Source organism: Pigmentiphaga sp. MLSB6-MA01 (assembly GCF_058793475.1).
This window is the reverse complement of the sequence record NZ_JBXAFV010000005.1, coordinates 167,246-222,757: the sequence shown is the minus strand read 5'-3', so window position 1 is coordinate 222,757 and position 55,512 is coordinate 167,246. Positions and strand designations below refer to the sequence as shown.

Sequence of the window (55,512 nt, the reverse complement as noted above, 5' to 3'; positions counted from 1 at the left end):
ATCAGCGTCTGGTTCGTCTGCCCGGTCTGCTCCAGGACCTCCAGCACGCGGCCCAGGTGGTCGTCGATCTGCCGGATCAGGCCCATGTAGGCCGGGCGCACGTGGCGCACCACGTCTTCCTGGTCGAAGCTGCGGCATTCGTCGTGCGAGCGGTAGGCGGCCAGCACCGGATGCTCGTTGGCCTCGGAGGCGCGGTTGCGCCGGATGGGCGCCTGCTCGGCGCGGCGGTACATGTCGTGGTAGGGCGCCGGCGCGATGTAGGGCCAGTGGGGCTTGATGTAGGACAGGTGCAGCGACCAGGGCTCGTCGCGATGCCGGCGGATGAAGTCGATGGCGGCGTTCGAGACGTAGGCGGTTTCCGAATGCGGCTCGGCCACGTGGGCGGCCAGGTGCGCGTGGCGCATCTGCCAGCCGCTGGCGAGGGAGCCGTCCGGATGGCGGCCGGAGTTGGCGTGTTGCAGCCAGGGGTCGTCGCCCGCGTAGCCGGCCGACTCCAGGTAGCGCCGGTAGTCCTCCTTGCCGGTGGGCAGGTCGCCCTCGTGCCGGCAGACCACCTCGAAGCCGCCTTGCAGCAGGCTGGCGGCGGAACGGCCGGCGGCGCCGCCGCGCCAGGCCGCCGTCGCCTCGGCCGAGGGCTCGAAATGGGTCTTGCCCGCCAGGTGGAGCGCGCGGCCGGCCTGCGACAGGTAGTCGCCCACCGTCAGCTCGCTCATGGGCATGGGGATGAAGTTCCAGGTCGCGCCGTGGGAGGACGGATAGCGCCCGGTGTAGAACGACATGCGCGACGGTCCGCAGACGCCCGACTGCACGTAGGCTTGGGTGAAGGCCACGCCGCGCGCGGCCAGGGCGTCCATGTTGGGCGTATGCAGCCAGGGACTGCCGTAGCAGGACAGGTAGTCCGCCCGCAGCTGGTCGCACATGATGAAGAGGACGTTGCGCATCCTGGTATCCGGAAAAAATCAGTCGATCTTGATGGAGGTCTGGCGCACCAGGTCCGTCAACCGGGCCTGTTCGCTGGCGATCAGCGCGCCGAACTGCTCCGCCGTGGTGTTCGAGACCGGATCGGCGCCCGCATCGGCCAGCGCCTTGCGCGTTTCGGGATCGGCCAGGATCTGGTTCAGGGCCTGCGTGAACCCGGCCACCGCGGCCTTGGGTGTTTCCTTGCGCATGACGAAGCCGTCCCAGTTGCGCACGTCGAAACCCTTGAAGCCCTGTTCTTCCATGGTCGGCACGTCGGGCAGGCCGGGCAGCCGGCTGTCGCGCGAGGCGATGGCCAGCGCCTTGACCTTGCCGCCCTGGACCTGCGCCGCCGCCACCGTGCTGGTCAGGAACATGAAGTTCACCCGGCCTGCCACCAGATCGGCCAGCCCGGCCGTGAACTGGTTGTAGGGCACGTGGGTGGCCGTGACGCCGTAGCGCTGCTTGAACAGTTCGCCCGCCAGGTGCGCCGGCGTGCCGTAGCCGCCCGAGGGGAAGCTGTAGGTATCGGGCTTGGCGCGCAGCAGCTCGATCAATCCTTTCACGTCGTGGACGGGCAGGGACGGGGTGACGACCAGCACGCTGTAGGTCCAGTCGTACTGGCCGACGGGCGCGTAGTCGCGGGCGAAGTCCTTCTTGAACGAGGACAGCAGCGCCGGTCCGACCACCACGGGGGTCAGCAGCGTCATCGCGGTATAGCCGTCGGCCGGATAGCGGTCGAGATCGCCCGCGGCCAGGCTGCCCGAGGCGCCGGGCTTGTTGTCGACGTAGAAGGTCTGGCCCAGCTTGAGGGTCAGCTTCTGCGCGATGATGCGGCTGCTGATGTCGGGCGGCGTGCCGGCGTTGTACGGCACGATGATGCGTACCGGGCGTGCCGGCCAGGTTTCCGCCTGCGCGCCGATGGCGGCCAGGCCGAGCGTGGCGGCCAGCGCCAGTTTCCCGAAGGTGAAGGTCATGGATGTCTCCTTTGCTTGAACCGTGGTCGTCTTGGGTTGGCCCGGCAAGTCGTTGGCGGGACTTTCGCAGCCCGCCGCGGGTCCGGCAAGTCGTTGCGCGCATGGGGCATAACCGGATGACATGGTTGACAAGTTCCCGCCTTCTCTGGAGAATTTGATAATGATTTTCATTATCAATTGATCGGCGGCGCATCGCCCGCCTCTTGTTTCCCTTTTCCCGTGTCGTCAGAAGTCATTTCCCCGCTCACCGTGGACCTGCTCTATCGCGAGCACCACGGGTGGCTGCAGCGTTGGCTGGCTCGCCGGCTCGGCAATCTGGCGCAGGCCGATGACCTGGCCCAGGACACCTTCATCCGGGTGCTGGGCCATGAACACGACCTGGCGCAGTTGCGCGAGCCGCGTGCCTATCTGGCGACCATCGCGCGCCGGCTGGTGATCAACCTGCGCGAACGGCAGACGCTGGAACAGGCGTATCTGGAGGCCCTGGCCAACATGGGCGAGGCGCTGGCGCTGTCGCCGGAAGAGCGCTGCCTGTTGCTCGAAACCCTGTGCCAGATCGATGCCATGCTGAGCGAGCTGCCCGACGCGGTGCGCCGGGCCTTCCTGCTGTCGCAGGTCGAGGGCCTGGAGTACGCCGCGATCGGCGGCATGCTGGGCGTGTCGGTCAGGACCGTGCAGCGTTACGTGTTGCGCGGCCTGGAGCAATGCATTCTTGCCGCGCCATGAGGCGCCCGGACGAAGCATCGTGAGCGTTGGCGCGCGTCCCGCGTCCGGCCAGCCCATCGATCGCCGTGCCGTCCGCGAGGCGGCGCGCTGGCTGCTGCGCCTGCGCGGCGCGGGCGCCGGGGAGCGCGACCAGGCCGCCTGCCTGGCCTGGCGGTCGGAACGGCCCGAGAACGAGGCAGCCTGGCAGAAGGCCCAGCGCCTGGGCCAGCAACTCGACGCGCTGCCGCCCGGCCTGGCCATGCCTGTCCTGGACCGGGCCGGCCGCCAGCGGCGTGCCGCGCTCAAGACGCTTGCCCTGCTCCTGGCCGGCGTGCCGGCGGGGTGGCTGGCGTATCGCGAAACGCCCTGGCGCGCCTGGGTCGCCGACTATCGCACGGCGGTGGGCGAACGGCGGCGGGTGGTGCTGGCGGACGGCAGCGTGCTGGACCTGAACACCGCGACGGCGGTGGACGCGGTGTTCGGCGTCGAGCGCCGGCTGCGGCTGCGCGGCGGCGAGATCATGATCGTGACCGCGCGGGATCCGCGGACACCGCCCAGGCCCTTCGTGGTCGATACCGATGCCGGGCGGGTACGCGCCATCGGCACGCGCTTCATCGTCAGGCAGGGGCCGCGCGATACGTTCGTGGCCGTGCTCGATGGCGCGGTGATCATCCAGCCCGCCGCGGCGGATGCGCCCGCGCTGAGGCTGGACGCGGGGCAGGAGACTTCGTTCGGCGCGCATGGCGCCCGGCCGCCCGCGCCGCTGGATCCGCGCCGGGGCGACTGGTCGCGAGGCGTCCTGCGCGCCAGCGACATGCGGCTGGCCGATTTCTGCGAAGAGCTGGGCCGGCACATGCACGGCGTGCTGCGATGCGAACCGGCGGTCGCCGATCTGCGCATTTCCGGCGTGTTCCAACTGGCCGACCGCGAGGCCGCGCTTGCCGCCGTGCCCACCATCCTGCCGGTCCGCATCCGGCGCCTGACCCGGTATTGGGTGTCCATCGGGCCCCGCGATTGATTTTTCCTGGTGCTGTCCGGTTTCCGTTTTTGGCTGGTCCTACAGACAAGAGATGAGCATTTTGCTCACGATCCGCCAGAAAGGACCCAGATGGCCGTTCGCCGCCCCGCCGCCCCCGTACCCCTGATGCCGGCCGTCAATCGCCATCCGCATCCGGTCCGCCTCGTGCCCGCCTTGCTGGCGGCCGTCATGGCATGGTCGGGCCTGTCGGCCGGGCCGGCCCGGGCGCAGTCCGTGGCGGCCTCGGGCATGCCCGTCGCGGCGGCCGCGCCGCGCGACTACCGTGTGCCCGCAGGCGCGCTGGACGCGGCGCTGGCGCAGTTCGCCGAGGCCGCCGGCGTCACGTTGCTGTTCGAGCAGGCCAGCGTCGCCAGCCTGAGATCGGCCGGACTGAACGGACGCTACACGGTCCAGCAGGCCATCGAACTGCTGTTGCAGGGGACCGGGCTGGAAGCCGTCGGGCGCGGCACCGGCGTCTACGCGCTGAGGCCCGTGCCAGGCGCGCTGTTGCTGGCATTGCCGACGATCGAGGTGATCGGCCAGGCCGAGAACGATCCCAAGGACGAGGTCTACCGGACCGCGGGATCGCGCAACGTGCTGACGCGCGACGACATCGAGCGATTCCGGGGCACCTCGGTGGGCGACATCTTCCAGGGCATGCCCGGCGTGCTGGTGGGCGAGAACCGCAACAGCGGCGGGCTGGACGTCAACATCCGCGGCATGCAGGGGCAGGGCCGGGTGCCGGTGCTGGTGGACGGCACGCGCCAGGAAACCACGGTGTATCGCGGCTACGCGGGTGTGGCCTCGCGCAGCTACATCGACCCGGACCTGATCGGCGGCCTGTCCGTCGAGAAGGGGCCGACCATGAACGCCCAGGGAACGGGTGCCACCGGCGGACTGGTCATCATGCGCACGATCGACGCCGAGGACATCGTGCGCGAGGGCAAGGATTTCGGCATCCGGCTGCGCGGCACGGCGATCGGCAACAACAGCGGCTCGGTGCCCGGGCCGGGCACCCCGGCGGGCTACAACACCGGGTCGGCGTCGGGCCAGACCAGCGGGGTGTTCCGCACGGACTGCGTCATCGCCAGCCTGTGCGAGGGCCCGTTCGACCTCGCCAACGCCGATGGCCCCAAGGAGAGCATGAACCGTTCGTCCATGCTCAAGCCGCGCAGTTGGGCCGGCAGCCTGGCGCTGGCCAAGCGCTTCGAGATGGTGGACGTGGTCGCCGCCTATGCGCGGCGCCAGCAGGGCAATTACTACGCCGGCACCAAGGGGCCGGTGCCCCACCTGGATCTGTCCGATCGGCTGAACCGGGGGTTCTACACCGAGGTGCGTCCCAGGCTGGAGGGCGCCACGCGCTTTCGCGCGGGAGAGCAGGTGGTCAACACCAACTTCGAGAGCGAATCCTACCTGCTCAAGAGCCGCTTCTATCTGCCCGGCGACCACGAAACGGAACTGAGCTTCATGCGCTACGACAGTACCTACGGCGAGATGATGCCATCGCAGCTGCTGTGGCTGGGACAGGTCCGGCAGACCGAAGGCAGCCACGTCGACGCCAGGACCTACGCCATCCGGCATCGCTGGAACCCCGAGGGCAATCCGCTGTACGACGTCAAGGTCAATCTCTGGCACACCGACACCAAGAGCCTGAACCGGAACTACTCGGACGAGGGCCTGAACCTGGGCTTCGGCTCGGGCTCGGAAAAGTACCGGCGCTGGGGCCTGGACCTGAGCAACGCCATGCGGTTCGATCGCCTGGGCGGCATCCGCCTGGAGTACGGGCTGTCGCTGCAGCGCGAGACCGTGAACGGCACGGCGCAAGGGAACGAGCTGGTCGGCAGCGGCGGCCGCTCCGGCAATCGGCGCGAGGTGAGCGCCTTCGGCAACATGCAATGGCGCGTGCTGCCCACCGTCACGCTGGACGCGGGCCTGCGCTATACGCGTTTCCGGTCGGCCGACGACAAGCCGCGCGTCGTCGATGCCGAGAGTGCCTACTGCGTCAACCCCGGCGCGGGCGGGTATTGCGATCCCATCATGATGACGAGCAAGCAGAGCGGCGCCGCGCCCCAATTGAGCCTGCTATGGGAACCGCGCCCGGGCCTGCAGTTCTATGCGCGCCATGCCGAGGCGCTGCGCATGCCCAGCCTGTTCGAGACCACGTCGGGTTTCTCGGTGTCGCCGTCGCAGGACATCCATCTGAAACCCGAGCATGCCACCAGCCGGGAAATCGGCGTCAACCTGCTCAAGGACGGACTTTGGCGGCCCAGCGACAAGTTCCGCCTGAAGGCCGCCTACTTCCGCAACCATACCAATGACTACCTGACGCGCACTTTTCCCAACACCTGGGAGGAGGGCTCGGGCAAGCAGTTCTTCAGCCTGCGCAACATCGAGAGCGTGAGCTTCCATGGCTTCGAGCTGTCGGGCTCGTATGACGCCGGCACCTTCTTCATCAGCGGCGGCGCCACCAGGTACACCTTCATCGAAACCTGCCATTTCGGCAGCTACCGCCGCTACACCTGCACCGACTACGGCATCGCCAACAGCTACGTCAACAACATGATCCCGCCGAACTGGCATGCGTCCGCCACTGCCGGCGTGCGCCTGCTGGATCGTCGGCTGACCATGGGCCTGCGCGGCACGTTCATGGGCAAGCGCAACCAGGTGCCGGCGTTCAACGACGACACCCAGCAGGGCCTGAACGCCGTCGTGCCCTGGCACGGCTACCAGATCTGGGACCTGTTCGCGAGCTATCGCATCAACGACCGGGTCAGCGTCGACTTCAACATCGACAACCTGACCGACCGCTATTACCTCGACGCGCTCAGCCTCGGGCTGGTGCCGGCGCCGGGCCGCACCGCGCGGCTCAGCGTCACCATGCAGTTCTGATTTCACGCTGTTCCTTCGAAAAGGAAAACCTTGTCATGATTCTTTTCCGCAATCTTTTGCTGGGCGTCGGCGCATCGCTGCTGATGGCCTCATGCGGGGGTGGTGGCGGCGGCGACGATGGCGGCACTTCGACGCCGGCCGACCGGCCCGCCGCCGTGGCCCGGGCCGATGCCCAAACCGTGCCCGCCGGCCAGCCGGTCATGCTGGACGGGTCGGCCAGCTCGACGCCCAATGGCGGCACCCTGGCCTATCTGTGGAGCATCGACCAGCGGCCGGACGGCAGCACCGCCACGCTGTCCGACGAGCGGGTCGCGCAGCCCGTCTTCGCGCCGGACCGGGCCGGTGCCTACCGGATCAGCCTGGTCGTCGACGATGGCAAGGCGCGCAGCGCGCCGGCGCTGCTCGACCTGCGGGCCACCAGCGTCGATCCGGTCGCGGTGGTGACACCCCAGGTCAGCCAGTTGCTGGCGTCCACCGTGCAGCTCGATGGCTCGGCCAGCCTGCCTCCCGAGGGCGGCAGCGCCGCCGGGATCGCCTATGCGTGGACCCTGGCCGAGAAACCCGAGGGCAGCCAGGCGGCGCTGGACGATCCCCGGATCGCGCAGCCGCGTTTCGTCGCCGACAAGGTGGGCGCCTATCGCGCGGTGCTGACCGTGTCGTACGGCAGCCGCGTCAGCGCACCGGCCGCGGTGACGATCACCATAGGCGTGGCCAACTCCCGGCCGGTACCGAATGCCGGCAGCGACATCGCCGGCGCCGTGCGCGGGACGCGCATCGTCCTGGACGGCAGCGCGAGCACCGATGCCGATGGCGACCCCCTGCAATACCGCTGGCGCTTCGCGTCCAGGCCCTATGGTTCGCAGGCCGTGATCGACGCCGCCGCCAGCGCCCGGGCCTCGTTCGTGCCCGACTTCGCCGGCACCTACCGGATCAACCTGAGCCTGTTCGACGGCCAGTCGACCAGCCTGACGCCGGCCACCATCACGGTGCAGGTCGTACCGCCGGCGGGCGCGCCGAACACCAAGCCGATCGCGGTCATCACGGCACCGTTCGGCAAGACCTTCGAGGCCGAGCGAGGGACCTCCATCAGCCTGACCGGCGCCTATTCGATCGATGCCGAAGATGGCATGATCGCCTCCGCCGCGCGCGAGTGGACGCTGCTGTCGGCGCCCGAGGGCTTCGACCGCGCCGCCAACTGGAAAGGCACTTCCTTCATCGGCACGCACTACGGCAATTACCTGGTGCAACTGCGCGTACAGGATTCCCACGGCGCCTGGAGCGATGCCGTCACCCAGGCCTATACCGTCGTCAACGGCGCCAACCGTCCGCCGCGCGCCATCGCCAAGGTGGCAGGCGCGGGCAATTCGGTGGGCGTGGGCGGCACCGTCACGCTGACCGGCGAAGACAGCATCGACCCGGACGGCAACCGCCTGACCTACAAGTGGACCCTGCTCGATCGCCCCGACGGCAGCTCGGCGACGTTGAGCAATGCCAACGCGGTCAATGCCAGCTTCGTGGCCGACAAGGCCGGCCCCTACCTGTTCAGCCTGCTGGTGACCGACGAACACGGTTTCCCCAGCTCGGACGGCATCTCGGTCAATCCGGTCGAGTTGACCGTGGTGGCCCGCACGCGGAACCAGCCCCCGATCGCGCGCCTGGTCGCCAAAGAATTCCTGGGCAACGCCAACAGCGCGATCCTGGCGACGGCGAACTACAGCGCGGAGCAGCCCATGGTGCTGGGCGAGTTCATGGCGGCCAACTCGTGGGGCGCCGGCGAGTTCATGCAATGGAATTCGTTCCTGCTCGAGCCCAACGGCTATGACCCGGACGGCGACGCCATCACTTACCTGTGGACGCTGCCGCAGTCGCCCGCCGAGGCGCGCTTCGCGATGCCGCTGGCCAGCCACTTCTGCGCCGCCAATGCCGGCAACTATCCCGGCGCCTCGGTGATCGGCTTCCAGGACTGGATGAACGCGGGGCTGGCGTTGCGGCAATGGTCATGCAACCGCCTGGGACTGGCGCCGATGACGGCCGGCAAGTACCAGGTGCAATTGGCCCTCAGCGACGGCATCGACATCGCCGGACCGTACACCCTGGACCTGTACGCCGTCGACCGCGCGAATTACCCCAGCCTGCTGTTGGAGGACCTGCGCACGCACCACCAGTGGTCCAACGGCGACCAGATGCTGATCAACAGGCAGGACGCGGACGCCAAGGCTTTCCAGCGGTTCTTCCCGTTCGACGGCTTCGGTCCCACCCTGCCGGGCACGCTGGGGCTGGACAGCTTCCGCGGCGACCTGGTGGTCAAGACCTTCCGCCTGACGGCCTATGGCGGCGACTACACCATCGCCGACCTGCGGGCGGTCGACGCCGGCGGCACCGAGACGCCGAAGTTCGTGGGCCTGGCCAACAACCAGGTCATCCGCCGTGGCGAAAGCGTGGAGTTCCAGCTGGTGTGGCCCATCACGGCGACGCCGCCCGGAACCGGCGGGGTGGTCGCCGGCCGCGACGGCATGACGTGGTCCTTCCGCGTGGCCGGGAAGGACGGGTGGACGTTCAGCTACAACCCGACGAACAACTACAACAACAATTATTGAGGGGGGGCCGGCCCAGATCGTGGCGAGCTTCGGATATCCGTGGCCTGAAGCGGCGAGACCGGCCCGGGGGCCGCTGCCTATAGTTCGGCATCGGCATCGAGCGAGGCGGCCCCATGAAGCACCAGACCACCCTTCCCATGACCCGCCCGGACGGGTCGGCAACGTCGGCGTACTGCGCGATGCCGGCCTCCGGCCATGGCCCCGGGCTGGTGCTGTGCCATGAGATCTTCGGCGTCAACGAGACGATGCGCACGCTGGCCGAGCGCTATGCTGAAGAGGGATACGTGGTGCTGGTGCCGGACCTGTTCTCGCAGATCCGGCCGGGAGTCGACCTGGGCTACGGCGAGGAAGACCACGCGCAGGCCTTCGCGCTGCTGGAACGATTCGACATCGACGCCGGCCTGGCCGACGTCGCGCTGGCCGCGCGGACGCTGCGGGAGTCGCCGGCCACGACGGGACAGGTGGGCGCCGTGGGCTATTGCCTGGGCGGCCGGCTGGCTTATCTGGCCGCCGCCGGGGCGCTGGTCGATTGTGCCGCGGGTTTCTACGGCGTCGGCATCGAGGACCACCTGGACCAGCCGCCGCGCAGGCCGCTCATGCTGCATTTCGGCGATGCCGACCGCTACTGTCCGCCCGAGACCGTGTCCCGGATCGCCGCGCACCTGGCCGGATCGCCGGATGCCAGGGTGCACCGCTATCCGGACGCCGACCACGCCTTCGCCCGAGAGGGCAGCCCGCTCTATCGCAAGCCCGCCGCCCTGGTCAGCTACGAACGCACGATCGCCTTCCTGCACGAGTACATCGGGCCCCGCCATGACCTGTCGGCGCTGTGGGACCGCCATACCGAACTGGAATTCGAGGTGCGCGACGCCGCCGAGACCATGCGCACCATGGTGGCCGAGCCCTATGTCAACCATATCCCCACCCTGACCGGGGGCGTGGGCGCCCGGCAGCTCCACCGCTTCTACAAGCACCACTTCATCCCGTCCACGCCCAAGGACACGCGGCTCATTCCCATTTCGCGCACCGTGGGCGCGACCCAGATCGTGGACGAGCAGTTGTTCTGCTTCACCCACGACGAGGAGATCGAATGGATGTTGCCCGGGATCGCGCCCACCGGCCGCTACGTGGAGATCCCGCTGGTCGCGGTCGTCAAGTTCCGCGGCGACAAGCTCTGCCACGAGCATATCTACTGGGACCAGGCGTCGGTGCTGGTGCAGATCGGCGTGCTGGATCCCGCGGGCCTGCCGGTGGCGGGCCGGGAAACGGCGGCCAAGCTGCTGGATGAAAGCCTGCCGTCGAACGTCTTGATGCGGTCCTGGGCGAAAAGCGAAGGGAAGGACTGACAGGAATCCCTGCGTAAGGAGGTTGAGTTGTATACGAACGAGCAACTGGCGGACATGGTCAAGCCGGACAAGGTGCACCGCGCGGTCTATGTGGACCCCGGCATATTCGACCTGGAGATGGAGCGCATCTACGGCCGCCTGTGGGTCTACGTCGGGCACGAAAGCCAGATTCCGCAAACCGGCGACTATCTGACGAGCCGCATCGGCCGGCAGGACGTCATCCTGGTCCGCGCGGCGGACGGCAAGCCCCACGTGCTGTACAACCGCTGTCCGCACAAGGGGGCGCAGATCGTGCCGCCGGGCGGCGGGCACGTGGACCGGCATTTCCGCTGTCCCTACCACGCCTGGACGTTCCGGCTCCACGGCCCGATGCTGTCGGCGCCGTTGCGGGCCGGCTACGAAGGCACGGCATTCGATCCGGCCGACGAGGCGTTCTGGCTGCGGCGGGTCGCCCGCGTGGCCAGCTACCGGGGCTTCGTCTTCGCCAGCCTGTCCGCCGGCGGCGACGATCTGGTGGATTTCCTGGGCGGGGCGAAGGCGGCGATCGACAACCTGTGCGACCGATCTCCCGTGGGCGAGGTGGAGGTGGCCGGCGGGGTGTTCCGCGTCTGGCAGAACTCCAACTGGAAGATCTTCTACGAGAACCTGCACGACACCATGCATGCCGCGGTCACGCACGAGTCGTCCGTCGTCGCGGCCAGGGACGAGTACGAGGCCTCGATGGCCGGCCAGGACATGCCGTTCGTGCTGCACATCATGGCGGGCAATGGCGAGCCCTACCAGTTCTGGGAGAAGCTGGCGGTACACGCCTTCGACCATGGGCACGGCTACATGGAGGGGATCTTCGACCCCGGCGGCACGGACCGGGATCCGACCAGCCGCGCCCATCATGAAAGCCTGGCCGCCGCGGTGGGCGAGGCGCGGGCCCGGGAAATACTGGGCATGAACCTGCACAACACCATCATCTACGGCAGCGGGTCGCCCCATACGGTGTTCCAGCAGTTCCGCGTCATCCGGCCCGTCGCGGTCGATCGCACCATGGTCGAGATCGTCACCTTCCGGCTCAAGGGGGCGCCCGAGGCGGTGTTCGAACGCGCCGTGACCTACGCCAATACCATCAATTCCCCGTCATCCAACGTGATGCCCGATGACGTGGAGCTGTACACCCGGGTGCAGAAAGGCAACCGGCTCGACGGCGGGGACTGGGTCAGCATGCATCGCTACTGTGGCACCGACCGGGACATCCCGGGCGGGAAAGTCGCCGTCAACGGCACGAGCGAGCTGCCCATACGCAATCAGTTCGTGGCCTGGAAGGCCTTGATGACCGAGGGTGGGGCAGGATGCGGGGGGACGGCATGAACGGGATCGGAGCGGCGCAGGTGGACGAGGCGATCCGGCTGAAGCACAGGGTCGAGCAGTTCCTGTTCCTGGAGGCGCGGCTGCTCGACGCCAATGCCTGGGAGGAATGGCTGCGGCTGTTCACCCCCGCGGGCATGTACTGGGTCCCGCGCATGCGGGGCCAGCTGGACGCCAGGACCCAGGTTTCCCTGTTCCACGAGGACGCGTTGCTGCGCAGCGTGCGCGCCCGCCGGCTGGCCAACCACCGGAACTGGTCGCAGCAGCCGCCGACGCATGCGACGAGGACGATAGGCAACGTATCGGTGACCGACCCGGGCCCCGGGACGATCGTGGTCCGTTCGTCGTTCCAGATGCTCGAATGGCGAGCCGACAACCCGCGCGCGTTCGGCGGCAGCTATACGCATACGCTGCGCGAGGATCCCGCCGCGGCCGGGTCGTTCCGGATCGAGATGAAGCGGGTGGACCTGGTCAACTGCGACGCGATCCACGAGAACCTCCAGGTGTTCCTCTGATGCCGCTCGACTTCTCGCGCCCCGCCGTCCTGGCGCTGCACTACCAGAACGAAGTCCTGCATCCGGACGGCAAGTTCGCCTTCGGCGTGGCCGGGGACGGCGCCGCGCAGCCGGCCGTGGTGCGCGGCGCGCGCGGCCTGCTGGATCTGGGGCGCCGGCGGCGATGGCCGCTGGTGCACGTGCGCATCGCCTATCGGCCGGACTTCTCCGACGTGACGCAGAACTGCGCCATCTTCAGGACGGTGGTGGCGCAGGCGGTCATGGCCGACGGGAGCTGGGGGGCGGAATTCCTGGAGGAACTCGCTCCGCTGCCGGGCGAGGCGGTGGTGACGCACAACCGCGTCAATGCGTTCTTCCGCTCCGGCCTGGAGACCATGCTCGACGCGATGCGGCCATCGCTGCTGCTCGTGGGCGGGGTGGCCACCAACTCGGTGGTGGAACACACCGTCCGCCACGCGACCGACCTGGGCTGGCATTCGGCCGTGGTCGAGGACGCCTGCGGCGCGGCCAGTCCGGCGGTGCACGCGGCCGCCCTGCACAACCTGCGGCTGCTGGCCGAGGTCTGCCGGCTCGACGAGATTCGACGATTGGCCGACGGATGGAAGAGGGAGGCGCGATGAACGATCTGCAAGGGAAGGTCGCCCTGGTGACGGGCGGCGCCAAGAGCCTGGGTGCCGGTATCGCCGAGGCGTTCGTCCGCGCCGGCGCGTCGGTGGTCGTGGCCGACATCGACGCGGGCGCTGGCCAGGCGCTGGCCGCCCGGCTGCGCACGCGGGCGGAGCCCGGCCAGGCGGCCGTGTTCGTGCGCACCAACCTGGCCGAGGATGCCGATCAGGCTGGACTGGTGGATTTCCTGGGCCGCGAGTTCGGCCGTCTCGACTGCCTGGTCAACAACGCCTGCATCTACGACGATGCGGGACTGGCCTCGACCCGGGAGCAGTGGCTGCGTTCGCTGGACGTGAACGTGGTGAGCGGGGCGCTGCTGGTCGGACGCGCGGTGCCCTTGCTGCGCCAGGCCGAGCGCCCGGCGGTCGTGAGCCTGTCCAGCGTCGCGGGCAAGGTCGGCCAACTGGGCCGCCTGCTCTACCCGGCATGCAAGGCGGCCATCCTGCAGGTCACCCGCAGCCTGGCGGTGAACCTGGCGCCCGAGGGCATACGCGTGAATGCGGTGACGCCCGCCTGGACGTGGTCCGAGGCGCTGGCTTCCCAGGTGGCCGGAGACCGTGTCCTGGCCGATCGCGTGGCGTCCACGTTCCATCCGCTGGCGCGCGTGGGAAACATCGAGGACGTCGCGGGGGCCGTGCTGTTCCTGTGCTCTGGCGCGGCGGGCTTCGTCACCGGCGCCGACCTGCCCGTGGACGGCGGCTACGCGGTGCTGGGGCCCGACCAGGGGCGGTCGCCCGCCTATTGGTTCCAGGCCGCGCGCCAGCCGGAGTGACGGGCGGCCCGCTCAGGGCTGCCCGCGCACCCGCCGGCGCAAGGTCTCGTTGGGGGATTCGCCGAAGCGTTCCCGATAGGTGGCCGCGAAGCGGCCCAGGTGCGGGTAGCCCCAGCGATACGCGACTTCCGAGACGCTGTCCGCCCTGCCGCCCTTGAGTTCGTCGCGGATCCGGTTCAGGCGCATGGTGCGCAGCGCGGCCATGGGGCTGACGCCATGCTGGTCCTGGTAGGCCCGGGAAAGCGTGCGCACGCTGACCCCGGCATGGCTGGCGATGTCCTGCAGCGAGATGACCTCCTGCACGCAGGACTCCATGAATTCCTGGGCGCGCCGCACGCAGCGCGGCAATACCCGGCGGACCTCCGGGGCCGGCTGGTCGCGCAAGCCCTGGGCCTGTGTGTTCAGCAGGTGCCCGATCAATGCCTGCTGCGCGATCCTCAGCCCCATCGGGCCGCTCCGCGCGCCGTGCGCCGGCGCGAGGTGGGAACAGAAATACTCGATCAGCGTGCGCAGCCCGTGGGCGGGTGCGGCATCCAGCGGGATCTCGCGAGCGAAGTCGATCGGATCGTCCACCGGCTTGCCGGTCAGGTGTTCGTACACCTCGTACAGCAGCGCCTTGGGAATCTTGATCAGCAACTGCGTGGTGGAGGTTCCCCACTCCAGTTCCAGGGATACGTTCGAAGGCATGATCAGGGTGTCGCCCGGCCGCAGGGACCATTGCCCTTCCCGGCACCGGACGCGGACTTCGCCGCGCAGCGCGGACTGGACCAGCACGAAGTCGCGCGACGGCGCGGTCTCGACCGCCACGGCGCCGCCGTATTCCAGCAGGCACATCTGCAGGCCGGCCGTGACGGCGCCGTACAGGCGCGCGTCCAGGTGGCGGGCGCGCGGGGTCAGCCGGTGTTCGTTCAGCACGCCGGCCACGCCCGAGCGGACCTCGTCCAGGTCGGACGAGGACAGCAGGACGTGGTTCTTGAGCACGCTTTCCGAGTGGGCGAGAAAACCGCCTGCCATGTCTTGCTCCCTTGCGCCGGCAAAGCGCCGTTCATCTTCGAGGCTACTCCATCTTGATGCCGGCGTCGCGGATCAGTTTCGTGAAGCGCTCCTGTTCCCGCGCCATGGCCTGGGCGACCTGATCCGGGCTGCTGGGCGCGACGATCAACCCGCGTTCGGCGAAGCGGTCGGTCAGCGCGCGATTGCGCAGGGCCTCGGCCACCTTCTCCTGCATGCGTTCCACCATGCCCCGGGGCGTGGCGGCGTGGACGAACAGGGTGAAATGCGTGGGAATGAGAAGGTCGTCCGGCGCGCCCACTTCACGCAGGGTGGGAACGTCGGGCAACAGCGGCGATCGCTGGGCGGCCCCGATGGCCAGCGCCCGCAGCCTGCCCGAACGGATGTGTTCGAGCACGGTTTCCTGGCCGGTGATGACACAGCCGAGCTCGCCGCTCAGCAGGCCGGCCACGGCTGGCGCGATCCCCCGGTAGGGGACGTCGACCATGCTGATGCCGTAGTGGCGCTTGATCAGTTCCAGGCTGAGGTGATGCACGCTGCCGATGCCCGCCGTGCCCACCGTCAGCGCGCCGGCCTTGCCGCGGGCGAAGGCCAGCATCTCGTCCCAGGTCTTGTACGGCGCGTTCGCCCGGCAGACGAAGACCAGGTCGACGCTGGCGACGTCGGTGACGCCGACCAGGTCCTTGGGGTTGTAGGGAAGCTTGGCCAGCAGCGCGGGGTTGACCGTCAGGGTCAGGCGGTCGTAGAGCAGCAGGGCGCTGCCGTTGGGTGGCGCATTGGCCACGGCGGCGGTGCCGATCACGCCGTTGGCGCCCGGCTTGTTCTCCACGATGACGGTCGATTGCGTCGTCGCGGCCAGGCGTTCGCCCAGGCTGCGCGCGAGCACGTCGGGGCCGCTGCCGGGGGACGAGGGCACGACGATGCTGACGGGACCGGTGGGCCATCCCTGGGCGCGGCTGCCGTTCGCGGCCAGCGCGAGGGCGCCGATCGATGTCCAGAGCAGGATGCGTCCCAGCCGGGGGAAAGTGAAGGGCCAGACCATGGTGAATCTCCGTGTGAGGTTCCTACGTGGTTGTCGGGACCGTCCGCCGGTCGGGCGGGCGGTCTATGCGATGCGGGTGGGCAGGGGAGAACGGCTGGCGAGGGCCATCATCTTCTGGACGAGGGTTTCCATCAACCTCGCGCGCGTGCCGGCATGCCGCGGGTCGTGCCACAGGTTGACGCGCTCGTGCGGATCGCCCGCGAGGTCGTACAGTTCCCCCCAGTCGGCACCCAGGTAGACACTCAGCCGCCATTGGCGGGTGATCAGCGTGCGCAGCCGGACCGGCCCGTCGAAGCCGCCGAACACACGCTGTATCTCGTCCTCGATCAGGATGGCGTCGTGCCCTTGCCAGTCGGGATCGTCCAGGGCGGGCAGCAGGCTGATGCCCTGGATGTCGTGATAGGGCGCCGTGCCCGTCCGGTGCAGCAGGGTCCGCGCCAGGTCCAGCGTGCCGTGCAGGGCGGCGCTGCGCCGTCCTCCCGGAATCCGCGGGTCGGCCCAGATGAAGGGCACGCGCACCAGTCCCTGGTAGTGCAGCGGGCCCTTGAACAGCAGGCCGTGGTCGCCCATGAAGTCGCCGTGGTCGCTGGTGAAGGCCACGATGGTGTCGCGGGCCTGGCCGGTGGCTTCCAGCGTTTGCAGGATCTGGCCGATGCAGTCGTCCACCAGGGTGATCATGCCGTAGCTCAGCGCGATGGCTTCCCGCGCCTCGCGAGGCGTGACGGCCACCACGCGCGGCGTGTCCAGGTTCGCCCGGCCGCCGGCGCGTTCGTCGTGCAGCCAGCGCAGATGAGGCGGCGCGTCCGCCGCCGGCGGGGCACAGGTCGGCGGGACGGCGATGTCCCGGGGGTCGTACATGTCCCAATAGCGGCCGGGCGGCGTGAAGGGATGGTGCGGGTCCGGGAACGAGCATTTCAGGAAGAAGGGCTGGGCCGCCCCGCGCGCCGCGTGTGCTTCCAGGTAGGCGGCGCCGCGCTCGGCGATGTAGCGGCTGGGGTAGCAGGTTTCCGGCAGGCGCGTGCGCCAGGACTGGGGCGCCACGTAGCGGTCGTCGGCCCGGGCGTTCCGGCGGCCGCGCAGGCCCTCGGCCCCGGGCAGGCGTGGCGCGAGCCAGCGCTGGTAGTCGCCGAAGGCCTCGTCGCCGTGCTCCATGCAGAGTTCGACGTGATCGAAGCCGTAGTAGGGCAGCCGGATGCGGTGCGCGGGATCCCGCCAGCGGCTGGCGAGTTCCTGTTCGTAGGCCTCGCCGTCGCGGCGGTCGCCGGTGGCGTCGGGGTGGGCCTCGACCACGGCCCGGCCGTCGTGCGGCGCCCGCTGGACCAGCGGCGGGATGTCCTGCATGTTCTGCAGGTGGCTCTTGCCGATCAGCGCCGTCCGGTAGCCGCGCGCGCCCAGCATCGTGACGAAGGTCGTGTCGTCCAGGCGCAGCGGGATGCCGTTGTGCCTGACGCCGTGCAGCGACGGCATGCGGCCGGTCATCAGGGTGCTGCGGTTGGGCATGCAGATCGGCGAGGCGACGTAGAAACGGTCGAACACCGTTCCCTTCGATGCGATGGCGTCGATGTGGGGCGTCCTGACCTGCCGGTTGCCATAGCACCCGAGATGGTCGGCCCGGTGCTGGTCCGTCATGATGAGCAAGATGTTGGGCTGTCGCATGGGGGCGTTCGCGGTTTCGTCAGCGCAATGTAGAGATGCGCCATGGGGGCGGCAATCCGAATCGGGCCACGCCTGTCCGGTGCTGGACATTTTGCGGATCGGCCTGTGCCTTCCGGGTAAACGATAGGTATGGTCCGGTTGTGGCCGCGGCGGGTCGCGATCTATTATTTCGAAAAGATAAAATCTTTTATAAAAACTGGAGTCGGGCATGGCGCGACACGATGCGTATCGGGAAGAGGTGGTCGGCAGGGCCAACGTGGGAGACACCCCGGAGCTGGTGGCGTACTACGACGAGCTGGCCAGGCACGAGACCGGCGCGCTGTGGACCGTGGCCAACAAGATCGAGCCGTGGCAGCCGAAGTCGGAATCGGTGCCGGTGGTCTGGCGCTACCGCGACCTGCGCGAGCATGTGCTGCGCTCGGTGGACCTGGTCACGCCGGAGCAGGCCGGCCGCCGCGTCATCTACCTGAACAATCCCGGCCGGCGCGAGGTCGCGGCGGCCGTGGGCTGGCTGTACTCGGGGCTGCAGGTCATGCATCCGGGCGAGGTCGCCACCGCCCACTGCCACTCGTCCAGCGCGCTGCGCTTCATCATGGAAGGGCGGGGCGCCTACACCATCGTCGATGGCCACAAGATGACCCTGGGCGCGAACGACTTCGTGCTGACGCCCAACGGCACCTGGCACGAGCACGGCGTCAGCGACGACGGCACGCCCTGCATCTGGCAGGACGGACTGGATATCCCCCTGGTCAATGCGCTGGAAGCGGGCTTCTATGCCGTGCATGCCGACCTGCACCAGGCCGTGACCCATCCGGTGGATGATTCCACCGCCGCGTGGGGCGGGGTGGCGCTGCGGCCCCATGGCGAGACCTGGAGCAAGCCCTACTCGCCGCTGTTCAAGTACGAGTGGGAGCCTACCTACGAAGCCCTGCGGCGCTACGCGGCGACCACCGACGGCAGTCCGTACGATGGCGTGCTGATGAACTACACCAATCCCGCCACCGGCGGCCCGGTCATGGCGACCATGGGCGCCAGCATGCAGATGCTGCGCCCCGGCGAAAAGACCAAGGCCCACCGGCACACGGGCAGCTTTCTCTACCAGGTGGCCAAGGGCAAGGGCTATTCCATCATCAACGGCCGCCGCCACGACTGGCAGGAGCGCGACATCTTCTGCGTGCCGTCCTGGGCCTTCCACGAACATGCCAACGCGTCCGGGCGCGACGACGCCTGCCTGTTCTGCTTCAACGACCTGCCGGTCATGCATGCGCTCAAGCTCTACCGCGAAGAGGCGCTGGCGGAAAACGATGGCCACCAACCGTTGATCGGCTAGCCGTCTACACCTGATTCGATGCTTGTCATAGACCGCGGGTCCAGCCCGCGGCGGGATTCTTGTCGCCTCGCGCGACCCTATGGAGAACAGAAATGCGTCTTGTGACCTACCGCACCACCGTTGCCGAGCAAGCCCGCCTGGGGGCGGTGGTGGGCGACCGCGTGGTGGACCTGGCCCGCCTGGGGGCCGTGGCCGGCGTGCCGCTGCCCGACGACATGCTGGCCTTCATCGACCTCGGTCCGGACGCGGTGCGGTCGGCAACTGAATTGCTGAAGGCCCACGAAGGCAAGTGGCCGGTGGGCACGGCGATCCCGGCCGAGAACGCGCGCCTCCTGGCGCCCATCCCGCGCCCGCGCAAGAACATCTTCGGCATCGGCCTGAACTATGTCGAGCACGTGGAAGAATCCAGCCGCACGCTGGATACCTCGAAGGACCTGCCGACCAAGCCGGTCATTTTCTCCAAGCCGCCCACCAGCGTGGTCGGCCCCGGCGAGGCCATCGAGCACAACGCGAAGATCACCCAGCAGCTGGACTGGGAAGTGGAACTGGCGGTGATCATGGGCCGCCGCACGCACCGCGTGGCCGAGGCCGATGCGCTGGACTACGTGTTCGGCTACAGCGTGATGATCGATGTCAGCGCGCGCGACTGCCGCCGCGCCGGCCAGTGGATCTATTCCAAGGGCCAGGACACCTACGGCCCCTTCGGCCCCTGCATCGTCACCGCCGACGAGATTCCCGATCCGCACGTGCTGGACCTGTCGCTGACCGTCAACGGCGTGACCAAGCAGAGCTCCAACACCCGCCACATGCTGTTCAAGGTGCCGCACCTGATCGCCGACATCAGCGCGGCCATGACGATGGAGGCGGGCGACATCATCGCCACCGGCACGCCCGAAGGCGTGGGCGCCGGCCGCACGCCGCAGGAATGGCTGTGGCCGGGCGACGTGGTCGAGGCCCGGGTCGAGAAGATCGGCACGCTGCGCCATCCGGTGGTCGCCATCTAGGGTCCAAGCCCCCGCGTCCGCGCGGGTTCATTCCAGCTGTTGCAGTACATCCATGGGGAACAACAATGGTCAGGAACATGATCCGGGGCGGACTGTACGCGCTCCTATTCGCGGGCGCCGGCGCGGCGCAGGCCCAGGCGCCGGTCAAGATCGGCTTCATCACCACCCTGTCTACGCCCGCCGGCTACATCGGCGAGGACGAGCGCGACGGCTTCAGCCTGGCGATCAAGCAGGGCGGCGGCAAGCTGGGCGGCGTGCCGGTCGAGCTGGTGGTCGAGGACGATGCGCTCAAGCCCGCGAACGCCAAGCAGGCCGTGGACCGCATGCTGCAATCGGGCATCAAGCTGTATACCGGCGTGAACTTCTCGAACGTGCTGGCGGCGGTGGCGCCCAGCGTGCTGCGCGACGGCGCCTACTACGTGAGCCTGAACGCGGGGCCCTCGACGTTCGCTGGCGAGAAGTGCGACAAGAACTACTTCGTCGCTTCTTTCCAGAACGATGCCTACCACTCGGCCGGCGGCGCGGCCGCCAACGAGCTGGGCTACAAGCGCGTGGTGCTGCTGGCGCCGAATTACCAGGCCGGCCGCGATGCGCTGGCCGGATTCAAGCGCACGTACAAGGGCGAGGTGCTGGCCGAGATCTACACCAAGCTCGACCAATCGGACTTTTCGGTGGAAATGGCGCGCGTGCGTTCGCTGGCGCCCGATGCGATCTACCAGTTCCATCCGGGCGGCGCGGGCATCAACTTCGCCAAGCAGTATGCGAACGCGGGGTTGACCAAGACCATCCCCATGCTGATGCCGTCCTTCTCGATGGATGGGCGCATGCTGGCCGCTTCGGGCGCGTCGGCCGAGGGACTCTACACGGTCGGCATGTGGACCACCGAAATGGACAACCCGCAAAGCCGCGCCTTCGTGAAGGCCTTCACCGAGGCCTACGGCCGCACGCCTACCGACTACGGCATGCAGGCCTATGACACCGCGCTCTTGATCGCCTCGGCCCTGAAGGCCGTGAACGGCGACCTGTCCAAGGGCGATGCCTTTCGGGCGGCGCTGGCCAAGGCCGACTTCCAGACGCTGCGGGGCAAGTTCCGCTTCGACACCAACCGGCATCCCGTCCAGGACTACTACCTGATGCGGGTCGAACGCAGCGGCAACGGGTTCGCGCCCAAGATCGTGCGCAAGGTGGTCAGCGACGGGCGGGACGCCTACGTGGGCCAGTGCAAAGGCTGACATGGCGCTGCTATTCGAACAGCTGCTGAACGGCCTGCAATTCGGCGCCATGCTCTTCATGCTGGCGTCGGGCCTGACCCTGATCTTCGGCATCATGGGGGTCATCAACCTGACCCACGGGTCGTTCTACATGGTCGGCGCCTATTGCGGGGCGTTCGCGCTGGCCCACACCAACTCCTTCGCCGCCGGCGCGGTGGCCGGCCTGGCCGGCGCCGCGCTGTACGGGCTGCTGGTGGAGTTCACGGTGATCCGGCGCCTGTACAAGCGCGACCACCTGTACCAGGTGCTGGCGACCTTCGGGCTGATCCTGTTCACCAACGAGGCGGTCAGCATGATCTTCGGGCGCCAGCCGCCCATGGTCGAGATCCCGGCCTTCCTGGCCGGCACCGTGCCGCTGGCGCCGGGGTTCCAGTATCCGCTGATGCGCCTGGCCTTCATCGTGGTGGGCGCGCTGGTGGCGCTGGGGCTGTGGTTCCTGATCAACCGGACGCGCGTGGGCATGCTGGTGCGCGCCGGCGCCGACGACCGCGAGATGGTGGACGCGCTGGGCATCGACATCCAGAAGCTCTACAGCGTGGTGTTCGGCCTGGGGGCGCTGCTGTGCGGCCTGGCCGGGGTGATGGCGGCGCCGCTGCTGGCGGTGGAAATCGGCATGGGCGAGCGCGTGCTGATCACGACCTTCGTGGTCATCGTGATCGGCGGGGTCGGTTCGGTGCGCGGGGCGATGGCCGGCGCGCTGCTGGTCGGCATGGTGGACAGCCTGGGCCGCGCCTATTTCCCGCAACTGCTGGGGGCGATGCTGTCGCCCGAGGTGGCCGACATGCTGGCGGCGGGATTGGTCTCGGCCAGCGTGTACGTGCTGATGGCATTGGTGCTGATCTTCCGACCGAAGGGGTTGCTGGGATGAGCCGGACGAGTGGAATCGCGGTACCCGGGCGCGGCCCGGCGGGCCTGTTCACGCAATGGAACCGCCGCGCCGTGTTCGGCTGGGTGGGCCTGTTGCTGCTGGCCCTCGTGCCGGTGGCCTCGCACGCCACCGACACGCCCTACCTGATCAACGCGATGACGCGTTTCGTCATCTACGGGCTGGCGGCGGTCAGCCTGGACCTGGTGCTGGGCTATGGCGCGCTGATCAGCTTCGGCCACGCCATGTTCTTCGGACTGGGCGGCTACGTGGTCGCCATCGTCACTTTCCACGCGGTCGAGGCCGGGCCGCTGCTCGGCTGGGCCGGCAGCACGCAGGCGCTGGTCGTCTGGCCCCTCGCGCTGGCGTGCTGCGCGCTGCTGGGCTGGGTCGTGGGCTATCTGGCGCTGCGGACCAGCGGGGTGCAGTTCATCATGATCACGCTGGCTTTCGGCCAGATGGTGTACTTCATCCTGGTGTCGCTCCAGGTGTACGGCGGGGACGACGGCCTGATGATGTCGCGGCGCAGCCAGTTGCCGGGCATCGACCTGGCCGATCCGGTCAGCTTCTATTACCTCAGCCTGGCCGTGCTGGCGCTGTGGACCCTCTTCTGCGTGAAGCTGGTCAACTCGCGTTACGGCATGGTGCTGCAGGCGCTGCGCCAGAGCGAGCGGCGCGCGGTGAACCTGGGCGTGGCGCCCATGCCGTACCGGCTCAGCGCCTTCGTGATCTCGGCCGTGGGCACCGGCATGGCCGGCATCCTGTGGGCCAACTACGCCGAGCTGGTCACGCCCGACATGGCGGCGTGGACCAAGTCGGGCGAATTGATGGCCATCGTCATCCTGGGCGGCGTAGGCACGCTGCTGGGGCCCATCGCGGGCGCCGGCGTGTTCCTGGGACTGGAGCAGGCGCTGTCGGCCTGGACCGAGCACTGGATGTTCATCATGGGTCCGATCCTGGTGCTGGTGGTGCTGGCCGGCAAGCACGGCCTGTTCGGCCACTGGCTGGGGAAGCGCCATGCATAGCGCGGCAGCGGAAGAAGTGCTGCTGGACGTGCGCGGCCTGCGCAAGTCCTTCGGCGCGGTGGCGGCCACGCAGGACGTGGACCTGACCGTGCGCGCGGGCGAGATCCATGCGCTGATCGGTCCCAACGGCGCGGGCAAGTCCACGCTGATCACGCAGATCTGCGGCGAGATCCGGCCCGATGCCGGACAGATCCACCTTGCCGGGCGCGATGTGACGGCGATGCCGGCCTACGAGCGGGCACGGCGCGGCCTGGGGCGATCGTTCCAGATCACCCAGCTGTGCCTGGAGTACACCGCCATCGAGAACGTCATGCTGTCGCTGACCGTGGGCCCGCGCACCCTCTTCTCGATCTGGTCCGATCCCCGGCGCGACGCCAGGCTGGCCGGGCGAGCGCAATCTTGGCTGGAGCGGGTGGGGCTGGCCGACCGCGCCGGCGTGCCGGCGGCCGACATGGCCCATGGCGAGCGGCGGCAACTGGAGCTGGCGGTGGCGCTGGCGCGCGAGCCGCGCCTGCTGCTGCTGGACGAGCCCATGGCCGGCATGGGGCCGGAGGAATCGGCGCGGATGACACGGCTGCTGGCGGGGATGCGCGAACGCTATGGCATCCTGCTGGTGGAGCACGACATGGACGCGGTGTTCGCGCTGGCCGACCGCATCAGCGTGCTGGTCTACGGCAAGCTCATATTCACCGGCAGTTGCGACGAGGTGCGCCAGCATCCCGAGGTGCGCAGCGCCTATCTGGGAGACGCGGCATGCTGAGCGTGGACGGCATCCGGGCGGGATACGGATCGAGCGAAGTGCTGTTCGGCCTGTCGTTCGAGGCCGGGCAGGGCGAGGTCGTGTCGCTGATCGGCCGCAACGGCATGGGCAAGACCACCACCGTGCGCACGCTGATGGGCATGCTGCCCGCGCGCGCCGGCCGTGTCGCCATCCAGGGCCGGGACATCGCCAACCAGGCGCCGCACACGGTGGCGCGGCTGGGCGTGGGTCTCGTGCCCGAGGGACGGCGGGTGTTCGGTTCGCTCACGGTGGAAGAAAACCTGGTGGCCACGCGCCGCGCCGGCCGCGGCGCCTCGGACTGGGACCTGCCCCGCATCTACCAGCTCTTTCCCCGGCTGGGCGAACGGCGCCGCCAGTCCTCGCGCACGCTGTCGGGCGGCGAGCAGCAGATGCTGGCCATCGGCCGCGCGCTGATGACCAATCCGCTGTTGCTGGTGCTGGACGAGGCCACCGAGGGGCTGGCGCCCATCATTCGCCAGGAGATCTGGCGCTGCCTGGACGTGCTCAAGCGCGAAGGGCTGACCATCGTGGTGATAGACAAGAACCTGGCCGAGATGCGCGCGCTGGTCGACCGCCACCACATCGTCGAGAAAGGGCGGGTGGTGTGGGCGGGTACGCCGGCCGAACTGTCGGGCCAGCCGGAACTGGCCCAGCGCTATCTGGGACTCTGATCAAGGACGCGAGGAACATCATGCTGAATCTCCCCCGTTTCAAGGCCGCGGCCGTGCAGGCGGCGCCGGTTTTCCTGGACACCGAGGCCACGGTGGACAAGGTGTGCGCGCTGATCGAGGAAGCCGCCGGCAACGGCGCCTCGCTGGTGGCCTTCCCCGAGGTGTTCGTGGCCGGCTACCCGTACTGGAACTGGATCATGACGCCCATAGAGGGCAGCCCGTGGTTCGAGAAGCTGTGCCGCAGCGCCATCGAGATCCCCGGTCCCGAGATCCGGCGCATCGCCGCCGCCGCCCAGGCCTGCAAGGTGCACGTGGTGGTGGGCGTGAACGAGCGGGCCGCGCACGGCCTGGGCACGATCTACAACACGCTGGTCACCCTCGGCCCCGACGGCAGGCTGCTGGGGCGCCATCGCAAGCTGGTGCCGACCTGGGCCGAGAAGCTGACCTGGGCCAACGGCGACGGCTCGTCGCTGCGCGTGCACGACACCGCCATCGGCCGGCTGGGCGCGCTGGCCTGCGGCGAGAATACCAACACGCTGGCGCGCTTCGCGCTGCTGGCGCAGGGAGAGCTGGTGCACGTGGCCAGCTACATCTCGCTGCCGGTGGCGCCGGCCGACTACGACATGGCCGAGGCCATACGCGTGCGCGCCGCCGCCCACAGCTTCGAAGGCAAGGTCTACACGGTGGTGTCGTGCTCGACCATCTCGGAAGAGATCGTCGAGGCCATGGCGGCCTCCCATCCGCACACGCGCGAACTGCTGCGCCGCTCGAACAGCGCGTTCTCGGGCATCCTGGGGCCGGACGGCCGCGTCATCGGCGAGCCGTTGATCGACCGCGAGGGCATCGTCTACGCCGAGGTGGACCTGTCGCGCTGCATCCAGCCGCGCCAGATGCACGACATCATCGGCCACTACAACCGCTTCGACGTGTTCGACCTGCGCGTGAACCGGCGCACGCAGCAGCCCGCGCAATTCCTGGACGATCCGGACCCGCTGACGGGCGAGTCCTTCGACGCCGCGCCGTCCTCCCCGATTTCCCCCGAGGCCTGACCCCATGACCGCCACCCCGACCCGCGCCGCCGGCGCGCCCATCAAGATCGGCCAGATCGTTCCGTCGTCCAACACCACGATGGAAACGGAGATTCCCGCCATGTTCCGCGCCCGCGAGGCCGTCGCGCCCGAGCGCTTCACCTTCCATTCCAGCCGCATGCGCATGAAGAAGGTGACCAAGGAAGAGCTGGAAGCCATGGACCGCGACAGCGACCGCTGCGCGCTCGAACTGTCCGACGCACGCGTGGACGTGCTGGGCTACGCCTGCCTGGTGGCCATCATGAGCATGGGCAAGGGCTACCACCGGGTTTCCGAGGAACGCCTGACCCGTCGCACCGACGAGAACGGCGCGCCGGCGCCGGTGGTGACCAGCGCCGGCGCGCTGGTGGATGGCCTGCACGCCCTGGGCGCGAAGCGCGTATCGGTGGTCTGCCCCTACATGAAGCCGCTCACCAGGCTGGTGGTGGAATACATCGAAAGCGAGGGCATCGAGGTCAAGGACTACGTCGCGCTGGAAATCCCGGACAACCTGCAGGTGGCGGCCCAGGATCCGGCGCGCCTGGTCGATATCTACAAGCGCCTGGACCGGGGCAACATCGACGCCCTGGTGCTGTCGGCCTGCGTGCAGATGCAGTCGCTGCCCTCGATCCAGAAGGTGCAGGACGAATCGGGCATCCCCACCGTCTCCGCCGCCGTGGCCACGTCCTGGCAGATGATGCGCAAGCTGGGCCTGTCCACGAGCGTGCCGGGCTGCGGCGAATTATTATCTGGGAAGTTCTGAATCCGCCGCCCCCGCGCGGGGCGGGCCTTGCCCAGGAGAAACGAGTTGAAACCACGAGTGAAGGCGACCCGGCAGGAGTCCGGAGTGCCTTACGATGCGCCCGACGGCGAGGTCGAGGAAATCACCCTGGCCGAGCAGGTCTACCGTTCGCTGCGGCGCGATCTCATCTCGGGGAGCATCGAGCCTGGGCAGTCCTTGCGCCTGGAGTTCCTGAAGCAGCGCTACGGCATCAGTTTCTCGCCCATACGCGAGGCGCTGAACCGCCTGCAGAGCGAACGCATGGTGGTGTCGACCGCCTCGCGCGGCTTCCGGGTCGCGCCGTTCTCGCGCGAGGAAATGTGGGACGCGGCCGAGACCCGCATCCTGATCGACTGCGAGGCCATGCGCCGTTCGCTCAAGAACGGCGACGACGTCTGGGAAACCCGCCTGGTGGCGGCCTATCACGCGCTCAACCTGGCCGCCAAGCGTGTCCAGGACATGCCTGCTCCCGACGACGAGGCCAGCGAGATGCTGGAGCAGCGCCATCTGGAATTCCATCGCGCGTTGATCGCGGCCTGCGGGTCGCGCTGGCTGATGGAACTGTCGGTGCAGATGTACACGCAGACCGAACGCTACCGCCGCCCCACGCTGCGCGGCCGCTCGGGCTGGGGCGACGTGGGCCGCGACGTCGGCCGCGAGCACCAGGACCTGATGGATGCCGCGCTGGCGCGCGACAGCAAGCGCGCCGTGGTGCTGCTGGCCGAGCACTACCGCAAGACGGTGGCGCTGATCGAACGCTTCGCTCCTTTCAAGGACATTGCCTCGCATGCCCCCCAGGAAACCTGACCTGCTGTTCGCCGATCTGGCGCAGCGCGCCGTGCAGTACAACGCCCGCGCCTCGGTGCCCGACTTCGACGCCTGCGTGCGCGAGTACGCCGAACTGGCCGAAGCGGCGGTGCGGCGCTGTGCCGCCGTGCGCGACCTGCACTACGGCATGGGCGCGGCCGAGCGCCTGGACATCTTCCTGCCCGTGGCCGCGCGCCAGCCGGCACCCGTGTTCGTGTTCATCCACGGCGGCTACTGGCGTTCGCAGACCAAGGAAGACGCTCCCATCATGGCGCCGGTGTTCAACGCCGCCGGCGTGGCAGTGGTGCCGGTCGAATACACGCTGCTGCCCGAGGCCACGCTGGGCGAGACGGTGCGCGAAATGCGCTCGGCCGTGGCCTGGGTCCACCGCCATGCCGACCGCTACGGGCTGGACCGCGACCGTATTTACGTGGGCGGCAGCTCCGCGGGCGGGCACCTGGCCGGCATGCTGGCCGCCACCGGCTGGCAGGACAAATACGGCGTGCCCGACGACGCGGTCAAGGGCGTGCTGGCGCTGAGCGGCCTGTTCGACCTGCGGCCGCTGTGCGAGATCAACGTCAACGAATGGCTGCGGCTGTACCCCGACCAGGCCGGGCGCCTGAGCCCGATGTTCTCGTTGCCGCGCCGCGGGCTGCCGATGGTCACGGCCGTGGGAGGGCTGGAGACCGACGGCTTCAAGAACCAGACCGCGGCCTACGAGGCCGCGTGCCGCGAAGTCGGGGTGGAAGTGACGCGGGTGGAGGCGGCGCATTGCAACCACTTCAATCTGTTGTGCGAACTGGCGAAGGCGGAAAGTGCGCTGACGCGGGCCACGCTGGCGATGATCGCCGGCGCGGCCTGAGGCGCTCGGCGCTCAGGGGGCCGGACGGGCGGCGGTGTCGTCGTGTTCGAGACTGCGCACGAAGGAGGCGCGGAACAGCACCAGACGGTCTCAATCAAGTTATCCAGCGATTCCGAAAAAAGTTTAGGCGGTCAGGGTTGGGATATGTACTTGGCGCCTGTTCCGGCGGCTCAACAACTACCGGCTGATCTTTCGGATGCCCGGGCCGACCGGCGGACGGCGGTTGCCGGGGTGGCGCGCATCGGCGCCCCAGATCGCCTGGTAGGTATCGATGCACCAGCCCCGGCATTGCAGCCACGCGAACGCGCCGGCCCAGGCCAGGCTCCAGGCGCCGATCAGCACCGGCATCCAGCGCGGCGCGTTGACGTGCAGCAGTCCGGTAGCGATCGCTACGGCCGCCACGGCCAGCGCCAGATAGCCAGCCAGCTTGTGCGCCGCCTCGAACACGATGCGCCGGCCGGTCATGTCGTAGTGGTCGCCCGATTCGTCCGGGCTTCCCTTCGAGCCGCGCAGCACGCCGCCCAGCACCTGCAAGGCAGCCAGCGCACAGGTGGCCCAGGCCGAGACGCGGTGCAGGCGGGCCAGCCCGGTGTCCGACCCCGACACTTGCCAGACCAGCGCCACCGCGCCCGCGGTCAGCACCACGCCGCCGATCTGGAGCGCGAGGTGCATGTGCCACCACCACTTGTTGTCCAGCGCCGCCGGCCACGCCTGCCGCGGCGTGACCTTGAAGAAGCGCGCGGCCAGGATGCCCAGCGGGATCATGACCGCCCAGGCCAGCACCATCGCGCGGGCATGCCAGGCCTGGACCATGTCGATGAGATGGGGCCGGCCGTCCACCATTGGCTGTTGCAGCCACGCCAGCGGGTCGGGGCCGACCGCCCAGGCCAACATGGCCAGCGTCACCAGTGCGACCAGGGCCGCCGCGCCGGTCCCGGCCAGCACGCCAGGACCGGGCAACAGCGGGCCGCGTCCGAGCGGGTCATTGTTCATTGAGCAGCTTGACCTCTTCGCCCGGGATGGGGGTATAGCTGCTGCCGCCCCGCTTGAGGATGCGCTCGGTGCCGCCGTGCTGGACGATCAGCGCGGCCTGGTCCTCCTTGGCCCGCCGGTCCACGGCCTCGGGATCGAGCAGGCCGCGCAGGTGGGCCTCGAACCCGGCCAGCAGCGGCGCGCTTTCCGGCTTGCCCGCCCGGTCGTGCAATTCCTCGGGATCCTGTTCCAGGTCGAACAGTTCGGGCGCGTAGCCGGTGTAGTGGATGTACTTGTGGTGGCCACGGCGCAGCATGTAGGCCGCGCTGACGGAGCCGGCCGCGTGGTACTCGCTCAGGATGGTGCGCTGGCCGTCGTCCGGCCCGGCGGCGATCTCCAGCAGCGACTTGCCGGGCAGCCCCGCGGGGCAGTCCAGTCCGGCCGCCTGCATGACGGTGGGATACATGTCCACGTGCGAGACCGGCGTGCGCACCTTGCGGCCGGGCTCGAAGCCGGGGCCGCTGGCCAGCATGGGGATGCCGGCGGATTCCTCGTACATGGTCGACTTGCCCCACAGCGAGCGCGAGCCGAGGTTGTCGCCGTGGTCGGACAGGAAGATGACGCGGGTGTCGGCCGCCAGCCCGCTGGTCTCCAGCGCGTGCAGGATGCGTCCGACGTTGTGGTCCAGGAACGAGCACAGCCCGAAGTACGAAGCGATGGCGATGCGCCGCTGCTCGTCGCTTTCGAAATGCGAGTCGAAGCGGTAGCAGTCGTTCCAGGCCTGTATCCACGGATGCAGCGGGCCCGATGCGCGCTTGGGCAGCGGGATGGCCCGGGGGTCGTACATCGCGTAGAACTCGGGCGGCGCGATCAGCGGCGAATGGGGCGCGATATAGGACGTGAACAGCACCCACGGCGGGTCCTGGCGCTGCTGGCCGCGCGCGTGCAGCCACTCGACCGTCTTGTCGGTGATGTCGCGGTCGTAGCGGGTGTAGCTGCTTTCGCCGGGACCGATGCTCTTGGCCAGATCGGCCGACTGGTGGCGGATGGGCAGCGGGTCGCGTATCAGGCCGTACAGGTCGCCGACCCCGGCCTCGATGTGCATGGGGATGATCTGCTCGGTGAAACCGCCGTCGATGTCGTCGCCGGTGTAGTGCAGCTTGCCGATGGACACCGCCAGCCGGCCGGCGTCGCGCAGCGCGTGGGCCCAACTGGGGACGCGGCCGTCGTAGGCGATGGCGTTGTCCCAGTAGCCCGTCTCGTGCACGTCGCGGCCGGTGGCGAAGGCCGCCCGCGCCGGCACGCAGATGGGCGAGCTGGAATAGGCGGCCTCGAACGAGGTGCTGCGCGCCGCCAGCCGGTCCAGGTTGGGGGTGCGGACCATGGGATGGCCGTTGTAGCCGAGCACTTTCTTGTTGTGCTCGTCGTCCATGATGATCAGCAGGTTGGAGGGTTTCATCTACTGTGCCTTGATGCCGTTGTCGTCGACGATTTTCGTCCAGCGCGCGGTTTCCGCGGTGACTTTCTCGGCCAGCTCCCTGCCAGTGCTGCCGGTGGGCGCGGCGCCCAGCGATTCGAACTGCTTCTTCACCTCGGGAGACTGCAAGGCCTTGTTCACCGCCGCTTCCAGCGTGGCGCGCACCGGCGCGGGCAGGCCGGCCGGCGCGAACAGCGCATGCCAGTTGTCCACGTCCAGCTCGGGCAGCCCGGCTTCCGGCGCGGACGGCACGCCGGGGAACTGCGGGAAGCGCTGGCCGGCGGTCACGAACAGCGGCGTCACGCGCTTGGCCTGTACCAGGCCGATGGCGGCGGCGATGCCGGCGAAGCCGATCTGGGTCTCGCCGCCCGCCACCGCGGTCAGCGCCGCGCCGCCGCTCTTGTAGGGAACATGCAGCAGCTCCGTGCCCATCTGCTTGCCCAGCAGCACGCCCGCCAGGTGCTGGGGGCCGCCCACGCCGGGCGAGGAATAGCTGTAGGACCCCTTCGGCGCCTGTTTCAGCTTGGCGCGCAGCTGTTCGACGCTGGCGATGCCGGTGGCCGGCGATGCCACCAGCACCAGCGGCACCGAGGCGACCATGCTGATGGGCGTGAAGCTCTCGGTGGGCTTGTACTTGATGGGGTAGAAGGACGGAGCCAGCGCGATGTTGGACACCGTGCCCATCAGCAGCGTGTAGCCGTCGGGCGCGGCCGAGGCCACCGCGTTGGCGCCTATGGTGCCGGTGGCGCCGGCGCGGTTCTCGACGATGATGGCCTGCCCCAGTCCCGCGGACAGCTCCTTGCCCAGCACGCGGGCCAGTACGTCCGGCGCGCTGCCGGCTTCCGAGCCGACGATGATCCGGACCGGCTGGCTGGGGAAGTTGCCCTGGGCCTGGACGGCGGGCGCGGCGAATAGCGTGCAGGCGGCGGCCAGGGCCAGCCTGCGGCGGGTGGGGAAGTGCATGTTCGTCTCCTGGATGAGGCCCGTCTCTTGTCGGCGGGCGGATAGAGGGTTCAGCTTGCGATGTAGGCGGTCTTCACCGTCGTGTAGAACTCGGCCGCGTGGCGACCCTGCTCGCGCGGGCCGTAGGACGAAGCCTTGGTGCCCCCGAACGGCACGTGATAGTCGACGCCTGCCGTGGGCAGGTTCACCATCACCATGCCCGCCTGGGCGTGCTGCCGGAAATGCGTGGCGTACTTCAGCGAGGTCGTGCAGATGCCCGAGGCCAGTCCGAACTCGGTGTCGTTGGCCAGGTGCAGGGCCTCGTCGTAATCGCGGGCGCGCAGCACGCTGGCGACGGGGCCGAAGACTTCCTCGCGGTTGATGCGCATGCCGGGCTCGGTGCCGATCACCAGCGCGGGGGCCTGGAAATAGCCCGTGGTGTCGCGCTCCAGCGTTTCGCCGCCGGTGATGGCCTGCGCGCCCTCGCGCCGGGCGATGTCCAGGTAGGACAGGTTCTGCGCGAGCTGGCGCTCGTCCACCACCGGACCGATGTCCACGCCGGCGCGCAGCGCATGACCGACGTTCAGCCTGGCCATGCGTGCCTGCACCGCCTGCACGAAGCGGTCATGGATGTTCTCGGTCACGATCAGCTTGCTCGACGCCGTGCAGCGTTGGCCGGTGGAAAAATACGAACCCTGCACCGCGGTTTCCACGGCCTGTTCCAGGTTGGCGTCGTCCAGCACCACCAGCGGGTTCTTGCCGCCCATCTCGCATTGCACTTTGGCGCCGCGCGCGGCGGCCCCGGCGATGATGCGGCGGCCGGTGGCCACCGAGCCGGTGAAGCTGATGGCCTGGACGTCCGGGGAATCGACGAAGGCCTGGCCGACGGCCGAGCCCGCGCCCATGACGAGGTTGAACGCGCCCTTGGGCAGCGCGGTGCGCGACAGGATCTCGGCCAGCAGCCAGGCCGAACCCGGCACCAGTTCGGCGGGCTTGAACACGACGGTATTGCCGTAGGCCAGCGCCGGCGCGATCTTCCATGCCGGGATGGCGATGGGGAAGTTCCACGGCGTGATCAGGCCGACCGTGCCCACGGGCTGGCGGAACACTTCCACGCCGACATTGGGCCGCACCGAGGGCAGCAGGTCGCCGGGCGTGCGCAGCGCCTCGCCGGCGAAGAACTTGAAGATCATGGCGGCGCGCGCGACTTCGCCCATGCCCTCGGGCAGGGTCTTGCCTTCCTCGCGCGACAGCATGCGGCCGATCTCTTCCTTGCGCGCCAGCAGTTCGTTGCCGACCGCGTCCAGCACGTCGAAACGCTGCTGGGGCGTGGAGGCGCCCCAGGCCGGCCGGGCCCGCGCCGCCGCGGCGATGGCGCGGTGCGCCAGCCCGGCGTCGGCCTGCGCGTACAGGCCGATCACGTCGCTCGTGTCCGAGGGATTGACGTTGGGCCGGGCGGAGACGCCCGGCATCCACTCGCCGTCGATATAAAGATGGTATTCGGGTGTATTCATGTCGGTTCTACAGGGACGTGACGCCGACCACGGCCGGCGCGGGCTCGAAGCGGACGGCGTTGCGCAGGGGGCGGCCGAAGCCGTCCAGCGAAATCTCGAAGCGGTCGCCGTCCACGGTGCGGATCTGGTCGGAGAAGCTCAGCGTGGCCGTGCCGAAGTAGTGCACGTGCAGGTCGCCGGGGCGGCGGAACTGCGGGTACTTGAAGTGGTGGTGTTCCAGGTTGGCCAGGGTGTGGCTCATGTTGGCCTCGCCGGTGACGAAGGGTTTTTCCCACAGGACCTCGTCGCCGCGCACGATGCGGCTGGCGCCCCGCAGGTCGGCCGGCAGCTCGCCCAGCAGCAGTTCCGGCCCGAACGCGCAGGGCCGCAGCTTGGAATGCGCCAGCCACAGGTAGTTGAAGCGCTCGGTCAAGTGGTCCGAGAATTCGTTGCCCACGGCGAAGCCGATGCGGCGCGGCGCGCCCTGGTCGTCGATCACGTACACGCCCACCAGCTCGGGCTCCTCGCCCGCGTCCAGCGCGAAGCCGGGCACGGGGAAGTCGCACTCCGGCGCCACCAGCAGGCTGCCGTCGCCCTTGTAGAACCACTCCGGCTGCGCGCCCGCCTGGCCCGCCGCCGGCTTGCCGCCCTCGACGCCCAGCTTGAACATCTTCATGGAGTCGGTCAGGTTGGTGTTTTCCTGCAGCTTGGCGTGCATGGCATCGCGCGAGGCGGCGCTGCCCAGGTGGGTCAGGCCGGTGCCCGAGATCAGCATGCGGGCCGTGTCGGGATGGGTGACCGGCGGCAGCAGGCGTCGCTCGTCCACCAGCGCCTGATAGCGGACGCGGCGGCCCGAGTCCAGGCGCCGGAGCAGCGATTCCAGCGGCACGCCTTCACGGGCCGCCTGCAAGGCCAGGCCGTAGACGCCTTCGCGCGCAGTGCTGACTTCGATCTCGTCGTCGCCGGCCACGACGCCCACGCAAAGCTGACCGTCCTCGATGAATTGGATGACGCGCATGGTCTTTACTCGCTGATCTGGAATTGATCGAGATGATCGGTGTTCAGGGTCAGGCCCAGGCCCGGCAGCGTGTCGTCGAGCTGCAGGAAACCGTCCTTGGCGACCGGCTCGCCCTTGAAGATGTAGTAGAAAAGCTCGTTGCCCACTTCCACGTCGAACTTCGGGAAGTACTCGCTCATGGGCGAGGCCAGCGTGCTCATGGTCAGGTGGTAGTTGTGCATCTGGCCGGCGTGCGGGATCACGGGAATCGAATGCGCCTCGCACAGCGCATTGATCTTGTGGGCCGCGGTGATGCCGCCGACGCGGTTGGTGTCGTACTGCACGACCGACACCGCCTTCTTGTCCAGCAACTGGCGGAAACCGTGCAGCGTGAATTCATGCTCGCCGCCCGAGATGGGAATGGCGCTCAACCGCGACAATTCGGCGTAGCCGTCCACGTCGTCGGCGATGACGGGTTCCTCCAGCCAGCGCGGCTCGAACTTCTCCAGCTTGGGCAGCATGCGGCGCGCGTAGTCCAGGTCCCAGCCCATGTAGCACTCCAGCATCAGGTCGGACTCGTAGCCGATGACCTCGCGCACGGCCTGCACCGACTTCAGGTTCTCGGCCACGCCGCGCGTGCCGTGGTTGGGGCCGTAGCCGAAGCGCATCTTGAACGCGGTGAAGCCCTGGTCCAGGAAGGTCTGCGCCTCTTCCTGCATGGCCTTCAGGTCGCCCCGGTACAGCTTGGAGTAGTAGCAGGGGATGCGTTCCTTGGTGCGGCCGCCCAGCAGCTTGAACACCGGCTTGTTCACCGACTTGCCCAGGATGTCCCAGATGGCCAGGTCCACCGCCGAGATCGCCGCCATGGCCACGCCCTTGCGCCCCCAGGCCAGCGTGGAGCGGTACATGCGCTGCCACAGGTATTCGTAGTCCCAGGGGTCCTGGCCGACGACCAGCGGGGCCAGGTACTGGTCGATGATGGCCTTGGCGATGTGGGGCGCCAGCGCGACGTTGCCCAGGCCGACGATGCCGTCGTCGGTCTCGATCTCGACCACGGTCCAGCCGTGGAAGCGGAAGGTCTGCATGGAGTCGCCGCGGTCGTACAGGGCGTCCATGGCGTTGGAGCAGAAGTTGGCCTGGGGCGGGACGGTCTTGCCCTTCCATTCGAAGACGCGGGCGCGGACGGATTGGATTTTCATGATGGTTCGCAAAAAAGAAAGTTATCGGTTGGCGGCCTGTCGCTGGGCCAGTCCCATGCGGCAGGAGATGGCGTAGGCGTTGGCGATGGCGTTGTCGTCGGCGCGGCCCTGGCCGGCGATGTCGTAGGCCGTGCCGTGGGCGGGCGTGGTGATGGGAATGGGCAGTCCACCCTGGACCGTCACGCCCTTCGAGAATCCCAGCAGCTTGATGGCGATCTGGCCCTGGTCGTGATACATGGTGACGACGGCATCGACCTGCCCGTCGCGGGCCTTCAGGAAGATGGTGTCGGCCGGGTAGGGGCCTTCGATCGGCAGGCCCTCGGCCACCAGCTCGCGCACGGCGGGCGCGATGATCTCGACCTCTTCCCGCCCGCAGGTGCCGCCGTCCCCGCCGTGCGGGTTGAGCGCCGCCACCGCGACACGCGGGGCTTCGATGCCGTTGGCCAGCAGCGAACGGTGGATCAGGCGCGTGGCGTCCTTGATGCGGTCCTTGTCGATGTAGCGCGGCACGTCCTTGATGGGGATGTGCGACGAGATGCGCGAGGTCCACAGCGCATCCATGGTGTTGAATTCGCAGAAATAGGTCGTCACGCCCAGGTACTCGGCGAAGTGGTGCAGCTCGTCCTCGTGCCGCAGGCCGCCCAGCTTCATCGCGTGCTTGTTCAGCGGCGCGAAGCAAATGGCGTCGATCTCGCCGTCCATGGCCGCGGTCATGCAGCGGTCCAGCACTTGCAGCACCGACTTGCCGCCCGCCGCCCGCGCCGTGCCCACGATCACGTCCACCGGGTCCACGGTGTCCATGGGCAGGAAGGCGGGCACGCCGCTGTCGGGACGGGCGCGGACCTGCGCGAAATCTTCCACGGGGCGGGTCTCGACCTGCACGCCGGCCACGCGCTGGCCCTGTTGCCAGAGCCAGGGGTCGCCCACCAGCACGATGTTGGCCTGGCGCGGGACGTCCGGCCGCGACAGCAGCCGGGCGACGAGTTCGGGACCGATGCCTGCCGGGTCGCCCAGGGTAAGCGCGACGACGGGACGAAGAGGGGTAGTCATGGAGTGTCAGCCATCAAGAGGGTGAAGGGGCTCAGATCCGGACGATCCGGGAGACGTCGGGTTCGCGCTGCGTGGCGATGAAGCGCGTAAAGCGCAGCGATTGCAGGTCCAGCACGCCGACGCGGTCGTCGTCCTGCGAGATGTAGGCCAGCGGCCGGGTGGGGTCGAGCGACAGCGCGATGGCGCGTGCGTCCATCTTCACGTAGCCCGTTTCCCGCAACGTGACGGGGTCGACCACCGAGACGCTGCGGTCGCCGTAGTTCGTCACCAGGAGGCGGTTGCCGGCGCGGTAGATGCGGGTCGCGTCCTCGCGCGAGGGCACGGTCAGGCGCACCTCCATGGTTTCGGTGTCGATGGCCGACAACGTGTTGCTCCAGCGGTTGCTGACGAACAGCGTGCGTTCGTCCTCGCTCAGGCAGCAGCCCTCGGGCTTGAGGCCGGGGTGGCAGGCCACCGGCTGGGACAGCGGCTCCCAGGGGCGCAGCTTCGTCACCGTGTGGCTGAGCAGGTTCATGCTGAAGGCGGTCTGGCCGTCGCGCGTCAGCACGAACAGATGGCTTTTCACGCCGCCCGAGGGCATGGCGCGCTTGGGCGCGGTGTCGGTGTCGGGCTGGTCCAGCACCAGCAGCATGGCCTTTTCCTCGCTCAGCGCGTAGAGCCGGTCGTGCTGGTCCATCTGCATGCCGTGGATGCGGTTGAACGGGAACAGGTCTATAGACCTTACCAGTTGGGCCGAACGAATATCGATCTGCAGGATCGCGGATCCCCCCGGGCCGACATGGCCGGAGGTCTCGACGCCGTAATGCCCCACGTAGACGTAGCGCTGGGCCGAGTCGATCACGAACTCATGCGGGAAGTCGGGCAGGGGCAGGCTGCGCAGCCGCTCGCCCGATCCGGGGTCGTACCAGCTGATGCAGTGCGAGCATTTTTCAACCAGCAAAAGGATTTCTTGGCTCATGGCGGAATCTCAGGAATGACCGTGCGTGTTCAGGCGGATGCGGTACAGCGACGTCGATGCGCAGATATAGAGTTCATCGCGCGCGGCGCCGCCGAAAGTCAGGTTGCCGACCTTCTCGGGAACGGGGATGCGGGCCAGGCGGGCGCCGTCGGGGTGGTAGACCTGGACGCTGTCCTCGCTGCTGGTATAGACCCAGCCGCGTTCGTCCACCCGTATGCCGTCGGCCAGCCCGGGCTCGACCACGGCGAACACGCGGGGGCGGGCCAGCGTGCGTCCGCCGGTCACGTCGAAGGCCAGGATGTGGTGGTTGCCGCCGCCGTCCTGGCGCAATGCGGCCGAGGTGTCGGTCACGTACAGCACGCTTTCGTCGGGCGAGAACGCCAGGCCGTTGGGTTCCTCGGGGAAGTCGCTGGCGATGTCCAGCGCGCCGGTGGCCGGGTCGTAGCGGAACACGTAGTTGGCGCGCAGCTCGGAGGGCGCCTGGTGGCCTTCGCGGTCGGACAGGATGCCGTAGGGGGGATCGGTGAACCAGATGCTGCCGTCGCGCTTCTCGACCAGGTCGTTGGGCGAGTTCAGGCGGCGGCCCTGGTAGCGGTCGACCAGTACTTCGGGCGTGCCGGGCCGGCCGCCGCCGTCGAAGCGCGTGCGCAGGATGGCGCGCATGCCGTGCGAGCAATGCAGCAGCGAACCGTCCGCGCAAGCCGTGTGGCCGTTGGTGAACTCGACCCGGTCGCGCCAGACCCGTCCGCCTTCGCGTTCGTCCCAGGCCAGGATGCGGTTGTTGGGGATGTCGCTCCACAGCACCAGGCGCCGCGCGGCCAGCCACACGGGGCCTTCGCTCCAGGTGGCGCCGGTGTACAGGCGTTCGAGCCGGCTGTCCGGCCCGAACAGGCTGTCGGCCCGGGGGTCGAGGACGATGGGGGTGTTCATGAGTGATCGATTTCCTGTAGCGTGGTGCGATGGACCTGGTCCAGGTGGCGCTGCATGGCGGCCACGGCGGTTTCCGGATCGCCGCTCTTGAGCGCGGCGACGATGGCCCGGTGGTCGGTCACGCTGTGCGCGATGGCGCCCGGCCGCTGCAAGGCGCGGCGCCGGTGCTCCAGCGCGTAGCCGTAGAAATCGAACACCACGTCGGCCAGCAGGCCGTTGCCGCATGCGCGGTACAGCACTTCGTGGAATTCCTGGTCCGAGATCTGGAAGCGGACGGGGTCGTCCATCATGGTTTCCTGGTCGGCCACCAGGCGGTCCAGCCGGTTCAACTGCGCGGGCGTGATGCGGCGGGTCGCCAGCCGGATCACCTGGATCTCCACGGCGGCGCGCGCCTCGGCCACTTCCTCCAGCGACCGGTCGCCCAGGTCGCGCAGCGTGCTGACCGAGTCCTGCACCGCCACCGTGCCCGGCCCCAGCACGCGGGTGCGCGCCCCCTGGCTGACCTCCAGCATGCGCCATGCCTGGAGCATGCCGATGGCGGCCCGGACCGTCTCGCGGGACACACCCAGCGTGGTCGCCAGCTCGCGTTCGGACGGCAGTTCGTCGCCCGGCCGCAGCAGGCCCGAATGGATCATGTAGGCCAGCTTGTCGCTGATCTGGTCGCGGATGGTCCGGCGCGTGATGTTGGGGGTATCGCCGGGGATACGGGAAATAAGCTGCATGCGGGTGATCCCTGTCACTTTGGCCACTGGTTCGGTAAGCATACCTGTCTCCTCAGGCCATTCGCGTGGGCAGCGGGCATTCGTCCGCGTGGCGGGCCATGGCGCGCACCAGGTCCAGCGTCAGTTCCGCCCGCACCGCGGCCCAGGCGGGATCGTCCCAGCGGTTCACGGATTCGTCCGGGTCGTCATGCAGATCGTAAAGCTCCCCCCATTCCTCGAAGGCGTGGACCGACAGCCGCCAGCGTCCGGTGACCAGCGTGCGCACCTTGGGCAGGCCGCTGCCGGGCATGGGGCGGTGGCCTTCTTCCTCGACCAGGACCGAGGCGCGCGGCGCGGCCGGTGTGGAAGCGGGGGCGAGGTCCCGCCCCTGCGTGCCATGCGGCGCGGCCAGGCCCGCGCGCGCCAGGATGGTCGGGCCGATGTCGATCGCGCTGGCGAGATCGGCGCGCCGACCGCCCGCGCCGGCCTGGGGATCGGCCCAGATCAGCGGCATGCGGATCACGCTGCGGTAATGGAGCGGACCCTTGAACAGCAGGCCGTGGTCGCCCATGAAGTCGCCGTGGTCGCTCAGGAACAGCACCACGGTGTCGCGCGCCAGGTCCAGGGCATCCAGCTTCGCGAGGATGGCGCCGACCATGTCGTCGATGCAGGTGATGGCGCCGTAGTTCAGCGCGATGGCCGCGCGGGCCTCGTCCTGCGTGACCGCGATGACCCGGCTGCCGGCCGTGCGCCGGCGCCCGGCGGCGAGTTCCTCGTGCAGCGCGCGCTTGAGCGGCGTGTCCGCCGGCGTGGCCGGCCCGCAGGTCGCGGGCAGCACGATGTCCCCGGGACGGTACATGTCCCAGTAGCGGCCGGGCGGCGTGAACGGGTGGTGCGGGTCGGGGAAGGAGCAGGCCAGCAGGAAGGGCTGGCCGCCCCGTGCCGCATGATCTTCCAGCCAATCGATGGCGCGATCCCGGACGAAGGCGCTGGGATAAAGGTCCTCGGGCAGCGCGGTCCGCCAGGCCTGCGGCGCCATTGTCTCGCCGCCGGGCAAGGCGTGGTCGAGACCGCGCAGCGTATCGGCTTCGGGGCAGCGGTCCAGCAGCCAGCGGTCGTACGCGCCGCCCACTTCGTCGCCGTGTTCCAGGCACAGCTCGGCATGGTCGAAACCGTAGTAAGGCAGGCGCACCGCATGGTCCGGATCCCGCCAGCGCACCACTGACTCCTGTTCGTAGGCCGGGCTGTCGCGGTCGTCTCGCCGCGCCTGCGGCCGGTCGGCGGCTGCGCCCTGGCGCCAGGACGGCTGGACGTCCGTCATGTTCTGCAGATGGCTCTTGCCGATCAGCGCCGTGCGCCAGCCCGCCTCGCGCAGCGCGTCGGCGAAGGTGCGGCTGTCCAGCGGCAGCGGCACGCCGTTCATGCGCGCCCCGGCCGCGCCGGGCATGCGTCCGGTCATGATGGCGGAGCGGTTGGGCATGCAGGCCGGCGAAGCCACGTAGCACTGCTCGAACACCGTGCCGCGCGCGGCGATGCCGTCGATGTGCGGCGTGCGCACCTGCGTGTTGCCGTAGCAGCCGAGGTGGTCCGCGCGCTGCTGGTCGGTCACGAAGATCAGGAAGTTGGGGCGCGTGTCAGACATCTTGGTGGTCCGTGGCGCCACGCACGGGCCGCGATGCATGAAAGTGCGCCGCGCGATCCAGGAAACCGCGGATCCGGCTCGGCCGGTCCGCCGGTTTCGCCCCCTGGGGGGCGCGCGTCAGCGCGTAGGGGGGGACTTTCATCTCAATTGGCTTCTAATTTGATGGTGTCGGCCAACTGGCGGTAGCGGCGGATGTCCTCTTCCGTCATCGCCGCCAGCGTGGCCGCAGAACCGGCCTCGGCCACCATGCCCTGCGCGGCGATGCGGTCCTTCACCGACGGATCGGCCAGCACGCGGCGCAATTCCCGGTTCAGGCGCTCGACCACGGCCGCGGGCAGGCCGGCCGGGCCGTACAGCCCGAACCACGTGCGCGTCGCGAAACCCGGGATGGTCTCGGCCACCGTGGGCGTGCCGGGCAGCATCTTCGAGCGCGCGGCCTGCGGCACCGCCACGGCCACCAGCTTGCCGCCCTGGATATGCGGCAGGGCGGGCGAAAGCCCGACCAGCATGACGTCGATCTGGCCGCCGAGCAGATCCTGCATCGCGGCCGGACCGCCCTTGTAGGGCACGTGCGAGAGCGGGATGCTGGCCGCCTGCATCAGTTGCTCCATGAACAGGTGGTTGGGTGAACCCACGCCGGCCGACCCATACGTGGCCTTGCCCTGCTTGCCGCGCGCGTAGGCCACGAATTCGGCGAAGGTCTTGATCTTCAGGGCGGGGTTGGCCGCCAGCACGAACTCGTTGAAGCCCAGCAGCGAAACCGGCGTGAAGTCCTGCAAGGGACGGTAGGGAAGCTGCTTGTAGACGATGGTGTTGATCGCCATGTTGCCGTCATGCGCGATCGCCAGCGTGTAGCCGTTCGGCTCCGCCTTGGCCAGCGTCTCCATGGCGATCAGGCCGCCCGCGCCAGGCTTGTTCTCGACCACGACCTTTTGCCCCAGTCCGCTGGACAGGGGCTCGGCCAGGATGCGCGCGAAGGCGTCGGGCGCGCTGCCGGGCACCGACGGCACCAGCACCTTGATGGGCTGGCGGGGATAGTCCTGGGCGGCGGCGGCGCCGGCCGCGCCCAGCAGCAGGCCGGCGGTCAGCGCGGCCAGCGACCGGCGGCGCGGGATAGGGGAGAGGCGGGGGCTCATGGGAGGGGTGGTCCTTGCGGGTGAGTGTCGGTGACTGGTCTGCTGGTACGGATAGTAGACCAGTTGAAACGCGCTCACTATCTAGGGTTAACCCGGAATCGATGGGACCATGCAACGGTCAGTGGCGGGGCTGGCGCTTGTCCAACTGGTCGTATACCGCCGATGCCACCCGCGCCAGTTCATCCTTGGAAACGCCGGCCGACAGGGCATAGCCGAACGGGCCGTCTATCCAATAGAACACGTTGATGCCGCCTTCGCGGGCGAAGCGGAACGCGGTGTCCGGGTTGCCGTCGCGCTCGGTGCTGACATAGAGGGTCAGCCGCTGGCCGCCGGCGTCCTGGTACATGAACTGGGCCACCGGCCCCTCGCTGCCCGGCAGCAGGCGGCCGCCGACCAGTTCGTAGCCCAGGCCGCCCAGCTTGGGCGCCCGCACGTCCTGGCCCAGCCGCCGCGACAGCCAGGTGACGAGCTGGGTCTCCTGGTCCGCGCCGATCTCGACCGGACGGCGGACATCCGGACTGTAGACCGCATGGGCGATGGCGGCCTGCCTGGGCAGCATGGACAGGGCGCCGGCAACGGCCGGGGCCTGATAGCGGCCATGTCCCCACCAGCCCGCCATGCCCCCCAGCAGGGCCAGCATGACGCCGGCGGCGATGCGCAGGGCGGGGCGGGGCGCGTGGCCGCGCTGCCGGCGGGGGGGGGCAGCCACGGCTTCCAGCGTGGGCGGAACCGGTTCGGCCAGCACCGGCTCGAACAGCCGCTGGAGCGCGCGCTTCTGCTCCTGCCACGCCTGCACGCGCAGGGCCCCTTCCGGATGGCCGGCAAGATGGGCCTCCACGTCGGCCCGCCGCGCGGGCGGCAATTCGCCGTCGACGTAGGCGTGCAGATCGGCTTCGGTGATGGGCATGGGTTTCACTTGATTATCCGCAGGGTTCCGGCCGAAGGCGGCTGGCCGTCCAGGATCAGGCGCAGGCGCTCGCGGCCCCGGGACAGCCGGGACATGACCGTGCCGAGCGGGATGCCCAGGGTGTCCGCCACCTCCGTGTAGCGCATGCCTTCCAGCGCGACCAGCAGCAGGACCGCGCGCTGTTCTTCCGGCAGTTGCGCGAGCGCGCTGTCCAGGTCCTCGAGTTCGATGTGGTCCGTCTGCGTGGGCCGCGAGGGCGGGTCGTCCAGGGTTTCGTTCCACGGCACCGTATGCAACCGTTGTCCTCGCAACTGGTCGACGCGCAGGTTGTGCATGATGGACAGCAGCCACGCACCCAGGTCCCGCCCGGCGTGCCACGTGTGCAGGCGCGCCCAGGCGCGTTCCAGGGTGTCCTGCACCAGGTCGTCGGCGGCCGCCCGGTCGCCGGCCAGCGCGCGGGCATAGCGGCGCAGGCGCGGTAGCAGGGCGGTGACCGCGCGGCTGTCCATCGGGCCGGTCAGGGCTTGGCGGCGTGCCAGACGTTGCTGAAGCCGTCGCCGGTCTTGTCGCCCGGCTTCTGGTCCTTGGACCAGAAGTACAGGGGCTTGCCCTTGTACGCCCACTGGGCCTTGCCGTCGTCGCGGGCGATGACCGTGTAGTCGCCCTCGGCCTTGTCCGAGGCCGCGGCCATCAGCGGCGGCCAGTTGGACGCGCAGGGGCCGTTGCAGACGCTTTTGCCGCTGCCCGCGACGTCCCTGTCGAAGACGTAGAGCGTCATGCCGTTGCTGCCCGTCAGCACGCCGTCCTTCGCCTGGGCGGGGGCCGCCTGCAGGGCCGGCGATGCGAACAGGGCGGCCGTCGCCAGCAGCAGGGCGGGCAGAAGCGGTGTTTTCCTGGCTACCATGGGTTGCTCCTTGGTGGTTGATGAAAGGGTGGTGAACGGTATACGGGGGCGGCCCGCCCACTATTCCCTTCGGCGGAAAACAAATCTGCCCTGATTGTCCTCCTATTGCAGGCTCACGTTCGCCGATTGCACCGTGCCCTGCCAGCGCCGGCCCTCGGTGTCCATGAAGGCCGCCATGTCCTCGGGCGTGCCGGGGCTGGGCGCCACGCCCAGTTCCTGCATCCGCCGCCGGGTGGCGGCTTCGTTCAGGATCGCGTTGATCTGCTCGTTCAGGGCGGCGACCACGCGCGGCGGCGTCCCCGCCGGCGCCAGCATGCCGTACCAGGCCGGCGCGTCGAAGGCGGGCAGGCCGGCTTCGGCGAACGTGGGGACGTCGGGCAGGTCGGCCAGGCGCGACTTGCCCGTGACCGCCAGCGCGCGGACCTTGCCGCCCTTGATCTGCGGCAGCGCCGAGGGCGCGGTGTCGAACATCATCTGCAGGCGCCCGCCTATCAGGTCGGTCATGGCCGGGCTGCTGCCCTTGTACGGCACGTGCTGCATGTCGCCGTGGATCAGGGACTTGAACAGCTCGCCGGACAGATGCACGGAGGTTCCCGCCCCGCCCGATCCGAAGTTGACGGTGCCGGGCTTGCCGCGGATCAGGTCGATGGCTTCCTTCAGTGTGCGCGCCGGGAATTGGTCCGCCACGATCATCACGGTGGGCGACGTGGCGATCATGCCGACCGGCACGAAACTCTTCTTCACGTCATAGCCCAGGTCTTTGTACAGGTAGGGGTTGATGGACAGCGTGACCTGGCCGAACAGGAGCGTATAGCCGTCGGCCGCGGCGCGCGCGGCAAGCTGGTTGCCGATGTTGGTGCCGGCGCCGGGCTTGTTCTCGATCACGAAGGTGCCGCCGGTGCGTTCCGACAGGCGCGAGGCGATGTAGCGGGCGATGTTGTCGCTGCCTCCGCCCGGCGCGAAGGGCACGATGACCGTGACGGGCTTGTCGGGATAGGCGGCCAGGGCCGGTGCGGTGGCGGCGGCGAGTGCCGCGGTCAGGGCCGCGGTGAAAAGCGATGCGATCTTCATGATGTCTCCGGTGTGTTCTTGGAATCGGGCAGGGGAGCGGGGCGGCCGGGGCCGCCCCGGGGGGATCAAGGTTCGAGCCGCGCCGCGACGGCTTCGCCGAAGGCGCGGCATCCCAGCGTGCCGCCCAGGTCGGCCGTGCGGGTGGCGGGATCGGCCAGCACGGCGTCCACGGCCTGCTCGATGGCCGTGCCGGCCCGCGCGCAGGTCCCGAGGCCGCGATGCTCGCCCAGCCAGTTCAGCAGCATGGCGACGGACAGGATCATCGACGTCGGATTGGCCTTGTCCAGGCCCTGGATGTCGGGCGCCGAACCGTGCTGGGCCTGGGCGCAGCAGAGCGTGTCGCCGGCCATGACGGATCCGGCCAGTCCCAGGCTGCCGGACAGCTCGCTGGCGAGGTCGGACAGGATGTCGCCATAGAAATTGGTGGCGACGATGACGTCGAAGCGCGCGGGGTCGCGCACCAGGTAGGCGGTCGAGGCATCGACCAGCAGGTCGTCCAGCACGACGTCGGGGAAGTCCGCCGCGACCTTGCGCACCTCGCGCAGGAACAGGCCGTCGGTCATGTGGAAACTGTTGGCCTTGTGGATGGCGGTGACGCGCTTGCGGCGTTTGCGCGCCAGTTCGAAGGCGCGGCGGGCGATGCGTTCGCTGCAATGGGCGGTGATCTTGCGCACCGAGATCGCCATGTCGGGCGAGGGCATCATCTCGCCCCAGCCCTGGTGCATGTTGCGGTCGGGATAGAAGCCCTCGGTGGCTTCGCGCATGATGACCAGGTCCATGCCATGCGCGCCGCGGCCCAGGAACGGGCGCGAGCGGGCGGGGCGCACATTGGCGTAGAGGTCGAGATCGCAGCGGAAAGCGGCCGAGATGTTGCGGCCGCCTTTCTCGGGCGCGGGGTAGTCGGCATGGGACTGGGTGCCCAGGATGATGCCGTCGTAGCCGCGCGCCTGGCCGAGCACCGACTCGCGCAGCGTGGTGCCATGTTTTTCGAGGCTGGCGAAGCCGACGTCTTCGTGGTCGAAGGCGAGGTCCAGGCCATAGGCGCGGTCGGCCCGCCGGAGGACGCCGACGGCGGCGGCGACGATCTCGGGGCCGATGCCGTCGCCGGGAAGTACGAGGAAACGCATGATGGGTTGGCCTTGTTCGGGTGGGTTAGTGGTGCTCGGCGGACACGGGTCGGGTTTCGCCCGAGCCGACCAGGGTGCGGGTGGCGTCCGGCGTTGCGTAGATCCACAGGATGCGCATGGGCTGGGTGGCCGAGAGGTTGCGGAAGCGGTGCGGCACGCCGGGCGGGATGAAGGTCGCGTCCAGCGGCTTGAGCCGGTGTTCCTCGCCGTCGATGTCCAGCATCGCGTCGCCCTCGATCAGCACCACGCTTTCCTGGCAGTTGTGGCTGTGGAAGGGGATCTGCGCGCCGGGGCCGAAGCTGGTGTAGCCGGTGATGAAGCTGTCCGAGCCGACGCCGCGGCCGACCAGCGGGGTCGTGGCGGCGCCGCCGCCACGGTCGTAGGTGGGCAGGGTATCGAGCTTGAGCAGCGCCGCGCCGGAGGGAGTCTTGATGGTCATGGTCGGTATCGTCCTGGTGAGGTTCAGGTGGCCGGGCCCACCCAGTAGGTCTTGATGTTGGTGAATTCGCGGATGCCGGCCGCGCCCAGTTCACGGCCATAGCCCGATTGCTTGATGCCGCCGAAAGGCAGCCGCGCATCCGAGGCGACGATGCCGTTGACGAACACCGCGCCGGCCTCGATGCCGCGGGCCAGTTCGCGGGCGTGCCCGAGGTCGGCTGTCCACAACGACGCGCCCAGGCCGAACTCGGTCGCGTTGGCCAGCGCGATGGCCGCCTCGGTATCGCGCACCCGCATGACGGCGGCGGCGGGACCGAAGGTTTCCTCGCGGCCGGCGGCCATGGCGGGGGTGACGTGGTCCAGGACGGTGGCCGGGTAGAAGAAGCCGGCGCCGTCGGGCATCTGGCCTCCCAGTTTCAGTTCGGCTCCCTGGCCGAGCGAGCGCTCGACCTGGTCGTGCAGCGCCGTGCGCAGGTTGGCGCGCGCCATCGGGCCCAGTCCGGTGCCGGCCCGCAGCGGATCGCCCATGACGAGCGCGCCGGCATGCGCGCACAGCCGCGCCGAGAAATCGTCGGCCACGCGGTCGTCGACGATGAAGCGCTTGGCGGAAATGCAGCTCTGGCCCGTGTTCGAGAAGCGCGCCTTGGCCGCGGCGGCGGCGGCGCGTTCGACGTCGGCATCGGCCAGCACGATGAAGGGATCCGAGCCGCCCAGCTCCAATACCTGTTTCTTCATGGCGCGCCCGGCCTGCGCGGCCACCAGCTTGCCGACGGCGGTCGATCCGGTCAGCGTGACGGCGGCGATGCGCGGGTCGTCGATCAGCGCGGCCACGCGTTCCGGTTCGACGAACACGTTGCCGACCAGGCCGGGGACATCGATGGCGTCGCGGAACAGTTCCGCGAGGGCCAGCGCGCATTGCGGCACGTTGCCCGCGTGCTTGAGCACCGCGCCGTTGCCGGCGCACAGCGTGGGCGCGGCGAAGCGCACGAACTGCCAGAACGGATAGTTCCACGGCATGATCGCCAGCACGACGCCCAGCGGGTCGTAGGTGACCGCGCTGTAGCTGCCGCTGGCGGGCACGGGTTCGTCGGCCAGCAGGCGTGCGGCATGCCCGGCGTAGTAGTCGCAGGTCCACGCGGATTTCTCGATCTCGGCCAACGACTCGGACAGGGGCTTGCCCATCTCCAGCGTGATCAGCCGCGCGTAGGCTTCCTTGCGCTGGCGCAGCAACTCGCCCACGCGGCGCATGCCCGCGCAGCGCGCCGCGATGGATTGGATGCGCCAGCGCGCCTGGGCCCGGGCCGCGGCATCCAGGACGGCATCGACGCACGCCTGGTCATGCAGCGGATACCGGGCGAAGGTCTCGCCGGTGGCGGGATTGGTGGAAGTCAGCATGTCGGGTCCTGTCTAGGAAAGCGAAGAGGCCGGTGCGCCAGGCACCGGGAATGCGTAGAGCCGCGCGGGGTTGTCCACCAGGATGCGTTGCCACCCGGCTGGGCCGGGCAGCCAGCCGCGCAGGCGATCGAGCGCGGCGCCGGCGTTCTCGGGCCGGAAGGGCTCGATGCGGTCGAGCCCGCCCTGCCGGGCGCCATGGCCGCCGGTATGGGGCCAGTCCGAGGCCCACAGCAGGCGGTCGGGAGCGGCGGCGGCCAGGCGGCGGGTGAACGCCGCCAGTTCGTCCAGGTGCGCGCCGCCGGGCGCGGCGCGATAGGGCGCCGACAGCTTGACGTACAGGGGCATGGCGCGCGCCAGCGCCACCACGGTGTCGGCTGGCCCGGCTTCCGCGGCGCCGGCATGCGCCCGGAAGCCCGCGAAATGATCCAGCACCACGGGGGTCTCCAGCGCCGCCAGCGTCTCGGCCAGGGCCGCCACCAGGACGATGTCCGCATGCAGTTGCAGGTGCCATCCCAGCGGCGCGATCCGGTCCCGGACGCGAAGCAACCGGCCGGCGGCATCCGGTCCGCCGCCCTGGGCCCGTACCGCCAGGTTCAGGCGCACGCCACGCACGCCTTGCTCATGCAAGGACGCCAGGTCGAGGCACCGGCCGGCCGGCTCGTCCAGCACCGCGACGCCCCGGGCGCGGTCCGGCCCGAGTGCTTGCAGGCCTTCCAGCAGCGCGGCGTGGTCCGAGGCATAGACGCTGGGCTGCACCAGCACCGTGCGCGCCATGCCCAGCCGCGCCAGGAAGGCGCTCAGATCGCCGGCCCCGGCTGTGCCCGGGGTATAGGCGCGATCCGCCGCATAGGGGTGGCGATCCGGCGCGAAGACATGGACATGGCAATCGCAGGCCCCCGGGGGCGGTGGCGCCCCGGGGGCTTCGACCGCCGCCAGCGAGACCCGGCCGGGGCCGGCGTCCACGCGCGTTGCGTCCATTTTTCGCTTCTCCTGATTTGGTATTTTATTTAATCATAGTACCAAAATAAAAGAGGAAACCAGCCTTTAAAAGCTATCGAAAGGTTCTTCTTGATTGTTAAATTCCAATAAAAGCCCGCGATAGGACGGCGTGTATGATTGCCGGAGCCTTTCCTTTCCCACCTCCGTCGTGACCCGACCTCTTACTGATACGCTCGCGGCCGATATCCACCGCTACATTGCCGCCCAGGGCCTGGAAGCCGGCCAGCGCCTGCCCGAGCGCGCGCTGGCCGAACAATTCCGCGTGTCGCGCTCGCCCATCCGCCGCGCGCTGGAGCGCCTGGCGGCCGAACGGGTGGTCGAGGCGCGGCCCGAAGGCGGCTATGTGGTTACCGAGGCGGCGGTGCACCTGCCCAGGGAGCAGGCCGAAGCAGCCTATGTCGCCGCCGGCGAGGACGACGTCTATTTCCGTATCGCGCGCGAGCGCCTGGCCGGCCTCTTGCCGGACCGCTTCACCGAGAGCGAATTCATGCGCCGCTATGGCGTGACGCGTGGAGAACTGGCGGCGATCCTGCGGCGCATGGCGCAGGAAGGATGGGCCGAACGGCTACCCGGCCACGGCTGGGCTTTCCTGCCCACGCTGGCCTCGGCCGAGGCCTATGGGCAGGGCTACCGGTTCAGGCTGATGCTGGAGTCGGGCGGGATACTGGAACCGAGCTTCAGGCTCGATCGCGAGGCGCTGCGGCAATGCCGGGCGGAGCAGGAAGCGCTGGTCGCGGGCGCGGTCCACACCGCGTCGCCGTCCTATCTGTTCGACGCCAACAGCCGCCTGCACGAAACCATTGCGGCGTGTTCCGGCAATGCCTTCATCCTGGACTCCCTGAAGCGGCTGGATCGCCTGCGCCGGCTCATGGAGTACCAGAAGGCGGTGGACCGCCAGCAGGCCGAACGCCGCTGCCGGGAACACCTGGTGCTGATCGATCTGCTGCTGTCGGGGCAGCGCGAAGCCGCCGCCGACTTCATGCGGGTGCACCTGCGGCAGGCGGCCATCGAGAAGCAGGCGGGGCCGGACGACGTAGGCGCCGCCGGGGACTAGGCCTCCGCCTTCTCCTGCCACGAAGCGCCACGCCCGCTACTTCGTGTCGGCCTTCACCGCAGCGTGGTCCGCGGCGATGTCTTTCTTCTCGCCCTTGATCACCTGCTTGTCCTGGTAGACCTTCTCCGCGTCGGCCGAGGTCGCGGCCATGCGGCCGTGCCTGTTGTCCGAACGCATCTGGGTCTGGTCGTGGGCCAGCTTGGCCTTCTCGCCCTTGAGTTCGGCGCGGTCCTCCTTGCGCTGCGCCGAGTGGCGCTTCTCGTGCCGGATGTCCTTCTTCAATCCATGGATGTCCTGCTTGTCGTTGGCGACGCGCATGGCGTCGGGCGACTGGGCGGCCATTTCGCCATGCGCCTTGTCGGACCTGAGCCTGGCCTGGTCGGTGGTCAGTTGCGCCTTGTCGCGGGGCAGCGCGCCCTGGTCGGACTTGAGCTGGGCCTGGTCCTCCTGGACGCGCGTGGTCTGGGCCCAGGCTCCCAGGGGGCCGAGCGACATCATGGTGGCGATGGCGAGGGATGTGAGGTGCAGTGCGGTCTTCATCGTGGTGCTCCTTGAGCTTGGGAACGCGGGCTTCGCGGATATCGGCGGGCCCTGGTTGCCAATCTAGGGAGTGCGGGGGTGGCGCGATAGTGCCGATGGTCATCTTTCGCGATGGCGCCGGTCACGAGTTCGCGCGGGAGCTACCGCCTTCTTGCCGCGCGCAGCGCGAGCTCCGTCCGGGTATGGGCGTGCAGCTTTTCCATGATGCGGCTGACGTAGTTCTTCACCGTCCCTTCCGCCAGGAACACCGCCGCGCCGATCTGTTTGTTGGTCATGCCCTGGGCCAGGAGGTCGAGGACGCGATGTTCCTTCTCCGTCAGCGCTTCCTCGGGAAAAGGCGGGGGCGGGCCGGCGGGCCGGGGGGCCGTGTCCGGGGACGGGTCCTCGCGTCCGGACAGCGCGCGCAACTGCGCCAGCACCTTGCGTGCGATGGTCGGGGACAGCCGCGACTCCCCCTGGTGTACCGCCCTGACCGTTTCAAGCACGACATCCTCGGTGGCGTCCTTCAACAGGTAGGCATGGGCGCCGGAGCGGATGGCTTCGAAGACCAGTTCGTCGTCGTCGAACGTGGTCAGGATGACGATGCGCACGTCGGGCAGCCGGGTGGTGATCTCGCGGGTCGCCACGGCGCCGCTGACGCCCGGCATCTGCTGGTCCATGATGACGACCTGGGGCTGGAGCCTCAGGGCCAGGTCGATGGCTTCCTGGCCATTGGCCGCCAGCCCCACGACCTCGATGTCGGGCTCGGCCCCCAGGGTCATCGACAGCGCGCGCCGTATCAGGGGCTGGTCGTCGGCGATCAGCAGCCTCAGCTTGCTGGCGGTGGCGCGATCTTCTGGCGGCATGGTCAGGCCTGCGGGTCGGAGTCGTTCGATTCGTCGGGCGTCGGGTCGGAGCCGGGGCCGGGGGCGCCGGGCGGGGCGGCCAGCCCCAGCACGGCATGCAGGGCGCCGACCACCGGGGATGGCATGTGGGCCGTCAGGTATCTCAACGTCGCGGTGACGGCCAGCGACGCCTGCTCCGGAGGCAATTTAGCACTCCGGGATACCGTCTCCACGAGTTCATCCAGCATGGAATGCCACATCATGCGCCGCGGTCCCGAGACCGGTGGGTTGGGGTCGAGAGCACAGCTTAGCGTCCGTCCGGGCCGCCCTCACAGTGCCGAAAGTCACTTTCGCCCGGCAGGGGGCTCTGCGATACTCCTGGGCATGCGGGCATGGACACTCATCCATGAAAGAGGATTCGCTCTGGCAGCGCCTGAATCCCAGGCACAACCTGTCGGCCGCCATCGGGTCGGTCGTGTTCGTCGTCGTCGTGATCGCCGCCGTGCTGGGCGCGGCCTTTTCGGCATCCCGGGCCGAGCAGCAGGCGCAGGACGACCACGAGCGGCTGCTGCGGCAGTTCGCGATGCAGATCATGGCCAACCTGCAATCGGCACTGGCCACGCGGGTGTCCGTCATCAAGGCCGCGGCGGCGCAGATCGCCGCGTCGTCGGACACTGGCGCCGGTTCGCTCGGCAGGCATCTTGCCGCCATCTACCGGGAGTTCCCGGAGTTCTCGTCGCTGTCGGTGGTGGACGGGCGGGGCCGGTTCGCCACGGGCGGATCGTCCAGCAGCCGTTCCGGAACCGCTTTTTCCTTCGAGCCGGGCGTATCGGCCCCGGCGGCCGACCTGCGGCCGGACACCATCGAGATCGCCGTGCCGCTGCACCGCGATGGCGGCCACGCGCCGGACGCGATCGTCGGCGCCCTGTCGTGGTCGTGGCTGGGCACGGTCCTGCACGAACTGGAACAAGGGCTGAACACCGAACGGCACGTCCAGGTCTCGCTCAGCGACAAGAGCGGCCATGTGCTGATCGGTCCCGGCCAGCCGGGGGCCGGGCCGCGTCCTTCATCCGAGGAAGCCGAACGCATGCTGGCGGGGGCCTATTCCGCCAACGTGCTTGCGGGCGAGGCCTTCGACTGGACCATCACGGTCCGGCAGGACGCCCGGATCGCCCTGGCCGCGGCGCGGCGCACGCGCGACATCGTATTCGTGGCGACCTTCCTGTCGGGCCTCCTGGCCGCGCTGCTGGCGGCCTATGCCACGCACGTGCTGTTGCGGCCGTTGCGGCGCCTGGCCGGACAGGCGCAGGCGGTACAGCAGGGCAGGCGGGGCGAGCTGGACGCGGTGCACGGGGTCGACGAGGTCGCGCACATCGGCAACACCCTGGCGGCGACGCTGCAAAGCCTGAGCGCGGAAAAGCAGGCGCTGCTGCAATTGAACACCGAACTGGACCGCCGCGTGGCCGATCGCACCGCGCGGATCGAACGGATGGCCGAGGAAGCCCGGCAGGCGGCCATAGGCCGGGAGCGCCTGCGCATGGCCCGCGACCTGCATGACACGCTGGCGCAGTCGCTGATGGCGGTGCTGACGCAGTTGAGGATGATCCGCAAGCTGGGCGCGCGGATGTCGCCCGGCGAACTGGATACGGAACTGCTCAGCGCCGAGAACGTGGCCGGCAGCGGCCTGGTCGAGGCCCGGGCCGCCATCAAGCAGATGCGCCACAACGGCGTGCGCGAGCTGGGGCTGGGCGCGGCGTTGGCCGAACTGGCGGACCGCTTCGAGCGCCGGACCGGCATACCCACCGTCCTGGCCCGGGACGAGCAGGCCGCCGCGCTGGCCGGCGAACGCGCCGAGGTCGCGTTCCGCATCGCCGAGGAGGCCCTGCGCAACATCGAACGCCATGCGCGTGCCGGCCGCGTCTCCATCGGCCTGTCGATGACGGCGGCGGCCGATCCGGCTTCGCCCGCGCTATCGGCCGTCCATCTCGAAGTGATGGACGACGGCGTCGGCTTCGATCCCGCGGCCCCGGTGCCCGGCCACTACGGGTTGCGCGGCATCGCCGAACAGGCGGCGCTGATGCAGGCGAGGCTGGAGATCCGCAGCAGCCCCGGACAGGGCACGCGCATCCTGCTCGAACTGGATCCCTGATCCATCGGCGATCTGTGCGAGCATGGCGCCTGGAAGAAACATGTCAAGGAGGTACCGCGGGTGGATGCGTTGAGCCCTTCTCTCTGGATCGCCGTGGTGGCGATCGTTCTTGCCGTTCCCGGACTCGGCATGGCCTTCGGGTCCCGAGGGCTGCGGCCGTTGCGGCGCCTGCTGGGACTGGCGCTGGTGGCCCTGAGCCTGGTTTCCTCGCTGCTGGCCTTCACCGTGTACCGCTATCTGCAATTGTTCGAGGATCGGCAAGTCGCCATGATCGAGCTTGCGCAGGACGGGCAGCAGCGTTTCCGCGCCACGGTCGTGCTGCCGCCCGGGCCGGCGGGCGCGCCCCAAGGCGCGCGCCAGTTCGTGTTGTCGGGCGATGCGTGGCAGATCGACGCGCGCGTGTTGCGCTGGCGGCTGCCGGCGGCGCTGGCCGGGGTGCCTTCGCTGTACAGGCTGGACCGGATCGGCGGGCGCTATGACGACATCGAGCGCGAACGCAGCGTCTTGCGTACCGTGTATTCGCTGGACGACGGCGGCAACCTGCCCGACCTGTGGACGCTGAAACGCCAGTTCTCGCGCTGGCTGCCCTACGTCGATGCCGAGTACGGCAGCGCCACCTTCATGCCCATGTTCGACGGCGCGCGCTACCTGGTGCTGTTCAACGACCGCGGCGGCCTGCTGGCCAAGCCGGCGGACGAGGCCACGGCGGCGCGGCTGCGGCGGGGCTGAATACCCGGAGAGGGGAGAACATCCGAGTGATTGGATGTTTTCGCCAAATGGTTGACTCATACAACTCGTATTAATAAACTACTATCAAGCCCGGGATGCCGGGACGAGTCGTCGCCTATCGCCCACGCAGGAGCCACCATGTTCTCCCTTTACCGGTCCAGGCTTTTCTCCCGCGGCTGTCGCCGCATGTTCCGCCTGGGAATGGCGGCGCTCTTGCCGACCTGTCTGCTGCTGCCCGCGTCCGTCGCCCGGGCCCAGGACGCCGATCGCTATCCGTCCCATCCGGTCCGCATCGTCGTCGGTTTTCCCGCGGGCGGCTCGTCCGACATGGCGGCCCGCATCGTGGCCGAGGGCATGAACGCCGAATGGAACACGCCGGTCTTCGTCGACAACCGCCCGGGCGCCGGCAGCACCATCGGGGCGGCCTATGCCGCGGCGGCGCAGCCTGACGGCTACACGCTTCTGCTGATCGGCCCCGGCACGCACGCGGTGACCGCGGCCATGTATCCCAACCTGTCCTACGACCCCATCAAGAGCTTCGCCAGCGTCATCCAGATCGCGAAGGGACCGTACTTCGTGCTGGTCAACGCCGCATCCGGCATCAAGACGATGGACGAGCTGGTCCGGCGCGCGCGCGCCTCGGCGCAGCCCATCAGCTACGCCTCCACCGGCAAGGGCTCGGGGTCGCATTTCGTGGCCGAGTCGCTCTCCAAGGCCATCGGCGCGCGCCTGCTGCACGTGCCCTACGCCGGCGCCGCGCCCGCCACGCTGGCCTTGCTGGCGGGGCAGGTGGATTTCGCGATCAGCGACATGTCGGCCATGACCCATATGCAGAGCGGCAAGCTGCGCGCGCTTGCCGTCACGACGCCCGAACGGCTGGCGCTGTTCCGCGACATTCCCACGCTGGCCGAAGCCGGCGTGCAGGGCGTCAGCTACACGTTGTCGGTGGGCCTGGTCGCGCCGGCCGGCACGCCCGCCGGCGTCATCCGCAAGATCAACGCCACGGTCGACCGCGTACTGCGCAAGGACGAGGCGCGCAAGAAGCTGGAGGCGTTGGGATTCGAGCCCGCTTCCACCACGCCGGAAGCGTTCGCGGCCAGCATCGCCGCCGACGTGTCGCGTTTCTCGGCGTTCGTCGAACAGGCCGGGCTCAAGCAACAGCAATGACAGGGGGCGGCCGCGGCGCCGCCCCGAACAGAGAAAGCGAGGAGAACATGGCTACCGCCAACAATGTGGAACCTTTGCGCGCCAGGAAGGCGAATCGTATCGACTGCGCGCCCACCGGACCGGGCACGCCGGCCGGCAACTACCTGCGCAGCTTCTGGCAGCCGGTCTATCACGGCGCCGATCTCGCGCCGGGCCAGGCCGTGCCGTTGCGCATCATGAGCGTGGACTACACGCTCTACCGCTCGGCCGGCGGACAGGTCCACCTGACCCAGGGCCGCTGCCCGCACCGGGGCACGCAGTTGTCCACCGGCTGGGTGGAGGGCGACGAGCTGCGCTGTTTCTACCACGGCTGGAAATTCGATGCCGCCGGAAAATGCGTCGAGCAGCCGGCCGAGCAATCCGCGTTCATCGACCGCATCTCGCTCCAGACCTGGCCCACGCGCGAATACCTGGGACTGGTCTTCGCCTACCTGGGCACGGGCGAGGCGCCCGATTTCCCCCGCTATCCGCAGTTCGAGCAATTCCGCGGCCTGTTGGAAATCGACTCGTACTCGCGCGACTGCAATTATTTCCAGAACCTGGAGAACGCGCTGGACATGGCCCACGTGGGCTTCGTGCATGGCGACAACCGGGCATCGTTCGAAGGCATCGGACTGGGCAAACAGCTCCAGGCGGTGGAATCCGACTGGGGCATCACCTATACCTTCCAGCGCGGCGACGGCGCGCGGCGCGTGCAGCAG

53 protein-coding genes (2 of these 53 only partly in view) are annotated in these 55,512 nt (G+C 69.1%); 25 read left to right on the top strand and 28 right to left on the bottom strand.

The genetic code is table 11. The annotated features are described in order from the left end of the window. Window positions 1–941: the 5' portion of a sulfatase-like hydrolase/transferase gene (locus AC1Q6E_RS10800; RefSeq protein ID WP_492572723.1), read on the bottom strand. The gene continues 613 nt to the left of window position 1, outside the view; the window shows 941 of its 1,554 coding nt (coding positions 1–941); its start codon is at window positions 939–941; its stop codon lies off the left edge, out of view. Between the two features lie 18 nt (window positions 942–959). Next, window positions 960–1,934: a Bug family tripartite tricarboxylate transporter substrate binding protein gene (locus AC1Q6E_RS10795; RefSeq protein ID WP_296556274.1), complete on the bottom strand. Its 975-nt coding sequence runs from the start codon at window positions 1,932–1,934 to the stop codon at window positions 960–962. A gap of 219 nt (window positions 1,935–2,153) precedes the next feature. Between AC1Q6E_RS10795 and AC1Q6E_RS10790 the strand changes: the two genes are divergently transcribed. The 9 genes from AC1Q6E_RS10790 to AC1Q6E_RS10750 all read left to right on the top strand — a co-directional run bounded on the left by AC1Q6E_RS10790 (window position 2,154) and on the right by AC1Q6E_RS10750 (window position 13,798). Next, complete coding sequence (locus tag AC1Q6E_RS10790) at window positions 2,154–2,660, top strand: sigma-70 family RNA polymerase sigma factor (protein ID WP_296556271.1); 507 nt, start codon at window positions 2,154–2,156, stop codon at window positions 2,658–2,660. A 19-nt stretch (window positions 2,661–2,679) separates the two neighbouring features. Beyond that, window positions 2,680–3,657, top strand: coding sequence for a FecR domain-containing protein (locus AC1Q6E_RS10785; RefSeq protein WP_492572722.1), 978 nt, complete (start codon window positions 2,680–2,682; stop codon window positions 3,655–3,657). 90 nt (window positions 3,658–3,747) lie between these two features. Next, window positions 3,748–6,546: a TonB-dependent receptor gene (locus tag AC1Q6E_RS10780; RefSeq protein WP_492572721.1), complete on the top strand. Its 2,799-nt coding sequence runs from the start codon at window positions 3,748–3,750 to the stop codon at window positions 6,544–6,546. Between the two features lie 35 nt (window positions 6,547–6,581). Next, the gene (locus AC1Q6E_RS10775; RefSeq protein ID WP_492572720.1) at window positions 6,582–9,143 is read left to right on the top strand and encodes a PKD domain-containing protein; all 2,562 of its coding nucleotides are present in this window, start codon (window positions 6,582–6,584) and stop codon (window positions 9,141–9,143) included. Between the two features lie 113 nt (window positions 9,144–9,256). Further along, entirely contained in the window at window positions 9,257–10,489 is a 1,233-nt protein-coding gene (locus tag AC1Q6E_RS10770; protein ID WP_492572719.1) for a dienelactone hydrolase family protein, read from the top strand. A 54-nt stretch (window positions 10,490–10,543) separates the two neighbouring features. Next, the gene (locus tag AC1Q6E_RS10765; protein WP_152794582.1) at window positions 10,544–11,848 is read left to right on the top strand and encodes an aromatic ring-hydroxylating dioxygenase subunit alpha; all 1,305 of its coding nucleotides are present in this window, start codon (window positions 10,544–10,546) and stop codon (window positions 11,846–11,848) included. After that, complete coding sequence (locus AC1Q6E_RS10760) at window positions 11,845–12,360, top strand: aromatic-ring-hydroxylating dioxygenase subunit beta (RefSeq protein WP_152793084.1); 516 nt, start codon at window positions 11,845–11,847, stop codon at window positions 12,358–12,360. Before AC1Q6E_RS10765 ends, AC1Q6E_RS10760 begins: the two co-directional genes overlap by 4 nt. Continuing rightward, entirely contained in the window at window positions 12,360–12,980 is a 621-nt protein-coding gene (locus AC1Q6E_RS10755; protein WP_492572718.1) for a cysteine hydrolase family protein, read from the top strand. The genes AC1Q6E_RS10760 and AC1Q6E_RS10755 overlap by 1 nt, the downstream gene beginning before the upstream one ends. After that, window positions 12,977–13,798, top strand: coding sequence for an SDR family oxidoreductase (locus AC1Q6E_RS10750; protein WP_492572717.1), 822 nt, complete (start codon window positions 12,977–12,979; stop codon window positions 13,796–13,798). Before AC1Q6E_RS10755 ends, AC1Q6E_RS10750 begins: the two co-directional genes overlap by 4 nt. 12 nt (window positions 13,799–13,810) lie before the next feature. On the opposite strand, the gene AC1Q6E_RS10745 is transcribed toward AC1Q6E_RS10750, so the two are convergent. The 3 genes from AC1Q6E_RS10745 to AC1Q6E_RS10735 form a co-directional block, all read right to left on the bottom strand. After that, window positions 13,811–14,812 carry an AraC family transcriptional regulator gene (locus AC1Q6E_RS10745; protein ID WP_296556259.1) on the bottom strand — a complete coding sequence of 334 codons (1,002 nt, stop codon included), beginning with the start codon at window positions 14,810–14,812 and terminating at the stop codon, window positions 13,811–13,813. Between the two features lie 43 nt (window positions 14,813–14,855). After that, window positions 14,856–15,851 carry a tripartite tricarboxylate transporter substrate binding protein gene (locus tag AC1Q6E_RS10740; RefSeq protein ID WP_152793088.1) on the bottom strand — a complete coding sequence of 332 codons (996 nt, stop codon included), beginning with the start codon at window positions 15,849–15,851 and terminating at the stop codon, window positions 14,856–14,858. Window positions 15,852–15,914: 63 nt separating this feature from the next. Beyond that, window positions 15,915–17,507 (bottom strand): sulfatase family protein, encoded by a 1,593-nt coding sequence (locus AC1Q6E_RS10735; protein ID WP_492572716.1) that lies wholly within the window; start codon window positions 17,505–17,507, stop codon window positions 15,915–15,917. 208 nt (window positions 17,508–17,715) lie between these two features. Between AC1Q6E_RS10735 and AC1Q6E_RS10730 the strand changes: the two genes are divergently transcribed. The 11 genes from AC1Q6E_RS10730 to AC1Q6E_RS10680 all read left to right on the top strand — a co-directional run bounded on the left by AC1Q6E_RS10730 (window position 17,716) and on the right by AC1Q6E_RS10680 (window position 27,971). Beyond that, the gene (locus AC1Q6E_RS10730) at window positions 17,716–18,837 is read left to right on the top strand and encodes a cupin domain-containing protein (protein WP_152793090.1); all 1,122 of its coding nucleotides are present in this window, start codon (window positions 17,716–17,718) and stop codon (window positions 18,835–18,837) included. 92 nt (window positions 18,838–18,929) lie between these two features. Then, window positions 18,930–19,841 (top strand): fumarylacetoacetate hydrolase family protein, encoded by a 912-nt coding sequence (locus tag AC1Q6E_RS10725; RefSeq protein ID WP_492572715.1) that lies wholly within the window; start codon window positions 18,930–18,932, stop codon window positions 19,839–19,841. Between the two features lie 65 nt (window positions 19,842–19,906). Beyond that, window positions 19,907–21,073: an ABC transporter substrate-binding protein gene (locus tag AC1Q6E_RS10720; protein WP_492572714.1), complete on the top strand. Its 1,167-nt coding sequence runs from the start codon at window positions 19,907–19,909 to the stop codon at window positions 21,071–21,073. Between the two features lies 1 nt (window position 21,074). Beyond that, entirely contained in the window at window positions 21,075–21,980 is a 906-nt protein-coding gene (locus AC1Q6E_RS10715) for a branched-chain amino acid ABC transporter permease (protein ID WP_152793093.1), read from the top strand. After that, complete coding sequence (locus AC1Q6E_RS10710; RefSeq protein ID WP_152793094.1) at window positions 21,977–23,002, top strand: branched-chain amino acid ABC transporter permease; 1,026 nt, start codon at window positions 21,977–21,979, stop codon at window positions 23,000–23,002. Before AC1Q6E_RS10715 ends, AC1Q6E_RS10710 begins: the two co-directional genes overlap by 4 nt. Continuing rightward, complete coding sequence (locus AC1Q6E_RS10705) at window positions 22,995–23,762, top strand: ABC transporter ATP-binding protein (RefSeq protein WP_152793095.1); 768 nt, start codon at window positions 22,995–22,997, stop codon at window positions 23,760–23,762. The genes AC1Q6E_RS10710 and AC1Q6E_RS10705 overlap by 8 nt, the downstream gene beginning before the upstream one ends. Beyond that, complete coding sequence (locus tag AC1Q6E_RS10700) at window positions 23,756–24,454, top strand: branched-chain amino acid ABC transporter ATP-binding protein (RefSeq protein WP_152793096.1); 699 nt, start codon at window positions 23,756–23,758, stop codon at window positions 24,452–24,454. The genes AC1Q6E_RS10705 and AC1Q6E_RS10700 overlap by 7 nt, the downstream gene beginning before the upstream one ends. Before the next feature lie 20 nt (window positions 24,455–24,474). Then, window positions 24,475–25,503 (top strand): carbon-nitrogen hydrolase family protein, encoded by a 1,029-nt coding sequence (locus AC1Q6E_RS10695; protein ID WP_492572713.1) that lies wholly within the window; start codon window positions 24,475–24,477, stop codon window positions 25,501–25,503. Between the two features lie 4 nt (window positions 25,504–25,507). Then, window positions 25,508–26,284: a maleate cis-trans isomerase family protein gene (locus tag AC1Q6E_RS10690; protein WP_296556245.1), complete on the top strand. Its 777-nt coding sequence runs from the start codon at window positions 25,508–25,510 to the stop codon at window positions 26,282–26,284. 45 nt (window positions 26,285–26,329) lie between these two features. Next, window positions 26,330–27,109, top strand: a complete 780-nt coding sequence (locus AC1Q6E_RS10685; RefSeq protein WP_492572712.1) for a GntR family transcriptional regulator — start codon at window positions 26,330–26,332, stop codon at window positions 27,107–27,109. Continuing rightward, window positions 27,090–27,971 (top strand): alpha/beta hydrolase, encoded by an 882-nt coding sequence (locus tag AC1Q6E_RS10680; protein WP_492572711.1) that lies wholly within the window; start codon window positions 27,090–27,092, stop codon window positions 27,969–27,971. The genes AC1Q6E_RS10685 and AC1Q6E_RS10680 overlap by 20 nt, the downstream gene beginning before the upstream one ends. Window positions 27,972–28,148: 177 nt before the next feature. Here AC1Q6E_RS10680 and AC1Q6E_RS10675 read toward each other — a convergent pair whose 3' ends face one another. From AC1Q6E_RS10675 to AC1Q6E_RS10580, 20 genes are all read right to left on the bottom strand, one after another. Next, a complete protein-coding gene (locus AC1Q6E_RS10675) occupies window positions 28,149–28,964 on the bottom strand; it encodes a cytochrome b561 domain-containing protein (RefSeq protein WP_492572710.1) in 816 nt (271 codons plus the stop codon). After that, complete coding sequence (locus AC1Q6E_RS10670; protein WP_492572709.1) at window positions 28,954–30,402, bottom strand: sulfatase family protein; 1,449 nt, start codon at window positions 30,400–30,402, stop codon at window positions 28,954–28,956. The genes AC1Q6E_RS10675 and AC1Q6E_RS10670 overlap by 11 nt, the downstream gene beginning before the upstream one ends. After that, complete coding sequence (locus AC1Q6E_RS10665; RefSeq protein WP_152793101.1) at window positions 30,403–31,383, bottom strand: Bug family tripartite tricarboxylate transporter substrate binding protein; 981 nt, start codon at window positions 31,381–31,383, stop codon at window positions 30,403–30,405. 50 nt (window positions 31,384–31,433) lie between these two features. Beyond that, on the bottom strand, window positions 31,434–32,876 hold the full coding sequence (locus tag AC1Q6E_RS10660) for an aldehyde dehydrogenase family protein (protein WP_492572708.1): 1,443 nt from the start codon (window positions 32,874–32,876) through the stop codon (window positions 31,434–31,436). Window positions 32,877–32,883: 7 nt separating this feature from the next. Further along, on the bottom strand, window positions 32,884–33,873 hold the full coding sequence (gene araD1 / locus AC1Q6E_RS10655; RefSeq protein WP_296556242.1) for an AraD1 family protein: 990 nt from the start codon (window positions 33,871–33,873) through the stop codon (window positions 32,884–32,886). A 5-nt stretch (window positions 33,874–33,878) separates the two neighbouring features. Further along, window positions 33,879–35,051: an L-rhamnonate dehydratase gene (locus AC1Q6E_RS10650; protein WP_296556241.1), complete on the bottom strand. Its 1,173-nt coding sequence runs from the start codon at window positions 35,049–35,051 to the stop codon at window positions 33,879–33,881. 21 nt (window positions 35,052–35,072) lie between these two features. Further along, window positions 35,073–36,101, bottom strand: a complete 1,029-nt coding sequence (locus tag AC1Q6E_RS10645) for a 4-hydroxythreonine-4-phosphate dehydrogenase PdxA (RefSeq protein ID WP_492572707.1) — start codon at window positions 36,099–36,101, stop codon at window positions 35,073–35,075. A gap of 31 nt (window positions 36,102–36,132) precedes the next feature. Beyond that, window positions 36,133–37,059, bottom strand: coding sequence for a YncE family protein (locus AC1Q6E_RS10640; protein ID WP_296556240.1), 927 nt, complete (start codon window positions 37,057–37,059; stop codon window positions 36,133–36,135). A 9-nt stretch (window positions 37,060–37,068) separates the two neighbouring features. Beyond that, window positions 37,069–37,989, bottom strand: coding sequence for an SMP-30/gluconolactonase/LRE family protein (locus AC1Q6E_RS10635; RefSeq protein WP_492572706.1), 921 nt, complete (start codon window positions 37,987–37,989; stop codon window positions 37,069–37,071). Beyond that, on the bottom strand, window positions 37,986–38,753 hold the full coding sequence (locus AC1Q6E_RS10630; RefSeq protein ID WP_492572705.1) for a FadR/GntR family transcriptional regulator: 768 nt from the start codon (window positions 38,751–38,753) through the stop codon (window positions 37,986–37,988). Before AC1Q6E_RS10630 ends, AC1Q6E_RS10635 begins: the two co-directional genes overlap by 4 nt. Before the next feature lie 10 nt (window positions 38,754–38,763). Beyond that, window positions 38,764–40,332, bottom strand: coding sequence for a sulfatase family protein (locus AC1Q6E_RS10625; RefSeq protein ID WP_492572704.1), 1,569 nt, complete (start codon window positions 40,330–40,332; stop codon window positions 38,764–38,766). Between the two features lie 143 nt (window positions 40,333–40,475). Beyond that, window positions 40,476–41,468: a tripartite tricarboxylate transporter substrate binding protein gene (locus tag AC1Q6E_RS10620; protein WP_152793110.1), complete on the bottom strand. Its 993-nt coding sequence runs from the start codon at window positions 41,466–41,468 to the stop codon at window positions 40,476–40,478. A 118-nt stretch (window positions 41,469–41,586) separates the two neighbouring features. Continuing rightward, window positions 41,587–42,384 (bottom strand): anti-sigma factor family protein, encoded by a 798-nt coding sequence (locus tag AC1Q6E_RS10615; RefSeq protein WP_492572703.1) that lies wholly within the window; start codon window positions 42,382–42,384, stop codon window positions 41,587–41,589. After that, complete coding sequence (locus tag AC1Q6E_RS10610; RefSeq protein WP_152794334.1) at window positions 42,381–42,884, bottom strand: sigma-70 family RNA polymerase sigma factor; 504 nt, start codon at window positions 42,882–42,884, stop codon at window positions 42,381–42,383. The genes AC1Q6E_RS10615 and AC1Q6E_RS10610 overlap by 4 nt, the downstream gene beginning before the upstream one ends. An 8-nt stretch (window positions 42,885–42,892) precedes the next feature. Continuing rightward, window positions 42,893–43,279, bottom strand: coding sequence for a COG4315 family predicted lipoprotein (locus AC1Q6E_RS10605; RefSeq protein ID WP_296556231.1), 387 nt, complete (start codon window positions 43,277–43,279; stop codon window positions 42,893–42,895). Window positions 43,280–43,381: 102 nt separating this feature from the next. Then, window positions 43,382–44,350, bottom strand: a complete 969-nt coding sequence (locus AC1Q6E_RS10600; RefSeq protein WP_152794330.1) for a tripartite tricarboxylate transporter substrate binding protein — start codon at window positions 44,348–44,350, stop codon at window positions 43,382–43,384. A gap of 65 nt (window positions 44,351–44,415) precedes the next feature. Further along, complete coding sequence (locus AC1Q6E_RS10595) at window positions 44,416–45,477, bottom strand: isocitrate/isopropylmalate dehydrogenase family protein (RefSeq protein WP_296556230.1); 1,062 nt, start codon at window positions 45,475–45,477, stop codon at window positions 44,416–44,418. Window positions 45,478–45,502: 25 nt separating this feature from the next. Beyond that, on the bottom strand, window positions 45,503–45,916 hold the full coding sequence (locus AC1Q6E_RS10590) for a cupin domain-containing protein (protein WP_152794327.1): 414 nt from the start codon (window positions 45,914–45,916) through the stop codon (window positions 45,503–45,505). A 23-nt stretch (window positions 45,917–45,939) separates the two neighbouring features. Further along, on the bottom strand, window positions 45,940–47,310 hold the full coding sequence (locus AC1Q6E_RS10585) for an NAD-dependent succinate-semialdehyde dehydrogenase (protein ID WP_492572702.1): 1,371 nt from the start codon (window positions 47,308–47,310) through the stop codon (window positions 45,940–45,942). 12 nt (window positions 47,311–47,322) lie between these two features. Then, a complete protein-coding gene (locus AC1Q6E_RS10580) occupies window positions 47,323–48,288 on the bottom strand; it encodes an amidohydrolase family protein (RefSeq protein WP_492572701.1) in 966 nt (321 codons plus the stop codon). 169 nt (window positions 48,289–48,457) lie between these two features. Between AC1Q6E_RS10580 and AC1Q6E_RS10575 the strand changes: the two genes are divergently transcribed. Then, a complete protein-coding gene (locus AC1Q6E_RS10575) occupies window positions 48,458–49,363 on the top strand; it encodes a GntR family transcriptional regulator (protein ID WP_492572700.1) in 906 nt (301 codons plus the stop codon). 36 nt (window positions 49,364–49,399) lie between these two features. On the opposite strand, the gene AC1Q6E_RS10570 is transcribed toward AC1Q6E_RS10575, so the two are convergent. From AC1Q6E_RS10570 to AC1Q6E_RS10560, 3 genes are all read right to left on the bottom strand, one after another. Next, complete coding sequence (locus AC1Q6E_RS10570; RefSeq protein ID WP_152794322.1) at window positions 49,400–49,903, bottom strand: hypothetical protein; 504 nt, start codon at window positions 49,901–49,903, stop codon at window positions 49,400–49,402. A gap of 140 nt (window positions 49,904–50,043) precedes the next feature. Beyond that, window positions 50,044–50,748 carry a response regulator transcription factor gene (locus tag AC1Q6E_RS10565; protein ID WP_296559740.1) on the bottom strand — a complete coding sequence of 235 codons (705 nt, stop codon included), beginning with the start codon at window positions 50,746–50,748 and terminating at the stop codon, window positions 50,044–50,046. Between the two features lie 2 nt (window positions 50,749–50,750). Then, window positions 50,751–50,990 (bottom strand): hypothetical protein, encoded by a 240-nt coding sequence (locus tag AC1Q6E_RS10560; protein WP_492572699.1) that lies wholly within the window; start codon window positions 50,988–50,990, stop codon window positions 50,751–50,753. A gap of 143 nt (window positions 50,991–51,133) precedes the next feature. On the opposite strand from AC1Q6E_RS10560, the gene AC1Q6E_RS10555 reads away from it, so the two are divergent. The 4 genes from AC1Q6E_RS10555 to AC1Q6E_RS10540 all read left to right on the top strand — a co-directional run. Continuing rightward, window positions 51,134–52,876 carry a sensor histidine kinase gene (locus AC1Q6E_RS10555; protein WP_492572698.1) on the top strand — a complete coding sequence of 581 codons (1,743 nt, stop codon included), beginning with the start codon at window positions 51,134–51,136 and terminating at the stop codon, window positions 52,874–52,876. 129 nt (window positions 52,877–53,005) lie between these two features. Next, entirely contained in the window at window positions 53,006–53,605 is a 600-nt protein-coding gene (locus AC1Q6E_RS10550) for a hypothetical protein (RefSeq protein ID WP_492572767.1), read from the top strand. Window positions 53,606–53,743: 138 nt separating this feature from the next. After that, window positions 53,744–54,772, top strand: a complete 1,029-nt coding sequence (locus AC1Q6E_RS10545; RefSeq protein WP_492572697.1) for a Bug family tripartite tricarboxylate transporter substrate binding protein — start codon at window positions 53,744–53,746, stop codon at window positions 54,770–54,772. Between the two features lie 47 nt (window positions 54,773–54,819). Then, window positions 54,820–55,512, top strand: the 5' portion of a protein-coding gene (locus tag AC1Q6E_RS10540) for a Rieske 2Fe-2S domain-containing protein (protein ID WP_492572696.1). It continues 606 nt past the right edge of the window; only the first 693 of its 1,299 coding nucleotides appear in the window; it begins with the start codon at window positions 54,820–54,822; its stop codon lies beyond the right edge, outside the window.

Coding starts and splice junctions, on each gene's coding strand:
- AC1Q6E_RS10795 (WP_296556274.1), bottom strand. CDS start 1,934: ATGACCTTCACCTTCGGGAAACTGGCGCTGGCCGCCACGCTCGGCCTG.
- AC1Q6E_RS10780 (WP_492572721.1), top strand. CDS start 3,748: ATGGCCGTTCGCCGCCCCGCCGCCCCCGTACCCCTGATGCCGGCCGTC.
- AC1Q6E_RS10775 (WP_492572720.1), top strand. CDS start 6,582: ATGATTCTTTTCCGCAATCTTTTGCTGGGCGTCGGCGCATCGCTGCTG.
- AC1Q6E_RS10770 (WP_492572719.1), top strand. CDS start 9,257: ATGAAGCACCAGACCACCCTTCCCATGACCCGCCCGGACGGGTCGGCA.
- AC1Q6E_RS10765 (WP_152794582.1), top strand. CDS start 10,544: ATGGTCAAGCCGGACAAGGTGCACCGCGCGGTCTATGTGGACCCCGGC.
- AC1Q6E_RS10760 (WP_152793084.1), top strand. CDS start 11,845: ATGAACGGGATCGGAGCGGCGCAGGTGGACGAGGCGATCCGGCTGAAG.
- AC1Q6E_RS10755 (WP_492572718.1), top strand. CDS start 12,360: ATGCCGCTCGACTTCTCGCGCCCCGCCGTCCTGGCGCTGCACTACCAG.
- AC1Q6E_RS10750 (WP_492572717.1), top strand. CDS start 12,977: ATGAACGATCTGCAAGGGAAGGTCGCCCTGGTGACGGGCGGCGCCAAG.
- AC1Q6E_RS10745 (WP_296556259.1), bottom strand. CDS start 14,812: ATGGCAGGCGGTTTTCTCGCCCACTCGGAAAGCGTGCTCAAGAACCAC.
- AC1Q6E_RS10740 (WP_152793088.1), bottom strand. CDS start 15,851: ATGGTCTGGCCCTTCACTTTCCCCCGGCTGGGACGCATCCTGCTCTGG.
- AC1Q6E_RS10735 (WP_492572716.1), bottom strand. CDS start 17,507: ATGCGACAGCCCAACATCTTGCTCATCATGACGGACCAGCACCGGGCC.
- AC1Q6E_RS10730 (WP_152793090.1), top strand. CDS start 17,716: ATGGCGCGACACGATGCGTATCGGGAAGAGGTGGTCGGCAGGGCCAAC.
- AC1Q6E_RS10725 (WP_492572715.1), top strand. CDS start 18,930: ATGCGTCTTGTGACCTACCGCACCACCGTTGCCGAGCAAGCCCGCCTG.
- AC1Q6E_RS10720 (WP_492572714.1), top strand. CDS start 19,907: ATGGTCAGGAACATGATCCGGGGCGGACTGTACGCGCTCCTATTCGCG.
- AC1Q6E_RS10715 (WP_152793093.1), top strand. CDS start 21,075: ATGGCGCTGCTATTCGAACAGCTGCTGAACGGCCTGCAATTCGGCGCC.
- AC1Q6E_RS10710 (WP_152793094.1), top strand. CDS start 21,977: ATGAGCCGGACGAGTGGAATCGCGGTACCCGGGCGCGGCCCGGCGGGC.
- AC1Q6E_RS10705 (WP_152793095.1), top strand. CDS start 22,995: ATGCATAGCGCGGCAGCGGAAGAAGTGCTGCTGGACGTGCGCGGCCTG.
- AC1Q6E_RS10700 (WP_152793096.1), top strand. CDS start 23,756: ATGCTGAGCGTGGACGGCATCCGGGCGGGATACGGATCGAGCGAAGTG.
- AC1Q6E_RS10695 (WP_492572713.1), top strand. CDS start 24,475: ATGCTGAATCTCCCCCGTTTCAAGGCCGCGGCCGTGCAGGCGGCGCCG.
- AC1Q6E_RS10690 (WP_296556245.1), top strand. CDS start 25,508: ATGACCGCCACCCCGACCCGCGCCGCCGGCGCGCCCATCAAGATCGGC.
- AC1Q6E_RS10680 (WP_492572711.1), top strand. CDS start 27,090: ATGCCCCCCAGGAAACCTGACCTGCTGTTCGCCGATCTGGCGCAGCGC.
- AC1Q6E_RS10675 (WP_492572710.1), bottom strand. CDS start 28,964: ATGAACAATGACCCGCTCGGACGCGGCCCGCTGTTGCCCGGTCCTGGC.
- AC1Q6E_RS10670 (WP_492572709.1), bottom strand. CDS start 30,402: ATGAAACCCTCCAACCTGCTGATCATCATGGACGACGAGCACAACAAG.
- AC1Q6E_RS10665 (WP_152793101.1), bottom strand. CDS start 31,383: ATGCACTTCCCCACCCGCCGCAGGCTGGCCCTGGCCGCCGCCTGCACG.
- AC1Q6E_RS10660 (WP_492572708.1), bottom strand. CDS start 32,876: ATGAATACACCCGAATACCATCTTTATATCGACGGCGAGTGGATGCCG.
- araD1 (WP_296556242.1), bottom strand. CDS start 33,873: ATGCGCGTCATCCAATTCATCGAGGACGGTCAGCTTTGCGTGGGCGTC.
- AC1Q6E_RS10650 (WP_296556241.1), bottom strand. CDS start 35,051: ATGAAAATCCAATCCGTCCGCGCCCGCGTCTTCGAATGGAAGGGCAAG.
- AC1Q6E_RS10645 (WP_492572707.1), bottom strand. CDS start 36,101: ATGACTACCCCTCTTCGTCCCGTCGTCGCGCTTACCCTGGGCGACCCG.
- AC1Q6E_RS10640 (WP_296556240.1), bottom strand. CDS start 37,059: ATGAGCCAAGAAATCCTTTTGCTGGTTGAAAAATGCTCGCACTGCATC.
- AC1Q6E_RS10635 (WP_492572706.1), bottom strand. CDS start 37,989: ATGAACACCCCCATCGTCCTCGACCCCCGGGCCGACAGCCTGTTCGGG.
- AC1Q6E_RS10630 (WP_492572705.1), bottom strand. CDS start 38,753: ATGCTTACCGAACCAGTGGCCAAAGTGACAGGGATCACCCGCATGCAG.
- AC1Q6E_RS10625 (WP_492572704.1), bottom strand. CDS start 40,332: ATGTCTGACACGCGCCCCAACTTCCTGATCTTCGTGACCGACCAGCAG.
- AC1Q6E_RS10620 (WP_152793110.1), bottom strand. CDS start 41,468: ATGAGCCCCCGCCTCTCCCCTATCCCGCGCCGCCGGTCGCTGGCCGCG.
- AC1Q6E_RS10610 (WP_152794334.1), bottom strand. CDS start 42,884: ATGGACAGCCGCGCGGTCACCGCCCTGCTACCGCGCCTGCGCCGCTAT.
- AC1Q6E_RS10605 (WP_296556231.1), bottom strand. CDS start 43,279: ATGGTAGCCAGGAAAACACCGCTTCTGCCCGCCCTGCTGCTGGCGACG.
- AC1Q6E_RS10600 (WP_152794330.1), bottom strand. CDS start 44,350: ATGAAGATCGCATCGCTTTTCACCGCGGCCCTGACCGCGGCACTCGCC.
- AC1Q6E_RS10595 (WP_296556230.1), bottom strand. CDS start 45,477: ATGCGTTTCCTCGTACTTCCCGGCGACGGCATCGGCCCCGAGATCGTC.
- AC1Q6E_RS10590 (WP_152794327.1), bottom strand. CDS start 45,916: ATGACCATCAAGACTCCCTCCGGCGCGGCGCTGCTCAAGCTCGATACC.
- AC1Q6E_RS10585 (WP_492572702.1), bottom strand. CDS start 47,310: ATGCTGACTTCCACCAATCCCGCCACCGGCGAGACCTTCGCCCGGTAT.
- AC1Q6E_RS10580 (WP_492572701.1), bottom strand. CDS start 48,288: ATGGACGCAACGCGCGTGGACGCCGGCCCCGGCCGGGTCTCGCTGGCG.
- AC1Q6E_RS10570 (WP_152794322.1), bottom strand. CDS start 49,903: ATGAAGACCGCACTGCACCTCACATCCCTCGCCATCGCCACCATGATG.
- AC1Q6E_RS10565 (WP_296559740.1), bottom strand. CDS start 50,748: ATGCCGCCAGAAGATCGCGCCACCGCCAGCAAGCTGAGGCTGCTGATC.
- AC1Q6E_RS10560 (WP_492572699.1), bottom strand. CDS start 50,990: ATGATGTGGCATTCCATGCTGGATGAACTCGTGGAGACGGTATCCCGG.
- AC1Q6E_RS10555 (WP_492572698.1), top strand. CDS start 51,134: ATGAAAGAGGATTCGCTCTGGCAGCGCCTGAATCCCAGGCACAACCTG.
- AC1Q6E_RS10550 (WP_492572767.1), top strand. CDS start 53,006: ATGGCCTTCGGGTCCCGAGGGCTGCGGCCGTTGCGGCGCCTGCTGGGA.
- AC1Q6E_RS10545 (WP_492572697.1), top strand. CDS start 53,744: ATGTTCTCCCTTTACCGGTCCAGGCTTTTCTCCCGCGGCTGTCGCCGC.